A 56,598-nucleotide genomic window follows, 5' to 3' on the forward strand; every position below is an offset into this window, starting at 1 on the left:
GGGCATCGACCTTCTCGCGTCGACGCGACTGTGCCCCAATGTGCCTGCGCAACATGCCATTCAGGTCGCTCTCGGCGGATACCAGAGCATCGAGGATCTGATCCTGCCCGGCGGCCGTCTGCTCGAGCAGCGCGACGTCGCATGGGAGAAACTCAACGCGATTCACGGCGTCTCGTGCGTCAAACCGCGGGGTGCGCTGTACGCGTTTCCGCGACTCGACCCCGAAGTACACGAAATCTACGACGACGAAAAGCTGGTCCAGGACCTGTTGCTGCAGGAGAAAATCCTCGTGGTTCAAGGCACCGGATTCAACTGGCCCGGCCACGATCACATCCGCATCGTGACTCTGCCGTGGGCGCGAGACCTGGCGGTGGCGATCGAGAGGTTCGGTAACTTCCTCGCGTCGTACAAGCAGTGACACCGGAAGTTACTCGAAAGTAGTTGAAAGTGATGCACAAAACATCGGTGTGATCCCGCCTCGGCGACGAATGATCTGTACATTGGCGGACGGCACTTCGGTGCCCGCGAGCCCTGGTCGTCCCCTCCCCCCCGGGTCGGTCAGGTGGTGGCGGGGGACGCCCCCCCTGCTCCCCGCCACCGAGCTCCTCGCATCTGTCACCAACCTGGCCCCGTACTAGCCTTGCATGGTGGAACCACACGGCAATCCTCCCGACGGCACCAAGCCGAGCCTCGACTCCTACGCGGGCCACGGGCACGGGCACGGCCACAGCGATACTCCGGTTCCGTTGGGACCGGTGGCGGCCAAGGTCGTCGTCGGACTGTTGGTCGCCATTGCCATCGCCGTGATCGGTGGTGCGATCGCTCTGTGGCCGAGCCAGCAGAGCGTCGACATCCCGTTGCCGTTCCAGACCTCCGGCGGTGGCGCAGTGTCCACCGAGGCGGGCACCATCACCTCGCAGAGCATCGGGCCCTGCGGAAGTCCCGACGCCGGAAGACCGTTCACCGGTGACCCGACCCCCGCGGTCAACGACTCCTACGAATGTCAGCGCAGCATCGTCGACATCACCACGGGCGAGGACGCGGGCAAGCGCACGGTACTCGAGATCGCTCCGGGGCCCGGGCAACCGACCCTGAGTGCCGGCGAGGACATCCGGTTGGTTGTACAGACCGACCCTGCCGGTGGAGTCCGCTACTCCTTCAACGACTATTCCCGCGGGCTACCGTTGGCGCTGATCGTCGGCGTGTTCGCGGTGGTCATCTGCATCGTCGCCCGCTGGCGGGGATTCCGTGCACTGGTCGGCCTGCTCATCGCGTTCGCCGTGCTGGTCGTGTTCATGCTGCCCGCCCTGCTCGACGGTGCACCCGCCATTCCGGTGGCCCTCGTCGCCGGTGCGGTGATTCTCTATGCCGTGCTCTATCTGGCGCACGGGGTGAACCTTCGGACCAGCTCGGCGCTGCTGGGCACTCTCACCTCGATGGCGGTGGCGGCGGCGCTGTCGTACGTCGCCATCCGCATGACCCACCTGACCGGATTGTCCGAGGAACAGAACACCGCCGTACAGACGTACATCGGCAACGTCAGCGTCACCGGTCTACTGTTGGCCGGCTTCATCATCGGCTCGCTCGGTGTGCTCAACGACGTGACGATCACGCAGGCGTCAGCGGCCTTCGAGCTCGCCTCGGTGGACGAGACGGCGTCGCGGCGCGAGATCTTCACCGCGACGATGCGGGTGGGTCGCGATCACATCGCCAGTACCGTCTACACGCTCGTGCTCGCCTACGCCGGTGGCGCACTGCCGCTGCTGCTGCTCTTCAGCGTCGCCGACCGATCCATCCAGGACGTACTCACCGGCGATTCGGTGGCCATCGAGATCGTCCGCTCCGCAGTCGGCGGTGTGGCGCTTGCCCTGTCGGTTCCGCTGACCACGGCGATCGCCGTGCTGTTGGCCCGCCCCATCAACGTGGGCGGGCCCTCCAACCGAGCGCAGCGCCGGGCGACGGCACCCACCCGCAAGAGCAGGCGCTCCGGCCGTCACAGCGCGTGAGCGGCTCCGCCGCACGTGAGTAGAAGCTCGTAGTGGGCTACGAGTTTTCGTGCACGTGCGGCGCAGCCGCTCAGGCGAACGCAGCGGCGACGGTCTCCGACAACAGTGCACCGTTGTGCGTGCTCAGGCCGGCTTTGAGACCCGGGTCCGCCTCGCAGGCAGCTTCCCAACCCTTGTCGGCGAGTGCGACGACGTACGGCAGGGTGGCGTTGGTGAGCGCGTAGGTGGAGGTGCGCGGTACGGCACCGGGCATGTTGGCGACGCAGTAGAACACCGACTCGTGCACCTTGTACGTGGGATCGGCGTGGGTGGTGGCGTGCGAATCCTCGAAGCAGCCGCCCTGATCGATGGCGATGTCGACCAGAACCGAACCCGGCTTCATACGCTGAACCAGACTGTTGGACACGAGCTTCGGTGCCTTCGCTCCGGGCACCAGCACTGCGCCGATGACGAGATCCGCTGCGAGAACGGCCTGTTCGAGCTCGTAAGCGTTGGATACCAGAGTTTTCACCGCACCGCGGTACTGATCGTCGATGGCGCGCAGCGCCTTCACATCGAGATCGAGCACGGTGACGTCGGCGTGCATGCCGAAAGCGATTGCGGTGGCGTTCCTTCCGGACACGCCGGCTCCGATCACCACGACGTTGGCGGGGCGGACTCCGGGAACTCCGCCCATCAGAACTCCGCGCCCGCCTTCACTGGACATCAGGTGGTAGGCACCGGCCTGCGGCGCGAGGCGTCCGGCAACCTCACTCATCGGGGCGAGCAACGGCAGGGAACCGTCTGCAGCAGTGACTGTTTCGTAGGCGATGGCGGTGGTACCCGACTCGAGCAGCGCATCGGTGCACGGCTTGGACGCCGCGAGGTGCAGGTAGGTGAACAGCACCTGCCCCTTCCTCAGGCGTGAATACTCCTCGGCGATAGGTTCTTTGACTTTCAAGAGCAGGTCCGCAGTCTCCCAGACCTCGGCGACATCGGTGAGAATCTGCGCTCCGGCGGCCTTGTAGTCGGTATCGGTGAACGACGAACCGGCTCCTGCCTCGGTTTCGATGATCACTTCGTGTCCTCGCGAGACCAGTTCGTGCACGCCTGCCGGGGTGATGGCCACCCGGTATTCGTGGTTCTTGATCTCGCGTGGAATTCCGATCTTCATGGCGGCCTCCTCGGTGGCGGGTGATGTGAAGCCGGGGCTCCATCCGTGTAGGCCAACTATGAATTATCTACGAAATACCTGCAACGGAAGTGAATATAATTCTGTACAATCCCAGAATGGTGAGCAATAGTTCGTTCGAGACGGGTGAAGCGGGGTCTCGGTCGAACGATGTTCGGTCGGTGCCACTGGACCGAATCGACCACATCCTGCTCGACGAGCTCCGCCGCGACGCCCGTACACCCAACAACGCGCTCGCTGCCGCGGCCGGGATCGCACCGTCGACCGCACTGGCGCGGGTTCGTGCTCTGGTCGAACGCGGCGTCATCCGCGGCTTCCACGCCGAGATAGACCCCGAGGCACTCGGCCAGGGCATTCAGGCCATGATCTCGGTTCGGCTGCAAGCAGATGCTCGACGACGCATCAGCGAATTCGGTTCGAAGATCGCCTCACGGAAGGAGACGCTGAACATCTACTTCATTGCCGGTGCGGACGACTTCCTGGTGCATGTGGCAACCGTCGACACCGCCACTCTTCGCGACTTCGTCGTCGAGAATCTCAGCGCCGACCCTGCTGTGGCCGCTACCGAGACCATCCTGATCTTCGAGCACATCAGGCCGCGAAACACTCACGGAGAGAAGTGAATCGGGTCAGGGAGCGGGCGGGGCAATCGGCGGGAAACCGGGCAGCGTGAAATCCGGGAATCCTGGAATCAGCGGCGGTGGCTGCTGCGTCGTCGGAGGAACGCTCTCGACGGGTGGCGGCGGCGCAGGCTCGGCCGTGGTCGTCGTCGGCTCCGGAGTCCACGGCTCCTGGTAGACCTCGGTCTCCGGTGGCACGGTGGTCGGTTCGACCGTGGTTTCCGGTGCAGGTGCGGGCGGCGGCAACACCGGCGCTGGTGTCACCGACGTGGGCGGCACCGTGGTGGTGACAGCGGGAGCTTCGGTCTGGTTCCGACTGACCGAGGTGTCGACCACCTGCGGTGTGTTCTGCTGGGTGATCATGAACGCGGAGCCGCCCACCACCAAAGCGAGACCGAGCGCGAGAACACCTCCGGTGCGGAGCTTCCGCCGAGCCCGAGTGCGGTCGTCCTCGCCGTCGTCGTCGTCGTAATCGGCGTCGAGCCAGTAGACGTTCTTCAGCTGGAACGGAACCGGCTTGCCGTCGTCTGCGGCCTCGGGCTTGGCAGCAGAGTTCTCGGCAGACGAATCCCCCGTGTTCGCGCTCAACGCAACGACCTCCCCGTCGACCCGCGCCCCCTGCACGTGGTCGTCGAGAACATCTTCCACCACCGGTGAGGTCTCCGGAACCGAATCGACTGCACTTGATTCGGCGGAGTCGGTGAACCTCGAGGAAGCGAATTCTCCCGAGGTACCGGTGGGATCGGCCGGGCCTTCTGACGTCGGGACTTCGGACACCGGCACTTCGGGCACCGGCACCTCCGACACCGTGTCCTGCGACTGCGCGCCGACCGCTGCCGCCGCTATCCAGGGACGGGCCGGAACAGGACGCGCCGGCGAGGGAGCCGGGACAGGCACACCGGGCGCGGCGTGCTGGGACTCGGTATTCGCCGGAACCGGACGGACCGGCGCGGGTAGCGGCGGCACCGGCACGGAAGCCGGTTCCGAGCGGACCCGCGACGCGGGTTCGGCGGTCATCGGCGCAGCGGACGTCGCCTGCCGATTCGGTGCCCGACGCGTTCCGGTTCGCGTGCGTGAATGCGGACGAGCAGCCAGTGCCGCTCCACGCGCCGCGACGGTCTCGGGTTCGGTCGGCACGATCGACGGGAGTTCGAGCAGCGGTCCGACGCGTTTCTGCACGATCGGCATGCGAGCGCCACCGCCGATCAGTACGACGGCGTCGATCGGAACGTTGGCACCGATCATCACGTCGCGCGCGAACTCGATGGCCTCGTCGAGCAGGTCGGTGATGAGCAGCTCGAAGTTCTCTCGGGAGAGCAGGATCATGCCGCTGGCGTCGGGCAGACATACCGCGTCCTGAGTGGACAAGCGCTCCTTGGCAATGCGGCAGCGCTTCTCGAACAACGCCATGTCGGGGTCGGTCGGCTGCTTGCCGAGGCGTTGGAGCTGATTGTTGCGCACGTAGGCGTCGAGCAGATCTCCGCTGTACGCACCGGATCGCTGCGAGGCGATGACGGTGCGCTGCACCAGGTCCACGACGCTGACGGTCAGTCCTGAACTTCCGAGGTCGAAAAGTGCGACGGAATTGCAGTTGCGGGCCTCGCCCGTTGCCGCCAGATACTCGACGACAGCCTCCACCTCGGGGACCAGGTGATAGTTGTGCAGGCGCGCACCGCTGAGGGCAGCATGCAGCGCGTCGGCCTGGCGGGGGTCGCGGTAGGCGACGCCGGTGGCGAGTTCGGGCTCGCTCTCCGCTGCGGCACCGATCGATTCGGCGGCCAGATGCGGAAGGTCTCCGCCGACACTGTCGATGAGTTCGTTGCGGAAGAACAGGGGCCGGTCGATGTCGGTGACCAGGCCGGATGGGTCTCCGACGGGTGACCCGAACTGCTCGGGGCGGGGCTGCGCCGTGCGCACGGCTCGGGTCCCCATGGACACCCCAAGCAGCACAGTCACGGTTGTCGGCCTCATTTCGATCGGCAGTTGTCTTCGGACGCGATCCACCTCGTCCAGAGCGCCAGGCTACCGCTTCGGCCGAATCGGCGGGGCGCGCGCCCCGGCGGTGGGCGGAGCCGGGCGTAGTGAAACCTGTCGCGCTCCCCACCCGGCCTGCTCGAACCGGACCCGAGGTCTATTCCGGCAGCTCCGGATCGACAGTCGGTAGGTACAGCTCGCCGGCGTAGGTGAACTCCCGCTCGTACAGGTCCGCGTCGGACAATCGAACGGGCCCGAGCACCGGCAGCTCGGCGGGTCCCGGATCGACCCCGTCGGCCGGGTCCGCGACGGCAGAAAGCGCAGCGGCGAACGTGGAATCAGTGGGAATCTGCTGGTCGATCAGCGGAGTGGGCGGCGGCGTGTTTCCCCGGGTGAACACCAATCCCACCACCGCGACGATCAGCAGACTCACGGCGGCGAGCACGGACGCGTCTCGAATCGACCAGGTGCGTCGGCCGCGGCGAACCGGCTCGGCGACGACCCCCGGCTCGGGTGCCGCGGGTTCGAGCACCTCGGGCTGCAGGAGTGCAGGTTCGTCGAGATCTATGTCGGCCGGGACCGTATCGAAGGTGGTCGACGGGATCGTCAGATCCTCGGTCGCGAGTTGGTCGACGGTGAGGCCGTCGACCATCCACTCCTCGACGGTGTCGAAGTCGAGCGTCTCCGGCTCGACGGTGTCGAAGTCGAGCGTCTCCGGCTCGGCGAGCAGCTCGGGCGCATCGATCAGCTCCGACGCGTCGTCCGGGACGGTGATGATTCCCACATCGGCATGGAGAGATCCGTCGAAAGGGGTTTCGGCGGGTCTTTCGTCGAGTGCCGCACCCTCGGCGATGGCCATTGCAGGGTCGTCGGGCACGTGGACGGGAACGTTCCACTTGTCCTCGATGATGGTGCGCACCGCGGGGATGCCTGCACCGCCACCGATCAGCAGTACGGCATCGGGTGCCTGTTTGGAGGCCCAGTCCAGGGCGTCGGAGACGAGCGGTGTGATCTCTCGCTCGAATTCCTTCCGGCTGAGCAACATCGGGCCGCGGTTGGGTGCCCGGACGCCCACCGACGTGCTCACCAACTCCTTCAGCTCGCGGAAGAAGGCCTGGTACTCCTGATCGCCCTCGGGGCCGACCGGAGCCGGCAGAATGCCCTTGGCCATCACGATGCCGCGGACCACCTCGTCGAAGCGGTCACCGCTGATGTCGACGGTGCGTGCGGTCCACTCGACGTACTCGCCCGCCACATCGAGTGCGGTGGCCGAAAACCCCTTCTTGCCCAAATCCACCACCAGGACGTAGTCCTTGTCGGCCAGTTCCGGAACGGTGCGGGCATAGGCGAGCAGGGCGTGGGATTCCTCGACCATGCGAGCGTTCGGCACGGTGCCGTCGCCGAGGGTCTCCAGCAGCGCCGTCACGGCTGCGGTGTCCCATCCGGCGAGCACGATGTCCTCGAACGGCCCGAGGTCGACGAGCTTGCCGGGCAGCAGGTCGTGCGCACCCTCTGCGTCGATGGAGTCCTCGACGCGGCGGCCGTCGGCGATGTACGCGATGCGCACGGCACCGGTACCCACTGACACCCCGCAGACTCCACCCATAGACCAGACAGTCCTTCACAGATTGTGTTTCGACGCCCGATCCGGCGTCCGTACGAGCCCCCGCTCCTCTCGAAGTGTACGGCGGCTCGGATACCCGATGCGGGCATCCCGGTAACGCTACTAAACAATCTGCGATATTGTTTAAGAGGGTCTGGGGAGACTTTGGGTCGAAAAGGCACACTGCCAGCCGACCCTGAGTCGACGACGAGGCCGTCCGGTCTCGTGGTTAACGCGATCGGTGGAGGTTTCGATGCAGACGCTCAATGCTCACGACGTGGTTCGAGTGCGAACCGTTCTGGAGAAATTCGGAAAGCTGCCGGTCCCCGTTGAGGGCATCGACGAAGCTGCCGATCTCTACGACAGCGGCCTCACCTCGCACGCCAGCGTCAACGTGATGATCGCGCTCGAGGACGAGTTCGACGTCGAATTCCCCGACACCATGCTGCAGAAGTCGACGTTCGGCAGCATCAACGCGATCGCCGCGGCCATCGCCCAGCTGACGGACTGAGGCCATGACCACCGTCTACGAGAGCTCGATCGACCAGTCGATCACCGACGTGCTGGCCGTACTGCGGACCTACGCCGACGAGGTCGATCGCGATGCCCGTTTTCCCACCGAATCGGTGGATGCGCTGCGCGACGCCGGCCTGCTCGGGGTCGGAATTCCGCGGGAGTTCGGCGGAGGCGGGGCAACACTGACCGACATAGCCCGGATCTCGCGCGCCCTCGGTGCCGAGTGCGCATCGACCGCGATGATCTTCGTGATGCACCAGTCACAGGTGCTCAGCATCGTCCGCCACGGCAAGTCCGACGCCATGGCAGACCTGCAGCGTCGCATCGTGACCGATCGCATACTGGTGGCGTCGGCCACCACCGAGATCAACATCGGCGGCGACGTCCGCTCGAGCAGTTGTGCGGTGGAGTACGACGGTGAGCAGATCACGCTCAGCAGGAACGCACCGGTCATCTCCTACGGCGAGTACGCGCAGATCGTGTTGGCGACGGCGCGGCGCAGCGTCGACAGCCCGCCGAGCGATCAGGTGCTCGTGGTGTGCGAGAAGCCCGACGTGACGCTCGTCAAGACCGGCACCTGGGACACCCTCGGCTTTCGCGGCACCTGCAGCCCCGGCTTCATGCTGGACGCGCGCACGACGACGTCGAACATCCTGGGCGACAACTACGGCGACATCTCCGCTCAGACCATGCTTCCGGTAGCGCACGTGCTGTGGGGATCTGCGTGGCTCGGCATCGCCGACGCGGCGGTCACCAAGGCGCGCAAGTCGGTGCAGAAGGCCGCACGCAAGACTCCGGGAACGCCGCCGCCGAGCGCGCTGCGTCTCGCGGAGCTGATGGTGGTGCACGAGCAGTTGGTGGACACGGTGTTCGGTGCCGCAGCCAAGTTCGAGGCCGTCTCCGAGAGCTCCGCCGAGCTCGGAGCCATCGGTTTCGCACTCAAGATCAACAACGTCAAGGTCACCGCGTCGACGCTCGTCATCGACATCGTCGGCAAGGCACTGCAGATCTGCGGCATCTCCGGGTACCGACAGGACGGCGAGATGAGCATCGGCCGTCATCTTCGGGACGCGCACGGGTCCGCGATCATGGTCAGCAACGAACGCATCCTGGGGCACAACGCCCAGCTCTCCCTCGTCTACAAGGGCAAATGATGACCACCACACACTCCGCACCGGAAACAGACATCAGCGAACTCGACTCGGCCCGAGCCGCTTTCCGCGCCGAGCTCGTCGACGCCGGCTTGCTGGTCCCCAGCTCGATCCCCGGATTGTACGGGCGCAGTGGCGAATTCGAGGACATCATCGAGTTCGTCGATGCCCGCGTCACCGAGGCAGGCGTCGCCGAACACGGCCGTCAGGCCACTCGATTCCGGTTCGCACCGGTCTTCCCTCGGGAAGCCTTCGAGCGCACCGACTACATCGCGTCGTTCCCCAACCTCACCGGCGCCATCAACACGTTCGAGGGCGACAACAAGGAACACGCTGCGTTGTTGGCGGAACGATCCGACGGCAAGGACTGGGATCACTTCCTGCATTCGGCGGGCACCATGCTGGTCTCGGCTGCCTGCCATCCGTCGTACTCGATGCTCACCGGCACGCTGCCCGACGAGGGCACGCTGATGGACATCTACGGCTACTGCTTCCGGCACGAGCCCGCGGTGGATCCGGCTCGGATGCAGGCATTTCGGATGCACGAGTTCGTTCGAGTCGGCACCCCCGAAGACGCGATCGCACACCGCGAACGCTGGGTACCGCGCGGTCTCCAGGTGCTGGCAGATCTGGGGTTGGAAGCCGAGGCGGTCATCGCCAACGACCCGTTCTTCGGTCGCGCCGGACGCATGCTCGCGGCGAACCAGCGCAACGAGAACCTCAAGACCGAACTGGTCGTCAAGCTCTACGGAGATCTCGACGAGGGCACCGCGGTCGTCTCGTGCAACTGCCACCGCGATCACTTCGGGCACACCTTCGGCATCGAGACCGTCGACGGCGAACCGGCCCACAGCGCCTGCGTCGGCTTCGGCATGGAACGCATCGCCCTGGCGATGCTCCGCACCCATGGACTCGATCGATCGGCCTGGCCTGCCGCACTGCGCAACTGATCGATACCGCTTCACCCGTGTACGTACACGAAGGACCAAACTGTGAACAGTTCCCGCACCGCTCCCCGGCGCATCGGCTCAGTTCCCGCCGAGTGCTCTTCGCGTACGGCGGGCGGCAAGTACCCGATGTGGTTCGGCCCGGCCGACTCACCGCTGTTCGGCACCGTCCACGTGCCGTCCGGCGGTCGGGCGCGCGGCGGTGTGGTGCTGTGCCCACCACTGGGCAAGGAACAGGTCGATTCGTATCGCGGCATGACCCTGCTCGCGCAGAAGCTGTGTGCGCAGGGACTTCTGGTGCTGCGGTTCGACTATCGCGGCACCGGGGATTCGTGGGGCGATCAGGATCAGCCCGACGCGGTGGCGCACTGGCAGCGCAGCATCGTCGAAGCCGTCGCCTACGTTCGTGGTTGCGGGGTGAACGACGTCGGTCTCGTGGGTCTGCGCGTCGGTGCCTTGTTGGCGTGTTCGGTCGCCGCCGAGTGTGGCCCGCTCACCGCGATGACGCTGTGGGATCCGGTGGTCAGAGGACGGTCGTATCTGCACGAGCAGCGCGCGCTGTATTCGGTGAGCGTGACCACCGACTCCGACGCAGATCCCAGGGTGTCGATCATCGGCGCTGTGCTGCATCCCGATTCGGCTGCCGATTTCTCCGTGCTCGATGCCGCGAAGACGAGAACGGACGCGCCGGTGCTGGTGGCCACGCGCGCCGAGCGAGCCGATACCAAGCCGGTACGCAGGGTCGTCGAGACTCTCTCGGCTCAGGAACACACACTGACCGCGCACGACGACTTTCTCGAGCCGAGTGATTTCGAGGTCGTCATCCCGACGTCCGACATCTCCTACCTCGCGACGTGGACGGCTTCGAAGTTCCCCGCGACGCCCGCGGCCGACGTCGCGGTGGAGCGTCGATCGCGATCAGTGGTCGACGGAATTCAGGAGAGCATCGAATACCTGGGCGCACAGCAGCTTTTCGCGATTCGGTCGTCCTCGGATCTGTGCCTGCCCGGAGGACCGACCGTGGTGTTGTATCCCACCGCCAACGAGCACCGTGTCGGTCCGGTCCGTATGTGGGTGGAACTGGCGCGGCTACTGCCTCGCTTCGGAGTGGCCACGGTGCGTTTCGATCGTCGCGGCACCGGCGAAAGCGGAACCGTGGCCGATACGGAGTTGACCCGGCTCTACAGCGACGAGGGCAACGAGGATGCACTCACCGCCGTCCGGCAGTCTGGGTCGACCCCGGACAACGTCCTGGTGGCCGGAATGTGCTCGGGCTCCTGGTATTCCAGCTTCGCCGCCCGGGAACTGGGGGTTCGTGCCGCAGTACTGCTCAACACCCTGGACTGGACCACTCGTCGACTCGAATTCGTCAAGCGTTCCTCGATGCACATCGAGGAGACGGGACTGAAGGCTCGCGCACTCGACCGTCTGCACCACTGGGGTGTACGGACCAAGAATGCACTGCAGCCGCGAATCCCGTATGCCCTGTGGATCTGGCTCGGCCGGCGCGGATTGATCCAGGTTCCCGAGATCTCGTTGCGCATTCTCAGCGACCGCCGGGTGCAGACACGAGTTCTGCTCTCCCCCAACGACACCGCCTGGTTCGAGGCCAATCGGGGCCCGGAGGGAATGCGCCGGCTCCAGCGCCGATCGTCCGTGCCCACCGTCACCTCGTTCGAGTCCGGTGATCACTCGCTCTACGGTCGCGACCTGCGCGAGAACGTCCGAGCCGAACTTCTCGCGGCCACTGCTGCTGCGTTCGACCTCGAGATCACTGCTCCGTCGCCTCCCGTGCCGGTGGGGAAGGTTCGGTTGTGAAGCACCGCGCTCCCAGGATTGCGCCACCCAAACACGAGCAGCTCGAACAACTTCGGTGGTACCCGGTCGAACCGGCGCGGTTCGACCTGGGCCTGATGAACAGCCCGACGATGCCGGTGCCGACCGTGCCTCGGCACAATCCCGTTCACTCGGTCGATGTGTCTCCGATCGCCGACCCCGTCGAGCATCCGGCACCCGAGACGGGACCGGGTTCGAAGGCGTCCGATCGCAACCTCGCGCTCAACTCGATGGCCCTGATGCTGTCGACGGCCATCACCGGCGCACTCGGCCTGCTGTTCTGGGCTGCGGCCGGTCGGCTCTATCCCGTGGCCGAGGTGGGCAGCGCGTCGGCGGTCATCACCTCCGCGGTGATGCTCTCCACGTTGTCCAATCTGAGCCTCGGTTCGATGTACGAGCGATTCCTGCCGATCTCGGGCCGGTTGGCCAAGTCGTTCATCGTGCGCGGCTACCTCACCGTCACCGCGTTCGCGTTCGTGCTCGGCGGCGGCTTCCTGCTGGTCGCGCCGGTGGACGAGATGTTCACCAATACCGCCGAAATCGTCTCGTTCCCGTTCTTCGTCGCAGTGCTCGCGGTGTTCGCGCTGCAGGATCAGACCTCCTCCGGCCTGGGCGTCGCCCGATGGGCGGCCGCCAAGAACGTCTTTCACGCCGTCTTCAAGTTCGTGTTGTTGTTGGCGCTCTTCTCGACCGAGCGCAGTACCTCGATCATCTCCGCCTGGGCCGTCCCCGCGATCGTGGCGTCGATCTTCGTCCTGCGCGCGATCCTGAAGAACGTCCGCACCGAACAGCGGTACGCCGGCAAGCCGGATCTGCCGCCCCGGCGTGAGATGTGGGCGTACTTCGGTTCGGCGTACGGCATCACCGCGCTCGGCTCGCTCGCTCCGCTGCTCGTGCCGATGATCGTCGTCGCCACCCTCGGTGCCGAGCAGAACGCCTACTTCTCGCTCACCTGGTCGATCGTCAGTGCTCTGTACATTCTGATCAGCGTGTTGATCGGACCGTACGTCGCCGAGGTCGCTGCCCACCCCGCGCAGTTCCACCGCCTGACGAAGCGGTTCATGACCCTGGTCTGCATCGTCGCGGTGGGTGGGTCGATCTTCCTGGCGTTCGTCGCGCCGTTCGGACTCGGCCTGATCGGACAGGGTTATCGCGATCAGGGCACCATCATCGTGCAGTTGGCCGCGCTGACCATCCCGCTCTCCGTCGTCGGTTCCCTGTACGACGGTTTGGCTCGGGTCCGTCGGCGCATGCGACTGGCCGTGATCGTGCAGGTGGTGGCCACCTCGATCATCATCGGCGGTTCGGTGGCACTGTCGTCGTCGATGGGCATCGCGGCCGTCGGCTGGGCGTACCTCGCCGCGGAGGCGTTCGGCGCACTCGTTCTGATCGTGCCGCTCGTCCGATGGATTCGTGAGCTGTCCGCAGGCAGCAACGGCGAGTCCGGTGACGACCAGGGCCCGTCGGGCTCCCCCGGACCTCGCGGGCCGATCGACGACAGCGATGCCCGTCCACCTCGATCGCGTCATCGCGAGCCCCGCCACGGCGAGCCACGCCACGCCGAACCGCCTCGCCGCGAGCCACAGGACGGCCGGCCGCAGCTCGACGAACCGTCACCGCGTCGCATCCCTGTCCACGCTCAACACAGGACGGCACCATGACTCAGACCTATCGCGCCAGCTCACTGGACATGCTTCGGTCCGATTCGCGCATCGTGACCGTGCTGGGACCCGCGGACTTCGGTGATCTCGCACGAGTGCGGAGCCGGGTACTCGCACTGGCCTCGATCGGTCCTGCGACGCGGCTGGGCCTGCGCGCCGACCAGTCTTCGGTCGGCTGGGTCTACGAGCCGGAGCGGGTGGTCGAGCACATCGTCGAGGGACCCGCCGTCGATCACGAGCAGTTGGCCAAGGAGCTCACCGAGTTCTCGCACGCGTCCGTTCCCGAGATCACTCTGCGGATCCGTCTGGCCGGTCGCTACCTGTTCCTCGATCTCAATCACGGTATCGGCGACGCTCTGTTGCCGGTCGACCTGTTCGCCTACTTGGCCGACGCACGTCCCGACGCCCCGCTCCCGGCGTGGGCGAGTAGGCCCGTCGACGGTCATCCTCTCCGAAAAGCACTGTTGCGCTGGATCGTTCGAAATCCCAGGAAAGTCTTGGACACGATCCACGACCGCGTTCGTCCCGGCCCGAACCCGGAATACGCAGCCACCGCGCCTGCGCCGGACACCGCGTCGCCGACGGCATTTCGGCCGTGGGCACCGTCCGCGGCGGTGGCCACCGTAGTGACGCAGTCGGGTACCACCGATGCGATCCGGCGGTGGCGGGAATCCCACCTGCCCGGCGCGAGCGTCAGCGCGGTGATGTGTGCCGCCGTGGCTGCGGCGTTCGCGCGCACGTCGTTGTCGCTCGATCGTTCCGCGGCGTTTCTGTTCGACTGCCGCCGCTATCTTCCACCGTCGACGGTGGTGCTCGGCAACTTCGCGGCCGGGATCCGTTTCTCCGACATCGATCCCACCTCGGCCGGGGAGGTGCACGGGGCACTGTCCGGTGCCATCGCCAAGGGCCGTCCCATCGCATCCGCGACGATCAGCACCATCAGGTACAAGCGTGAACACAAGGCCGTCTCCGGGGTGTTCGGAGACAAAGTTCCGGTTCGCCCCAGAGTTCAGCTCATGTACTCCGATCTCGGTAGGGTCAGGCAGTTGGAGCAGGTCTCCTGGGTTGCCGAGCCCGCCGACCGCGCCTTCTTCGTGATCGCCGATCCGGGACTACCGGAGTCGGTGATGATCACGATGGAGACCATCGGTTCGGTCGTGTTCGTCTCGGCGTCGTTCCACGACAATGTTTTCGATCGCCACACAGTGCAAGCCGCACTCGATCTCGTAGCAGCGAACCCCCTCGCATTGCTGGCCCCTCAGGAGAAGACCGCATGACCATCGAAGCGAAGCGCCCCACCGAACCCGAAGCGAACAGTCCGACGTCGAGCACCGTTGCGCCTGCAACGAAGCGATCGGTCTTCGTTGCCCACGTCGCTCGGTGGGCGGGCTTGTCGGTGGTGCAGTTCGTTCTCGTCGAGTACATCGTCTCGGCCACGTGGCGGGGTCTCTACAGCTACCGGAACAACTACATCAGCGAGCTCGGAGTTCCCTTCTGCGGGCCTACCGGCAACTGGCCGTGCAGCCAGCTCTACGTGCTGCTGAACGCCTCGATGGTGCTGTTCGGTGTGGCAATCGCCGCGGTGGGCGCATCCTGGTACATCGTTCGCCGGATCGACGGCAGGGCCGCGTCGTTCTTCCTCGTGGCCGGCGCGGGTGCCATGACCGCCGGCTTGGTCAACCAGGGCGTGAACTACCCCATTCACTCGTTCGGAGCCACCGCGTTCTTCATCTTCGGAAACTTCGGCCTCGTCGTCGCAGGCGGGCACCGGAGTCTGCCGCGCGGTATTCGCATCGTCGTGACCGCGCTCGGTGCCGTCGGTCTGGCCGGTTACTTCGCCTACATGAGCGGTCACGAGTTCGGTCTCGGTATCGGAAGCATGGAACGCATCGCCACCTATGCGCTTCTCGTGGGCATAGTCGTGCTGTCGGTCTCGCAGTTCAACGCGACGCGAGTTCCGAAGAACGTCGACGAGACCGCGTGAGTCGTCATGCCGCATCGAGCCACGAGTCCGGAACGGGGACCGTCGAGGTTTCGCGGCTGCCAGGAACCGGGCTCATCGTCGAGCCTCCACGTCGACGCTGGCCTTCCGTTCTGGCGTTCCTCGTCGTTCTGGGTCTGGTCGTCGCCGGAACCGTGTACGGGATGACGCAGCGCTCGGACGAAGCCGACCCCGACTCCACTGCGCAGGGCACCGTCGACGCCACCTCCACGACGTCGGCGTCCAATACCGAAGCCGCCAAGCCCGGATTCACCGTCTACGACGACTTCTCGGGCACGGCGGGCGATGCCATGTCGGACGACCGTTGGAGTCACGATGTCGGACAGACCGGTTGGGGCAACAACGAGAAGCAGGACTACACCGATTCGACCGAGAACTCGTCTCTCGACGGTGACGGCCACATGGTCATCAACGCGATGCGCAACGGTGACGGGTACACCTCGGCCCGAGTGACCACCAAGGACAAGTTCGAGTTCACCTACGGCCGCATCGAGGCCAGGATCAAGATGCCGGCCGGAGCCGGACTGCATCCGGCGTTCTGGATGCTCGGTACCGACCTGGACTCGGTCGGCTGGCCGCTGTCCGGCGAGATCGACATCATGGAGACGTTGAACCAGGCCGATCAATACCACACCGGAATCCATGCGCCCCAACCCGATTCGTTGACCAGCCAGAAGGTGGACGCAGGCGGGATTCCGCCCGAGCCACTGTCCGAGAACTTCCATACCTACTGGGTAGAGCGCTCTCCCGGCCGCGTGACCACCGGCATCGACGGCACCACCTTGGCCACGATCACTCCGGCAGACCTCACCGGCGGCAACGACTACTGGGTCTTCGACAAGCCGTTCTTCCTGCTGTTCAACGTCGCCGTCGCCGGTGACTGGCCCGGCCCCACCGACAACTCCACGCCGTTCCCGGCGACCATGGCGGTCGACTGGGTGCGGTATCGCGCCGACTGAGACCCCGCTCCACCTGCCCGTACGTGTCACCCGAAAGGACCCTCCCCGTGTTACCTCCCGCGCTCCCCAGACTGCAGTCTCCCGAATGGGACGGTGCCGTGTGGATCGGTGACATCGACCTGGAGCAGGATCTTCCGGACTCTCTCGTACTCGACGGTTCCGACGGTTACCACCGTGCCCGGTTGCTGATCCGACGCGGACCCGACCCGCTGGGCTTCGTCGAACTCGATGTCGTCGACGGCGCGGTCGCGGCAGACGATGCACGGAGGGCGGCGATGTCGCTCGCCCAGGTTCCGATGCCCGATGCCGTTCCCGAGACCGATCGAGCGTTGCCGCCGATCACCGTGGTGATCTGCACTCGTGACCGAGTCGATCATCTGCAGGGCGCGCTCGCGTCGGTGTCCGCTCTGGACTACCCGGATTTCGAGGTGGTCGTCGTCGACAATGCGTCTCCGACCGACGCCACGCAGCAGTACGTTCGCGGGTTGGACGACTCCCGTGTTCGCGTCGTGTCCGAGCCGACGGCGGGTCTGTCGAGAGCCAGGAACACGGGGTTACGAGCAGCGCGGCACGACATCGTCGCCTTCACCGACGACGACGTCGCCGTCGACGCGAGGTGGTTGCGCAGCATCGCCCGCGGCTTCGGGCGGGCCGAGCGGGTCACGTGCGTGTCCGGCATCGTGCCGAGTGGGGAGATCCGCACTCAGGCGCAGGCGTACTTCGATCGCCGCGTCGGATGGGCGAGTTCGGTGACGCCCCGGGTCTACGACCTGAAGAATCCACCGGCCGACGTGCCGCTGTTTCCGTTCCAGGTCGGGATGTACGGAACCGGAGCCAATTTCGCGGTCGACCGCGGACGGATGTTCGATCTGGGAGGATTCGACGAGGCATTGGGAGTGGGATCGCCGACCAACGGCGGTGAGGATCTCGACATGTTCTTCCGGGTGCTGATGGCCGGCGACAAGCTGGTGTACGAGCCTGCGGCCATCGTGTGGCACCGTCACCGCGCCGATCCCGAGGCGTTGGCGGTCCAGGCGCGCGGGTACGGACTCGGGCTCGGCGCGTGGCTGTACACGGTCGCCACCGACCGCAGATCCGCGAGCCTCGCGGCGAAGGTTGCCGCCCGCCGACTCGGCAGCGCAATTCGGTTGTCGGCCAAGATGAGCAAGGTCGCCTCCCCTCCCGACGATCTCGCTGCCGACCTGCCCGACGGTATCGGCCGGATGGAACTGCTCTCCATCGCCAAGGGCCCCGCGGCCATCCGGCGCAGCAGGCGCGAAGGTCGCGAGCGCACTCCGCTGGCGGGGGTGAGCCGTGAACCTGTCCTCGACTGATTCCGGATACCGGTCCATCGCAGATCTGCGGCACAAGCTGTTCGTTCCGTCCGACTGGACCGATTGGCCCGTCGGCACCACCGACTCCGCTGCAGGCACACGGCGGCGCGCGGGTAGCCGATTGCGCTACTCCGACATCAGCGTCCTCGCCGCCCTGTCCGGCCTGGCCTCGATGATCGCGCTGCCGACGCTGGTTCGCGTCGTGCTTCTGACGGTCCTGCTGTTCTTCGGACCCGGTGCCGCGATCCTGTCGTGGGTGCGCATCCCGCGCACCGCGGTTCCTGCCGCCCTGCCGATTCTGAGTATCTCGGTGGTGACACTGATGGTGTCGGCGGCGATGTGGGGCTACCGCTGGTCGCCCCGGATGTGGACGTTGTGGCTGTGCCTGGCCCTGATCGGCTCGTCGGTGCTCTGGTACCGCAAGCACGGCCGTCCCGACCTGCCGGTCTGGGTGGCGCAGGCACGTGAGGTCGTCTCGCCGTCGTCGCGAACGTCCGCCCTCGCTTCCGTGAAATTCGCTCTGACCGACCGAGAGACGTTGCGACGCAATGTTGCCGGCCTGATTCTGGCGTTGGCGTTCTTTCTGTGGCTGCCGTTGTTGCCCGGTCTCGAGCGCGCAACGTACTCGCAGTTCGGGCTGCTGACCGCCGGAACCGGCCCTGGTTTGGTGCTGTGCATGGTGCTGATAATGGCGGCGTTCCTGATCGCGCTGCGGCGTCATCAGCTGCGCACCATGCTGCTCGCCATCGGCCTGGCCATCGTGGTGCAGCGATTCACCGTCACCCTCGTCACCTCCGCTCCGATCTACGACTGGACGTACAAGCACGTCGCCGTCACCGAGTTCGTGCTCGATCTGAACCGACTGGCTCCGAGCGGCGTCGACATCTACAGCGAGTGGCCCAGCTTCTTCCTCGTCTCGGCCTGGTTCCAGCACGTCACCGGATACGACACGCTGGCTCTGGCGCACGTGTTCGCGCCGATGATCCACGTGGTGCTCGCGGCGGCCGTCTACGGACTGGCGCGGGTCATGAAGTTCGACAAACGCGCCGCGATCACGGCGGCGATGCTCGCCGAGGTCATCAACTGGGTGGGCCAGGACTACTACTCACCGCAGGCGTGGGCCGTTCTGCTCGCCGTGGGCTTCCTGGCGCTGCTGATGTCCTCCTCGCTCACCCGGTCCGCGGCGTTCCTGTCGATCGTTCCGTTCGCGGCGCTGGTCCCCACGCACCAGCTGACGCCGTACTGGCTGATGGCCGTCACCGGCGTGCTGCTGGTGACGCGGCGAGCCAAGCCGTGGTGGTTGATGATTCCTCTCGGGATCATCCTGCTCGGATACCTGTATCCGCGACTGCCGATCGTGGCACCGTACGGACTCTTCCAGGGGTTCGACCCCGTACAGAACGCCGCGAGCAACGTCGAGGCGGAGGGCGTGCTCGGCAAACAGATCACGTCCCTGGTCTGCCGCGCACTGTCCGGCGGGGTGTTCGTGCTGGCGTTCGTCTCGGCGATCTACGCCTGGCGTACCAAGAAGACGTTCTGGGCACCGATGGTGATGGCGTTCGGATCGATCATGCTGCTCGCCGGGCAGAGCTACGGCGGCGAAGCGATCTTCCGGGTGTACCTGTACGCGATTCCCGGCTGCGTGCTGTTGATCACGCCGCTGTTCCTGGCCCTGTTCGATCGCAAGCCCTCCCAGGATCGCCCGTCCCGGGCCCGCAGGCTCACCGCCCGGACATCGGTTGCGGTCGCGACGGCCGGGGCTCTCGGCAGTGCCGTGCTGGGCTTGCAGAGCTACTTCGGCCTGTGGCCGATCGTGCTCGAACACCGCGACCAGATCGACGACGCCCGCGCGGTCGCCGCACAGTCACCGTCCGGCACCGCGGTCACGATGCTGTACTCCTCGGGCTACCCGGCCCGGTCGACGTCGGACTACGGGCGCCTGACGGAGGCCAACGAGTACTGGGACGTCCCGCTCTACGCGCTGGGCCCCGAGTACATGGAAGGATTCCCGACGCCGGAGAAGCTCGGCCAGATCGACTACAACGCGTCGGTCAGCGACACACCCACCTACATGGTCCTGACCCGTCAGTCGCTCGAGGCGATGCAGTACTACGGGTTCGTCGCCGACGACGCGGTCGCACGTTTCCGGCAGTGGCTCGCCACCAACTCGGCGTGGTCGGTGCGGTATCAGGACACCAACACGATCGTCTACCAGTACCGATCGCGTTGATCTCGTCACAAACTATGACGTGTATCTCCAAACAATCTCCCAGTTGGTTTGTTCGCGGCTTGACAAACTCGTAGCTTCTTTTAAGCTTGCTTTCAGTCAAAGGAAACAGGTTCTTACGCTTCGGAACGAACGTCAGGACACTGTCTGTGGATGCGGCGGGGGTCGATTCACGGAGTTCGGAGACATCTGCCCATCGCACTCGACCCATGTGGAATGGATATGTTGAATCGTCAGAATCCCCGCGTCAGTGTCGTCATCCCGACGCTCAACGAGGCCGCGAACCTTCGCCACGTCCTCCCCCTGCTCTCTCACGACTACGAGCTCGTGCTGGTCGACGGTGGATCCGTCGACGGCACCATCGACGCGGCACGCGAGATCCGCGGTGACATTCGCATCATCAAGCAGACCCGCAAGGGCAAGGGCAACGCGCTCGCCTGCGGCTTCGAGGCCGCTACCGGTGACATCATCGTCATGTTCGACGCCGACGGTTCCGCCGATGCTGCCGAGATCCCGCGCTTCGTCGACGCCTTGATCGCCGGTGCCGACTTCGCCAAGGGCAGCCGGTTCTGCGAGGGTGGCGGAAGCCACGACATCACGCCGCTGCGCCGCGCCGGCAACGGTGGCCTGCACCTCGTGGCCAACACGCTCTTCGGAACTCGCTTCTCGGATCTCTGCTACGGCTACAACGCCTTCTGGCGCGATCTGGTGCCGGTCCTAGACCTGCCCGTAGTCGATCAGCCGGGTGCCGAGGGCATGATGCTCTGGGGCGACGGTTTCGAGATCGAGACCATCATCAACTGCCGCTTCGCCGAGGCGTCCGTGCGCATCGAGGAAGTGCCGAGCGTCGAGCTGGCCCGCATCTACGGCCAGAGCAATCTGCGCACCTTCTCCGACGGCTTCCGGGTGCTACGCACCCTGATGACCGAGCGCTTGCGGGCACGCAAGATCGCCCGCAAGTCCATCGCCCGTCCGTTGCGAGAGTCGATCGACGCCCGTACCGACATGGACCTCGAGTTCGAGGCTCTGGAGTCGTACAACGAGGTTCTCGAACTCCGCGAGAAGACGGCGTGAGTCTGCCGACTTCCTCGGTTGTCATCTGCGCGTACACGTTGGCTCGATGGTCCGAACTCCGGGCCGCCGTATCGGCCGTCCTCGATCAGGATGTGCCTGCCGACGAACTGATCATCGTCATCGATCACAATGCGCAACTGGCCGAACGTGCACGCGACGAGTTCTCGCCGCTGCACCGGACCGTGAACGTGGTGGAGAACAACCACCCTCGCGGCCTCTCGGGAGCGCGCAACACCTCGCTCGATCTTGCAACCGGTGAGATCGTCGTCTTCTTGGACGACGACGCGTCACCGCGCACCACAGAGTGGCTCGGAGCCATTCTGTCCCATTACTCGGACGATGCCGTGTACGCCGTTGGGGGCTCTGCATACCCGGTATGGCCGGACAAGCGTCCGGCCTTCTTACCGGCCGAGGTAGTGGGTGAACCCGGCGAACTCGATTGGGTCGTCGGGTGCACCTACCGCGGGCAGCCAACGGAAACCGCCCAGGTCCGCAATCTCATGGGCGCGAACATGTCGTTCCGCCGTGAGCCCGTCGTCGCACTCGGCGGATTCGTCTCCGGCATCGGCCGGATCGGACGCGTCCCGCTCGGCTGCGAGGAGACGGAGCTGTGCATCCGACTGCGCCAGACGCATCCGGACGCGCAGATCGTGTTCGATCCATCGATCGTCGTCGATCACACGGTCAGTGCCGACCGCACTCGTCCGCGCTACCTCATCACGCGCAGCTACGCCGAGGGCGTGTCCAAGGCCGCCATCGCCCGGTTGATCGGGGCCGAGGACGCACTGTCCTCGGAGCGGGCCTACACCGCCAAGATCCTGCCTCGCGCAGTCGGCCGGGAGACCAGCGCCGCTGTGCGCGGCAACCCGGCACGCGCGTGGGGTGCGATGGCCGTGGTCGCCAGTGTCGGGGCGGCCGGAATCGGCTATGCCCGAGGCAAACTCAGCACGAGCCGCTAGCGGCACGTGCACGAAACTTCGTAGCCCACTACGAATTTCTGCTCACGACCCAGGCTGCTCACGGCCGCGGTGCCACCGAGGCCCGCTCGATCGAATTCAGCGCGCGCACATGTCCGCGCGGGGCACTCGCGCCACGACCGACGAGAGTCAGCGTACGAGGTTCGTTCGGTGCCAGGTGGAACCACGAGTCGGATACCTCGAAGCCGTCGATGTCGACGCAGACGTACTGCGCAGGCCAGTCGGACCGGACAGTCAATTCCCATGTTCCAGAATCTCTTTCGGTGACCTCTGCGGTCAATCCCACCGTGTTCTGACGGCTCTGCGCGCCGACGAGCGCGGTGGTTCGCGTCACCTCCACGCCGCTGTCGTCCAGTAACGCGGCCGTGACGGCGGAGTAGGTTCGACTGCCGAAGCGGTAGGCGTGGTTGACGTCGGTGAAGGTGCCGACGATGGAATCCACCGTCACTGCGATGGACCCGTTCGCTGGGGCGTTCACCGTGCGCTCGAACTCGTGGCTGCCGCGAGAAGCGTGCAACACCAATCGGATAGTGCCCGAGAGTGCCGGTCCGTCGTTGACCAGTTCCACCGAGTAGCCGTCGAGTCCGTTGTCGGACAACAGCAGTGCCACCGGGGCGCTTGCCCGCGCCAACGCGTAGAAGGGAGCCTTGGGCACGCCGGCGGTATCGACGATGCCCCAGCCTGCGCCGGGCACAGTATCTCGTAGCGTCAGCACGAGGGCTCCGGCACACCCCGAGGATGCTCGACGCCAGTGGCCGAACGCTTCGGTGAACGCTTCGACGATCGCCGCCCTACCGTAATCGAGGTACAGTTCTGCGTCGTCGCGCCGAATCAGGTGGGGGTCGACGCCGAAGATCGTGCGTACGTAGTGATCTCGCACATCCTCGAAATCCCAGGACGAGCCGCGGTCACGTGGGATCGCGGCCTTCCAGTCCGGGTGGTGACCGGCGACGGCCGCGGACCCGAAGAATTTCTCCACCTGCGCCCGTTCCGGGGGGACTGCGAAGGCCAGACACTCTGCTGCGAAACGCACGCCGGCAGTGCGGATATCGGACAGTGGTCGGAGGTAGCCGCCCACCCCGAAGTAGTGCGCGATGCCGTCGCCCACATGCGTGTGCAACTCGCCCTGAGCACTGGACGGGCTCGATGTCACGTATGCGACTCCGGGTACACGATCGGCGAGGAATTCGGGAATAATGCTGTCCAGCATCACCATTCGTTGATCGTCGGCTGCAATCCCCAACATCGTGGGTTGCTGCTGAGTCTCACTTCCGCCACTGACGACAACCAGGGCCGGGTTGGCCGAGACGGCGTCTGCGAATGCGCCGAGCTCGCGGGTGACCGCTGCGGTGTACGTGTCATCGGTGGGCGGGTCGATGGTGCCGAACATGACGTCCTGCCACACCATGATGCCCAATTCTGCGCACAGGGACCAGAATTCGGGCTGCTCGTACACCAGGGTGCCGACGACGCGCACCATGTTCAGGCCCGCCGATCGGAACTGCTCGAGCGCCGCCCGCAGATCGGGCTCCGGCGACCACAACCGCACCGGGTCCAGCGGGGTCCACGTTCCTCCGCGGCAGAAGACGCTCTCGCCGTTGACCGTCAGTACTGCGCCGCCGGCCGTACGGTCCAGATCCACCGTACGAAACCCGACGACGCCCATGGAATGCAGGGTGCCGTCCACCTCGAGCGCGACGCGATACGTTCGCGGTCGGCCGTGTGTGTGGGGCCACCAGAGTTCGACGTCGGGCAGCGTCACCGCCGAGTCGATACGCTCGACGGTTCCGAGCTCGAAGGCCCTGTCGTCGATCATGATTCGAGCCACCCCCGGAGCATCCAGGTCGGCGCGCAGTGCGACGATGCCGTCCGTACCGGATACCGTCGTCGACAGGGCGACGCGACGAACCTCGGGGATCACCGTCATCGACACCGGGCGCCAAAGTCCGACGGGTACCGGAAGGGGCCCGTACACGGGTGCGCGTCCGAGCATGGTCGTCCGCTCGTGTCGCAGCCCTTGGGCAGCGATCAGCGACGATCGCCACCGACCGCGGGGGCGTCGAGACTTCAGATGTGCTGCCAGCGATTCGATGTGGACGGCGATGGTGACGGTGTCACCACAGTCCGACAGATCGAGAGTCTCGGGAACGAACATCGAGGTCACGGTCCTGCGATGAATACCATCGATCCAGATCTGAGCACGGGTCGCGATGCCACCGAATCTCGCTCGCACCCGGCGATGGCCGCCGGTGGAGACGTCGGCGACGAACCACCAGTCGTGGTCGTCCGGATTCACTGCGAGTGCGTGCCCCAGCGCGGTGGCAACCGTGCCCGGCACCACCGCGTCGATCCAGTCGAGCTCGTCCGGTAGGTCGCCGGGGGCGAGAACGGAACCGGCGTCGGTTCGGGCCAGCCGCCACCGAGCGCCGTCGAGCAGATCGATCACGTGCCCAATGCACCTGCAACGATGTCCATGGCCGCCGTCCAGTTCTTGCTCATCTCGATCAGCGGCTCGTCGAGCACCACATCCCGGCCACGTGCGGCGCGGGCCATCCGGAACTGAACGGCCTTGGCACCGGAGGCCGCGTCGAGGAAATACGGAGCGGCCGCGGCGGCACCCGTCACGCCTCTGCCTTCGAGGTAGTGCACGTAGTTGGCCGCGAGTTCTGCCGTTGCACCGAATTGGCGGAGCAGGCCGAACGACCACAGGTGGAATGCGTCGGGACCCGCGGTCTGCACGAGCGGGATGTCGGCGATGACGCGGCGGGCCAGTGCATCGACCGGATTGCCCGGAGCGCGGCGGGCCAGGTGTGCGCGAGCGACATCGAGATCACGATCCTCGAAACCGGCGTCGAGCACGGTGGAGTCCACTTTGATCTGCTCGACGTACGGCAGCAACACCTCGGCATGCGGTTCCGGAGCGAGATTGAAGATCCCGTCGAAATCGGCTCCGGTGAGCTCGAAGTAGCCGCGATTGTGGAAGTACCCCATCACCTTGCCCTCGCGATCGACGAGGTTCGGCACGATGGTGGTCTTGGTGTGCTGATTGCGGTAACTGGTCCCCGCGGTGTCGGGCAGCCAGAAGCCGTCGACCTCCACGGTGACGTGGATGCCGTCTTCCAGGCCTTCGACGACGTGCTCGAGTACAGGACGCCACACGTTCATCTCAGCGACGCCGATGCCGTACAGGGCGCGGAGGTCCTCGGGCGCGATCTTCACGAAGTCCCACTGTCGCCCGTCGCATCCCGCGCTCAGCACGAAGGCGAGCGCAGGAGTGGGATCGGCACCGAAGGAGTGCAGAACTTCGATCCACAGGTCGACGTAGCAATTGGTTTCGGTCCAGATGCGGTCGTGATTGTGTATCGGGTGTGGCCGGTAACTGATGGGGTCGAGTTCGAGGACTCGTAGGCTGGTCCCGAGCCTGTCCAGCACTGCATCGTTCGACATGAAGCCTCTCCTACCGGATCGAATGTCGGACGGTCCCCGAGCCGCATTTGTCCGTATTGCCTGTATCCAGGCCCCTAATCCTAACGAATCGGTTTGTTCTTCGCACTCGATCGGACGGTAGGATTGTTTTTGCCCGGGCAAACTATTTTCTGGGCCACCATCTCGACAACAACGACATCCGCCCCCGGTAACGGGGGCAATCACAGAGCGAGCAGTCGGTTCCGCGCCGGTAATGCTGGTGCGCAGCTTGTTCGTGATGGCACTTGCATAGAGGCTCTGAGCTGGGCACATGCCGAGTGTAGACAACACCTGACACATCCATGCCCAACTCGGGCACGCAATAGGAGGCACGAGCGCGATGCGCCGTTTCGCGTCCAGCGCAGCGCTGGTCATCGGCTGGGCTCTGCTCGCTGTCGTATTCGGAATGTTCCTCGTTCGCCAGGTTGGTGTGACGGAGATCACTTTTGTTGCGTTCGTCGTCGGGGCACCGTATCTCGGTGTCGCCTCGATCATCGCCGTGATCCTGTTCGCCGCAGCGCGCTCCCGCATCGGGTCGGCAGTCGCAGTACTGCTCACCGTCGCCGTCGTCGGCGTCCAGGTGCCGATGTTCCTCGCCGACGGCCCGGACAACACCGGCCCTGAACTGTCGGTCCTGACGATCAACGTCGCGCACGGCGACGCCGACGCCGAGTCCATCGTCGACGCGGTGCGCAGCAATGACGTCGACATTCTCGCGGTACAGGAACTGACCCCGGAGGAAGTGACCGATCTACAGGCCGCGGGTATCGAGGACCTATTGCCGTTCTCCTTCACCGCTGCACTCCCGGTGGCCGATGGCACCGGGCTGTGGAGCCGCACCCCGTTGACCGACGGCACCCGCCTCGACAACTTCGGATTCGTACCGGTCCAGGCGAAAACCACCGTCGACGGGCAGGATCTGACCGTCGTCTCGTTCCACGCGATGTCTCCTGCCACGCCGCGCCACACCACCGAGTGGGACGCCGACCTGGCCCGGATGCGGTCGATCATGGACACCTACCAGGGCACCGTGCTCGTCGCGGGCGATTTCAACGCCACCAACGACCATCGGCAGTTCCGCACGTTGGCGTCGTCCCCGTTCTCCGACGCGGCAGACGGGGCGGGCGCGGGACTGTTCCGCACGTTCCCGTCGGAGCGTCCGCTCGCGCGTTTGGACCATGTGGTGACGAGTGAGAACGTCCGCGCCCGGTCGGTCGAGCCCGTGGCGATCCCGGAGAGCGATCACCTGGCGGTTCTCGCGGAGTTGCAGCTGCCCTGACCTCGGGTGTCTAGAAGCGGGGCAACTCGATCACCGGTGGCGGGGGCAGCTGGATCTGCGGCAGGCCGGGTATCAGCGGCGGCGGGGCGGGCGCGGGCGCGGGTGCGACGGGCGGCACGTATTCCGGCTCGGAGTAGGTGCGGGCCGGGGCCTGAGCGGCCTCGGTGGTCGGCGGAACGGTGGTGGTCGGCGGCGCGGTGGTAGTCGGCGCGCTCGTCCTCGGCGTCGTGGGATCGGCGGTGGCAGGCGTACTCGTCTCCGCCGGGGCACTCGTCGGTTCCGTGGAACTGCCGCCGTACCCGAGGGACAACCCGAGCGCAGCGACAGCAACGAGGCCACCTGCGACGAGCACGGCACCGCGCACCTTGCGCTTGGAATCGGCGGGCTTGTCGGCAACGGGCTCGGGGCTCAACCAATCCGGAGCCCCGGTCAACGATGCGGGACCGGACGGAGACTGCCGAACGCCCGGCTGCGGGGTCGGTTGACGCGGTGCATCGGCCACCGGGGTCGCGAGCAGCGCTGCGCCGCGTGCGGCCACCGATTCCGGGTTCGCCGGGGTCACTACGGGGAGGCCGATCCACGCACTGAGAATCGATTCGACCAGCGGAATGCGTGCTCCGCCGCCGATGAGGAAGAGAGCGTCGACGTGCTTGGGTGAACGACCGATCACGTCACGCACCAACCGCGCCGAGTACTCGATGGGAACGGTCACCAGGGACTCGAACGCCTCGCGCGAGATCAGGATCACGCCGCCGTCACCGGGTAGGCACACCGCGCCGCTGGTCGACAGCTGCTCCTTGGCCACGCGGCACCGTGCGGTGAACTCGCTCAGTTCCTGATTGTCGGCAATGTCGACGCCCTGCTTGGCGAGCTGATTGTCCGAGATGAGGCGATCGAAATCGTCACCGCTGATGTCGATGGTGCGCTCGGCGAGCAGAACCTGCCCGGTACCGCGATCGATCACGCTGATCGTCAATCCGGAGCTGCCGAGATCGTAGAGAGCGATGGTGCCGAAGTGTCCCAGCTCTCCCGACGCCTCGAGGTACTGCAACGCTGCTCGCGCCTCGGGAACCAGTCGGTAGTTGTAGAGCCGCTGACTCGCCATCGCCTGCTGGATCTCGCCGAACTGCTGCTGGTCCCGGTACGCGACACCGGTTGCTTGCACCGGCCCACCGTCGCCCGGCTGCGAGAGCACGACGCCGATCGATTCGGCGGCCAGTTCCTCCGCGCGGTCCCAGTAGGCGTCGACGGTGTCGTGGTGGAAATCGAGGCGACCCGGATCCTGAGGGCGCGCGTCGGGACGAGCCATGCGCACTGCACTGGCCCCCACCGACACACCGAGAACTTCGGTCATTACCCGCCTTCGGTCGACTTCCCCGTGAACACACGCCGAGACTCATTGTCACGAACGAGTCTCGATCCCCCTGCCAATGGCTCACTGTAGCGCGTCCCGTGGTGCACAGTGCAGCACCCGACCACAGCACTACAGTTGCGGCCATGCGCGTTCTGTTCGTCTGCACCGGGAACATCTGCCGATCGCCCACAGCCGAGCGACTTGCGGCCGCATTCGCGCGTGAAGGTGGGTTCGAGCTGACCGCGAGCAGCGCCGGAACGCAGGGCTTGACCGGACACGCCATGGACCCGACGGCTGCGACGGTGCTGACGCAGCTCGGCGGTGACCCGGACGGTTTTGTTGCCCGACGCCTCACGCCCGCGATCGCTGCCGACGCCGACCTCGTTCTGACGATGACGGCGGCACATCGCGATGCCGTCCTGGCGCTTGCACCGCGGCAGATGCGTCGCACCTTCACTCTGCTGGAGGCGTCGGGCCTCGTCGCCGCATCGGGCGCGCAGTCCATCGCGACCCTGGCCGACGCACGGGCGGTGCACCGTGTCGACACACTCGACATCGGCGATCCGTACCGGCGTGATCACTCGGTGTACGAACAGGCCGGGGAGTCCATCGCGGAGGCGCTGCCCCATGTTCTGCGGTTGTCGACGCAGTGAACGTCCATCTCTCACCGCCCCGCTCGCTGAGGTAACGTTCTCGCATCATTGCCGACCATCCGGGTCCGGCCACGGCGTTAGGGTCTGTGCATGCGCGACAAGGTCATCGCGTCGGCAGCAGTGGCGAGCGCCGGAGTGGCAGTCGCAGTCGGCTTGACCATCGGTGCTCTCGGTGGCGCGTTCGACGACACGAGCCAGACCGTTCGTCCGCCCGCTCTGAAGTCGGACAGTCTGAGTTCGGTCGAGACGACACCGACGTCGACGATCGTCATCGTGCCGCCCTCGCCCACCTGGCAGGTCGCGGTACCCACCACTGCTCGTCCCACGACGACCACTCCGGATCGGTCCGAGACCACGACGCGAAGCCCGCGCCGAACCCCGTCCTCGGATCGAACGACCACCACCACCTCCGCGGAAAATTCGGACGATTCCGACGACGAGAGCAGCACCACCGAATCCGAATCCGACTCCGGGCGCTAGGCACCGGCCGAGGGTCGTCAGCCGGGCTTCGTCAGCGCCGTGTTGTCACCGATTCGCAACGCGGCCACCAATTCTCGGTAGAGCGAGTCGGTGTTCATGAGCTCGGAGTGCGTGCCCCTGGCGCGGACCACTCCGTCCTCCATCACGAGGATCGTGTCGGCGTCGAGCACGGTGGACAACCTGTGCGCGATGGTCACCACAGCGGAGTCGATCGCGATCGATCGGATCACCTCGTGGATTGCCGCCTCGGTGCGGCCGTCGACCTGAGCGGTTGCCTCGTCGAGCAGGAGAATTTCCGGACGTCGAACGATGGCCCTGGCCAACGCAATTCGTTGACGCTGTCCACCGGAGACGGTCGATCCGATCAGGTCGGTGTCCAGTCCTTCGTCCAGCGCGCGGATCGCCGAGTCCAGATGCACCGACTCGAGCGCCGCCCAGATGTCGGCTTCGCCGGCATCGGGATGGCTGAACAGTAGGTTCTCGCGGATCGAGCCGGGGAGCACCGGCGTCTCCTGCTCCACGTAGGACAACCGGGCTCGCACCTCGTCGATGGTCAGCTCGTCGTACGGAATTCCGCCGAGCCTGATTTCGCCGGCCTCGGGCGTCAGGAAGCGCAGGATCAAGGAGAAGACGCTGGTCTTGCCCGCTCCCGACGGTCCGACGATCGCGGTGTGTCCACGCGCGGGCACCTCGAGGTCGATTCCGCGCACGGCCGGCTCCCTACCCGGTGCGTATCGGGCTGTGACGCTGCGGAATTCGAGAGCCGGAGCGGGCGCTTCGCTCTTCGCCGACCGTGTCGAACCCGTCTCACCTTTTTCGGTGACCAGATCGTCGATCTGGCGAATACGGGCAGCCGCGGCCATTCCGGCCTGCAGTGCGGTGATGTTCGTGGCCAGCGTGGACACCGGTCCCATCACCTGGAATGCGTACAACAGAAACGCGATCAGGCTGGACACGGCCAATGCCCCGGTACTGACGCGATAGCCGCCGAGACCGAGGATTCCGATGATCGCCAGCTGTACTCCGCCCCCGGCGAACGTCCATGCCAACGCGGAGATCTTGACCGCCCGGACGCTGTGCTGGGCGGAGATTCGCGCCTCGGAGATGACTCGCTCCGATTCGCGGGCCTCGGCCCTGCTGGACTTGACGGTACGAATGGCCCGCAGCGTGCCGTCGAGAATTCCGCCGAGGCGGCCCACCGCTTCCTGGGATTGCCGCTGCGCGACGGCGATCGGAGGCATCAGGCGCGCGAACAGCACCGCGATCGCAATGATGGCCGAGGCGATCGCGCCGAGCAGCACCAGATCGAGCACGGCCATGAGAATCAGTGCGCCGACGAGGCCGACCACACTGTTGACTATGGCCACCAACGCGTTCGACGTGGCCTCGCGGAGCAGAACGGTATCGGAGGTGACCCGGGTGACGAGTTCTCCGGTGGGCCGAGTTCCCAGACTTCCCACCGTGGCACCGAAGTACTTGCGCACGATGGATTTACGGGCGTCCAGGACCACGCGTTCGGCCAGGACCCCCAGCACGATCCATTGCAGATACAGCACCAGCGAACCCACAACCAGCAGACCCACCAGGATCAGCACCGGCTGGATCAGGGATGCGTCGGTGCCGAGGCCGTCGAGCACTCCTTTGGCGACCATCGGCGTCGCCAGCGCTGCTCCGGTGCCGATCAGGCCGAGTGTCAGGCCCAGGACAAGGGTCCGACGGTGCGGCCGGACGAACTGCCACAGCACGCGCAGATTCGGGACCGTGATCTTCTTCTTCTCTGCGGTAGCGATCTGCACGTCGACCATGGCACCAGTGTGCCGGATGGAAGGGTCGGTCTAGATCGCGTCCCAGATCATGTGCACGGTCGTACCGTTCTGGTCCGAGGTGACGGCGGCACTGTCGGCCAGCGCCCGCATGAGCGGCACCCCTCGCCCGCGATTGGGATCGGAATTGTGCGACGCCCAGTCCCCGCGATCGGTCACCTTCACTTCTATTCGACCCTCCGCGGCACACGAGACCCGAATGTCGAGTGTTCCGCGATCGGTGTGGTCTCGATACGCGTGCTCGACGCTGTTCGCTATCGCCTCGTACGTGGCCAGCACCACGTCGTATGCACGATCGGGGTCGACGCCCACAGTGCCCAACCAGTCACCGAGCTCACGACGAAGCTCCGACGCTCGATCCGCATCGGCAGGTTCGCCGGTGAACAGCAGTTCTTCCATTCGCGCACCTGCCGTCGAGATCGAACTGTCGGTACGTGAGTCGTCACCTCCGAAGAGAGTCGCCATCATGAATCCCGTCTACCCAAAAGTTCAGGATCTACCCGCATGAATTGCAACGAATGCTTCGTCGACCGTTGCATAGATTCCGAACACCTCGTCCAAACCGACGAGAGTGAGGGGACGACCGGTGGCCGGACCATCCGCGACCACCGCAAACCCGGCCTCGCCGCCGAGCTGCTGATGCGTCGACGCCAACAGAGACATGCCCGCGGAGGCGAGAAATCCCACATCGCTGAGGTCGATCACCACAGCCGTCGGCGATTTCTCGAGCACGAGAGCAACCGACTCGGACAGATCAGGAGCGGTCACCAGATCCAGTTCACCGGACACTGCAAGAACCACGTCCTGATCACGCCATTCCACAATCACATCGAAGTGCTGGGGCCCGAGGCCCGTGTCGTCCGCAGTCACACGAAGACTTTACCTCGGCGCACCCTGGCAGACTTTCTTCCACTCAGCCGAGTGGCCCGACTCCCGTTAGGCTCGCTTCGGTGATCGAGGGACAGCATTGACGTGAACCGTCGCGGATCTCGCCGTCGTTCGGTCGGCGAATATGTTGCCGTCACGGTCGGCGGCGCGGTCGGTGCGGCGTTGCGGTACGAGGTCTGGACATGGCGCGCATCGCCGAGGTGGCTGCTGGTGAGCACGTTCGGAGTCAACGTGTTCGGATGTCTCGTCGTCGGTGCGGCGTTGGGATACCTCTGGGGTCGTCCGGCTCCGATTGCCCGAGCAGGAGTGTTCGGGCTGGCGTGCGGGTTCACCACCTTCAGCCTGTACGCATTCCACGCCGTAACGCATCGCGGTGCCTGGAATTCGATTGTCTACCTGCTGGCCACACCGGTGGCGGCGCTCGTGGCAATGGCACTCGGTGCGGCGATCACCAGGCCCAGGCCGGGCAGCACACGATGACGACGATGCTCCTGGTGGCCGCCGGTGGCGGACTCGCTGCGCTCGGGCAGTTCGTGTTCGCGCACGCGATCAGGTCTCGGCGACGGTTGTCCGCACTCAATCTGGTGGCGTGCGCGGCGTTGGGATTGGTGTTCGCTCTCGATCCCCCGGACCGGTTTCGTTCGCTGGTGGCCGTCGGATTTCTGGCGTCGGTGGCTCCGATGGCCACGGTGGTGCTGGCTACGCTCCGGCTCACTCGAACCCAGCAGTATCGCAGCGCTGCAACGTTCTTCGCTGCGAATGTGGTGGGCGGTGTCGCCGCGGTGATGTTCGGCTTCCTGGCGTGGAAGTCCGGCATCACGCTCTATCACAAAATTTTCTGACTCGGATCCGTCAGTCGCTCGTCGAGTCCTCGCACGGCCCCTGCACTCCGGCCTTGACGAATCCCGCGATCTGATAGAGGTAGGTGAATTCCCACTCGACGAGCGAGAAGTCGTAGGAGCGTGGCGTCGGACGCATGGTGACGGTGCCGTCGAAGCATTGATCGAAGATGTAGCGGGCGCGCGGTAGGTGGTAGCGCCAGGTGACGACGATGACGTGGTTCCAGCCCCGTTCGCGGGCGAGTTCCTGGGTGAAGATCGCCTCTCCCCGCGTGGTCGACGGAACGGGTGGAATGCACAGCACCTCGAACTTCTGTGACGATGCGGCGCACGCCTTCTTCATCGTCGAATCACCGGACCCGTAGGGATCGGAGAGCACCACCGTCTTCGCCAGACCCTGCTCGGCGAGCGAGATGCCGTAGGCCTCGCGGCCGTCGTGTTCGCCGCCCAGTACGACGATGGCGTCGGCCGTGGTCATCGGATCGACGCGGGCCTTCGTGAACGCGACGTAGCCGCCGACACCGATCGCAGACACCAGGACAACCGGGATCGCGAAGGCCAGAAACAGCAACAGACGTCCGCGGAACACCTCACCAGGTTAGGGAAGGTGCACCGCGGGCGCGCGGTCAGAGACTCGGATCACTCACTGGGCTGAGGCACAGTGACGTTGCAGTCGGTGACCTCGGGGTTGATACCGAAGTAGTTGAGCGGTCCTGCGACGACAGTGAGGGCGATGGTGCCCGCTCCGCCGCAGTTCTCGGGTGCGCTCTCGAAGTATCCACGTTGGTACGACGCGAATGCGCCGATGATGAGCCAGACCAGAACGATCAACGTAACGAATCTCATGGTGCCCCCTAAGGCGGTCAGCCGCCGTTCGGCTGTCGAGAGTGACGTATGTCCGATTGTCGCAGTGTTCAAACCGCGGTCATTCGCTCCGCCTGGACAGTGTCTGCGACAGGTAGTCACTCAGTGCCTGTTCCTGGACGCGATCGAGGGCACGCGCCAGCTCCGCCTGTGCCGATTTCATCGCCAGGCTGCGCATCTTCTCGAACATCTCGGTGGTCTCGGCTACCTCCCCCGACTTGGGGAGCCATCCCGGACCGTGTTTCGCGGCCAGATGGTCGGTCACGCTCCCCACCATCGATTCGGCGATGGCGTTCATCTTCGATGCGGTTCGCTCGTGCTGGTCGAGCAGTTGCTCCAGGGTGAAGCCGTACTGGCTGAGATCGACGAACACCTCGAGGAGAGTGGGATCGAGTATCTCGGCCTGATCTCCGTCGATTCTGATCAGTTTCGCTTCGATGAGTCGGGCAACGATGTCGTCGTTGTCCTCACCGAGAAATTGCGCAATCAGTTCGACGGGGATGACCGTGGTCTCGGCCGACGACCACTTGCGGGTCACGATTTCCTGCAGGCCGAGGATTTCTTCCAGGTCCTTGCCCTGCTCCCAGCCCGAGAGGAAATCCGCGATGTGCGCCGAGGTGAACCCTCGTTGCAGCAGCGAGTCGATCACCTTGAGTCGAGTCAGGTGATCGTCGTCGTAGATACCGACGCGACCGCGGAGCGTGGGCGGCGGAAGCAGTCCGCGTTCCTGGTACGCCCGCACATTGCGAGTGGTCGTCTTGGCCTCTCGGGCCAAGTCGTCGATTCGATACTCCACCGATCTCCCTACCTCCGCCGCGCGTCGACCCACAGGATATACGTCGACCACGCGGCGGAAGGCGGACCCGAAGCCGAACGTCATCGCAACGGAAGCGTGCTCTCGTGCACCCGCAGCGGTTCTCGCGGCCGTTCGACGCGGCGCGGAGTCATGGTGAAATCGCCCTGCTCGACGCTTCTGAGCTGGTTGACGTACTGGGTGGCGAAACCGGGGAACATGGTGGCGTTGAAGCCGTCCTCAGTGAGATACCAGCTGCTGCAACCGGAATTCCAGGTCGTCTTGGCGAGTTTGCGCTGCATCTCCTCGTTGTAGGCATCCTGAACGTCCTGGCGCACATCGGCGCTGTGCAGGTTGCCGTCGAGCACCAGGGAGATGGCCTCGACGAGGTAGTCGATCTGGGCCTCCATGTACACCAGGGCCGAGCTGTGTCCCGGCCCGGAGTTCGGGCCGAAGGTGAAGTACATGTTCGGGTAGCCCGATACGGCAATGCTCTTGTACGCCTTGGCCCCTGCGCTCCACTCGTCGGCCAGCACACGGCCGTCGCGCCCGGTGATCGGGATGGGGGTTCCGGTGTTGGAGACGTCGAATCCGGTGGCGAACACGATGGCGTCGAATTGATGCTCGACGCCTTCCACGGTCCGAATTCCCCTGGGCGAGAGCGTTGCGATCGGCCACGTCACCAACGTACAGTTCGGCTTCTGCAATGCCGGGTAGTAGTCGCTGGTCATCAGCAGTCGCTTGCAGCCGGCTCTGAACCGAGGAGTCAGCTGACGCCGCAGCCACGGATCGCGAACCTGACGACGCAGATGCGCGCGACCGACCAGTTCGACGATGCGCGTCAGCGGCGTCTTCCAGACGACTCCGAGGGCGACGGACTCGTGGCCCCAGAACCACAGCGAACGCGCCAGGGTCTGGGCCTGCGGATATCGGGCGTACCGACGCTTGGTGCTGCCCTGTGTCTTTCGGTTCATTCTGGGCAGCGTCCAGCCCGGCGTGCGCTGGAACACCTTGACCGTATCGGCGACCTTCACCAGTTCCGGAACGATCTGCACCGCGCTCGCCCCGGTTCCGACCACCGCGATCTTCTTTCCCTCGAAGTCGTAGTCGTGGTCCCACCGAGCACTGTGGATCTTGTGTCCCTCGTAGGTGTCGATGCCCCGAATGTTCGGCAGACTGGCATTGGCGAGCGGCCCCGACGCCATCACCACCGTGCGCGCCCGAACGTCGGCGTGCCCGTCGATGCTCAGGTGCCAATGCCCGGCCGCCTCGTTCCAGATGATGTCGATGACGTTGTGGCCGAATCGAATACGCGACTCGATGTCGAACTCCCCCACCATCGTGTGGATGTACTCGAGAATCTCACCGCTACCGGAATAGGTGTGCGACCAGTTGGGGTTGGGCGCGAAACTGTATGAGTACAACCTGGACGGGATGTCGCAGGCGGCGCCCGGATAAGTGTTGTCTCGCCAGGTTCCTCCGACTGCGCTTCCGCGTTCGAGGATGACGAAGTTGTCGATACCTTTGTTGCGCAGTCGGATAGCAGTACCGATTCCGGCGAACCCTGCGCCGACGATCACAGCATCGAGTACACCGTCGCGCACATCGAACTCGCTCATGCGACGGGCTCGTAGGTCAGTTCCTTGGCCCAGGTCGGCTCGGAATTGAGAGTCTTCGTGGGGTACCGGCGCGTGAGTTTCACCAGGCCGTCCGCCAGCAGGTGGTACGGGTGCTTGCGATTGATCACGATGCTGCCGTGCCATTGCACAATGCGGTACATGGGAACCCGCAGCGCAACGGGATTGCGCTGACCGACACTCTTGAACCGCTTCATCGCGGTGTACAGCCGCTCCTCGTCGACGCCCATCTCGACGATGTTGTCGCGCATCTTGTTCAGCAGCGGGATGTACCGCAGCGTTCCGACGATGAGTGCCGGGTTCATCCACGCGCCGACGGTGTCGACCAGAATCTTGCGCATACGCGAATGCCCGAGCAGCTCGATTACCGCGAAATCGACTGCAAGATGCCGTGATTCGTCGGAGTTGATCTTCTTGAACACCGCCTGACACACCGGGTCGTCGATCTCGTCCATGATGAACTTCACGAGCGCACCGTCCAGCGCGACCTCGAGCATCGGAATGACGGTGCCCAGTACGGCCAGTGACAGTCCGTCCGAGTGCTTGTCCAGCCAGTCGATGACGAGCTTGACGTTGATGTTCGGTTCGGGCATCTGGTCACCGTCGAGCATCCCCCACCGCCGCATCAGAGCGAGCTCGGCGTTGGCGTGCTTCTGCTCCTCGGCGTGGAAGTAGCGGTAGATCTCCGCCAGCGTCTCGTTCGGTGCCTTGAGCGCCATGGCGGCGAAGCCGCGAGCGCCCACGTTCTCGATCCACATCAGATCGGACATGAAGGGCTTGAGTTTGGCATGCAGTTCGGGGCTGATGGTCTCGGCTCCCGGGCCGTCCCAATCGATGTCCGCCAACGCCCACTGACGGTCCTTGATCTTGGTCAGCATGTCTTCGAAGTCCATTGCCATGTCAGGCTCCTGTGGTTGTAGTAGTGAGGGATTCGTTCTTCGCCGTGTCCTGGTCGGCGGGCATCACCCGATTGAGCAACCCGAGGAAACGCACGTACACCGCGGGCAGCAGTCTCTTGAATCGCCATACGGCCTTGGCGTCGAACTGGGGGACGACGTAGAGCCGACCCCTGTCGAAAGCATCGAGTGTTCGGGCAGCGATCTTGTCCGGTGAGCGTCCGGTCCAGCGCATGGCCATCTCGGCCAGCCGGGACGAACTCGCGGTGATGCGGCCGTCGACGGCCACGTTGGTCTTGACGAACGTGGGGCACAGAACCGAGATGCGCACGCCGGTACCCGACAGTTCCGCCGCCATCGTTTCCGACAGCGACATCACGGCCGCCTTGCCGACGTTGTACGGACCCATCAGAGGCGCGGCGGCAAAGCCTGCGGCGGACGCGACGTTGATGATTCCGCCCTCACCGGCGGCCCGCAGCGCAGGCGTGAACACCTCACAGCCGTGGATCACTCCCCAGAGGTTGATCCCCAAGGCCCAGTTCCAGTCCTCGAAACCGATGTCTCCGACGGGCTTTCCACCGATCCCGACGCCGGCGTTGTTGATCAGCACCGTCGTCGGTCCGTCGAATTCGATGCCGGCGCGCAGGGCCAACTCCTCGACGTTCTCGCGTATCGACACATCGCACTCGACGGCGTATCCGGTGGCACCGAGGGCGTTCACCATCGCTACCGTCTCCTGCGCTCGCGGCAGAGAGATGTCGGCGCACATGACGGCTCCTCCGCGACGAGCCAGTTCGAGTGCGAACGCCCGGCCGATGCCGCTGCCCGCGCCGGTCACTACCGCTCTCGACCCGTACGAGGGTTTTCCGTTCTTGCTTCTCATCGACTTACCTTTTCCTTCGAATCATGTTGTACAACTGGATTGTCGAGTGCATGCGCGATGAATTCGGCGGCATGCTCGAGCGCGTGGCCGGCCTCGGGAATCAATCTGGGGAGAGCTTGGAACACGTGCATCTGGTCGGGCCAGATCTCGAGTTCGCTTCGTCCCCCGGCCCCATCGATCATCGCGTGCATCCGCCGCGCATCACCTCGCAGCATCTCGGCTCCACCCACTTGGATCAGCGTGGGTGGCAGGTCACGTGCGAGTGCGAGATCGAGCCGCAGTCGCGGCAGATCGGCGTCGTGGCCCTCGGTGTACAGCGCCACGAGCCCTCGCGCTGCCTTCGCCGAGATCATCGGGTCCTTGCGCGTGCGCTCCATCCGGGCCGACAGCTCGAAGTCGAGGTCGATCAGCGGTGAGAACAGCACCATCGCCCCCGGCTGCGGCGTCCCGGTCCGGTCGTTCTCGATGAGCAGGTCGGCAGCGAGGTGGCCGCCGGCCGAGTCCCCGGCGATGACGATGTTCGCAGCGGTGTACCCCTGGCCGAGTAGCCAGCGGTACGCGGATTCGAGGTCGTCGGCGGCGGCGGGAAACGGGTGTTCCGGGGCCAACCGGTAGTCGACCGTGAACACCGGCAGGCCGGTCGCGGAGGACAACCGCGCGGTCAGACCACGATGCGTCCGTGCCGAACAGATGACGTACGCGCTGCCGTGGATGTAGAGAATCACCCGGGGCCCAGGGGTCAGTCCGGGCGCTCGCACCCATTCGCCGCGCACCGGGCCGTCGCCCACGATGTCCACTCTCGTCCCCTTCGGCACCGGACCGAAGAGGTTCATCGACGTAGCGACGAGGCGTCGGGAGAACTCGATGCCGCTGCGGGACGTCGGAAGCAGGTTCGTCATCGGGCGCAGCGTCAGCCGAGTCATCAACGCTGCCAGTCGGGTTCGCCGAGACCCGGCACCGAATGCGCCGCGCGGCAGGTAGTGGTCGTTCGTGGTCGAAGTCACCTCGTCACCTTCACCCGCTATTCGCCATTTGTCAATGGCCTATTAATTGGTGGCGAAGTGTGCGACAGTGACGACCGACACGCAACGAGCCCGAAAGAGGGAACAAGTGACGATGTTCAGGAGCGCACCACCGGCAAACCTCGGTACGTCGACCAGTAATCCCGAGGCGGGAATCTTCGAGTTGGAAATTGCCGAGGTGACCCACGAGACCGAGGACGCCGTCTCGCTCGGATTCGCGGTCCCCGAGCACGCGGAGACACACTTTCGATACGCGCCGGGACAGTTCCTCACCCTGGAGATCCCCTGCACCGAAGGCGGATCGGTGGCCCGCTGTTATTCCTTCTCGAGCTCCCCGGTACGCGACCCGTTTCCCACCGTGACCGTGAAACGAATCCGGGACGGGCTCGCGTCACACTGGTTGCACGACAACGCAGTTCGGGGGATGCGACTGAAGGCGCTGAAGCCGTCGGGCATGTTCGGCCCGGAGAACTGGGACGTCGATTTCGTACTTCTGGCCGCCGGTAGCGGCATCACCCCGATCATGTCCATCATCAAAACCGCACTGTTGCGGCACGAGAACCGCGTCACCCTCGTCTATGCCAACCAGAACAGCGACTCGGTGATCTTCGCGGAACAGCTGACCGAACTTCGGTCTCGTTTTCCCGATCGACTCGACGTGCATCACTGGTACACGTCGGACTCGGGATTGCCCACTGCTGCAGGGCTGGCCACGATGAATGCGGCCGTTCCGCCGGAGTGCGAGGCCTTCCTCTGCGGCCCAACGCAGTACATGAACGTCGCCGAGGAGTGGCTCGGCCGCACCGGCACGGTCGCACGCAGAACGCATCGAGAAGTGTTCTCCTCCTTCGACTCCAATCCGTTCCGGAGCGAAAACACCACGTCGGCTCACGAATCGGACGCACAGTCCGTCGCCGCTCAGGTCGAGATCGACGGAACAGAGACCGAATTCGCCTGGAATTCCGGCACCAAGCTTCTCGACCGGCTCCTCGAACTCGGTCTCGATCCGCCGTACGTGTGCCGCGAAGGGACCTGCGGCGGATGCGCGTACACACTCACCGAGGGCACTGTGACCATGCTCGCCAACGAGACACTCGACGAGCACGAGCTCGAACACGGGGTTCGATTGGCGTGCCAGTCCGTGCCCGAATCCCAGTCGCTCCGTGCGGTGTTCGACCGCTGATGCCCGATGCGATGGGCCGTGACACCGACTCCGACGGAGCGCCTACCGAGGCCCTCGACATCGCGTATCCCGACCTCACACATTTCGGACTCGAAGAGTTGGGCCGGGCCGCGTGGATCACCGTGGTACTCCTGGCTGCCGCAGCGATCGCCGTCGTTCGCTGGCCGGTGTCCTGGCTCGCCAAACGCCGTCGCTTCACGGTCTCCCTAGCCGAGGGTGTGGTCAAAGGATTCGAGGCGCTGGGGCCGACGTTCGTCAAACTGGGACAACTCATGGCGTCGTCGCCCGGTGTGTTCCCCCCGGTTCTTGCCGATGCGTGTCTGCGCTTGCTCGACGGTGTGCCACCCGTCCCGGCCCACAAGGCTCGCCGTGTGATCGAACGCGACCTGGGTGGCAGTATCGCGGAACTGTTCACCTCGTTCGACGACGTGCCGCTCTCGGCCGCATCCGTGGCGCAGGTCCACGCCTGCGTGCTACCCGACGGGCGCGAGGCGGTCGTCAAAGTGCAGCGGCCCGAAATCCGTCGTCGCATGCGAGTCGATCTACGGGTGGCCTTCACCGGTGCGTCGTTGTTGGAGAGGTTCTTCGAGGTCTTCCGCATCGCCAACGCGACGGCCGTTGTCCGTGACCTCGACGAGTTGACGGCCCAGGAACTCGACAGCGCAGCAGAAGCATTGCGTCAGCAACGCTTTCGCGACAACCTGTATGTCTTCGGAGACAATTCTCACGTGATGGTTCCGGACATCTACTGGAGCCATTGCGGACCTCGGGTGATCTGCATGGAACGAGTTCGAGGAACCCCGGTGGGCCGTATCACGCCGGGCGATCTCGCCGGGCTCGATTCCGAGCTGCAGTTGCGTCGCGGCGTCAAGGTATGGCTGGAAGCCGTTGTGCTGCACGGCCCCTTCCACGGTGATGTACATGCCGGCAATCTGTGGGCACTGGACGACGGACGGGTGGGATTCCTGGACTTCGGAATCGTCGGGGAACTACCCGAGCAGTGGCGCGAGGTACTTCGCGAGATGTTCCGTGCCTCCCTGTTCGACGGCAACTACACCGAAGCTGCGCGACGCATCCGCATGCTCGGCATCACCGAGGGAACAACTCTGGGCGACAAGCTGATCGGTCTGCAGCTGAGGAAGTTGTTCGAGCCGATTCTGGGTAGAGGAGCCGCCCGCGTCGACCTGAGCAAACTCGTCGCGTCTCTGGTCGAGACAGGCAGGCGCTGGGGTATCGCGACACCGGAGGAACTGGTGTTGTTCGGCAAGCAGCTCGGCTACTTCGAGCGCTACTCGGCTGCACTCGCACCGGAATGGGTGTTGGGTCGAGACCTGTTCCTGTTCAGAAACATTCTCCCGGAGGAAGTGGCCGCAGCGGTGGCCGCGAGGAACATCGCGCTCCCGGACTGAGCCCTCACGGCTCGTCGATCAACGGATGAGATTCCGACGCGAATCGCGCAGCAGAGCCCGCGGCGCGCGCTATGCCCGCAATTCCGCTCCACACCATCATGGTGAGGTAGTCGACGAGCTCGTCGGCCGTCATGGTTCGATCGAAGATCCACCAGTGTGACGCCAATCGAACGGCACCGATCATCGCGAAGGCGATGGGCATCGAGCCGGCCGTGGAGAACTCACGCTCTCGAAATCTGTCGGCGATGACGGTGGCCAGGAGCTCGGCGATCAGCCCCTCCGCGGCGGTGATGACGTCGTGGTTGCCCGAGACTGCGTTGTTGGCGTGGACGTAGATGTAGATCTCGGGATCCGTGTCGACCGTCGAGACGTAGGCGGAAATCACTGCCCGGGTGAGGTGATACTCGTCGAGGTCCTCGGACATCGCATCCCTGATCCGAGGCACCAGCTCGGTCTCGACGTATCGCGCCATGGCAGCGTCGGTCAAGCCCCGTTTGTCGGTGAAATGCTTGTACAGAACAGTTTTCGAGACACCGTTCGCAGAGGCGATGTCGTCCATGCCGATGTTGTGACCCTGCTGTCGGATGGTGTCCAGAGTGCAGTCGAGCAGTTCACGCCGCCGCGTGATCCGATGATCGCGCCACCGGTGGCTTCGGCCGTCGACCTTCTCCGGAACGCTCACGCCGACTGGGAGACGGTTCGAGATCCCCTCAACAGAATCGACGCCACCAGTTCCGGATCGTCCGACATCGGTACGTGCCCGAGCCCCGCGTACGTCGTCACGTCCGCCTGCGGAAAGGTTCGACGCACCAGCGGTGCCTGATACACCGGCAGAACCCAGTCGCGACGGCCCCACGCGACGGTGACCGGAACATCCTCGTCGACCGGAATGCTGAAGCGCGGCACTGCGTTACCCGCTGCGTCGATCGCCCGGTTGGTGGTGATACTGAGCGCGTCGATGGTGGCCGTCGCGGCGGGAACTCGCCACGGCTTGGCGTAGAAGACACCGTTGGCGATCGTGCGACCGACGACCGAACGCATGACGGCCGGTGCGATCGGGCTGATCACTCGGGACAACGCGCGCAACAATCGGAACACGAGCAGCGCACGCGTCTGATCCCAGTGTCCGCGGAAGAATCCGGCCGGCGAGAGCGCGGTGGCCGAGGCAACCGATCCGCGGGCGGCGAGTTCGAGGGCGAAGTATCCACCCAACGAGTTTCCGGCCACGTGCGGCTTCTCGCCGTCCACCGCCACGTGCTCGAGGAACCGCTCCAGTTCGGCGACGATCCACGGGCCGAGATCGAACTCCTCGGTGGGTAGTTCGGGTGAATCACCGTGGCCGGGCAGGTCGACCGTCACCACTCGCCGGTGCTGCGCGAGTGTCTCGATGACGCTGTCCCAGGCGTGTTGCCGATGAACTATCCCATGGATCAGCACCAGGGTCGGTCCCTCGCCGCGGATGGTGTGCGCGAGCGCGGGGCCCTCGATGTCGAAAGTCATTGCGGTCCGATCTGTTCTCGTCTATCCGGTGCGAGCGTCTACTGCTTCGGGGCCGGCCACCCGTGCAGGCACGGTCCGTCCGAACGTCATCGATTCGGTGAGATCGTCGAAGCGCGCGTCTATTCTGTCGAGAATATAGTTCTGCCTCACCGACCAGGGCCGCTCGGTCCCCGATTTGGGTAGCTCGTCCAAGGATCGCGTGACGTATCCCGACGCGAGGTCCACGACCGGTCGAGATTCCACGGCCTTGCCCTGACGGTCCGGGATCGCGTGGGTGTAGCCGTGAGACTGCATATACACCAACAGTTTCGCCACCGCCTTGGCCGTCATGTCGGCTTTGAGCGTCCACGATGCATTCGTGTACCCGATGCACCAGGCAACGTTGGGCACGTCCTCGAGCATGTGCCCCTTGTAGACGAACTTGTCGTGCGCCGCGAACGGTTGTCCGTCCAGTGACAGCGCGATGCCACCGAAAGCCTTGAGCTTCAATCCCGTTGCAGTGACGATGATGTCGGCCGGGATCTCGTCTCCGGATTCCAGGAGAATGCCGTCGGCGGTCAAGCGGGAGATTCGGTCGGTCACCACGGTCGCACGACCGGAACGAATGGCCTTGAACAGGTCGCCGTCCGGCACCACACACAACCTCTGGTCCCACGGGGCGTACGTCGGATCGAAATGCTTGTCGACGTCGTATCCCCGCGGCAATTGCGCCTTCGTCATGGCCCGGAACACCCTGCGGGCCGTCTTCGGTGCGCGTCGACACAATTGATACGAGCCGACCATCAACAGCGCATTACGCCACCGCAATGCACTGTGCGCCAGAGAGTCCGGCAGTACGCGCTGAGTGAGCGTGGTGAACGGGTCGGTCATCGGCAGCGACGCGATGTAGGTGGGCGATCGCTGCAGCATCGTCACCGACGCGGCCTCGGCAGCGAGTGAGGGCACCAAAGTGATTGCGGTTGCTCCACTTCCGATCACGACGACTCTCTTGCCCGAGTGGTCCAGATCCTCGGGCCACTGCTGAGGGTGCACCATCTGCCCGGTGAACTCGTCGGCCCCGGGAAGATCGGGGGTGTACCCGCCCGAGTAGTCGAAGTATCCGGTGCACAGGAACACGAATCGGCTGCGATAGGTCTTCGGAACACCGCTCGAAAGCGTCTCGACGGTCCACAGGTCCGTCGACGAATCCCAGTTCGCGGCCTCGACCGACGTCGAGAAATCGGTGTGTTCGTCGATGCCGTTCGCGTACGCGGTATCGACGATGTAATTGCGGATGTCTTCGCCGTGCGCCAGCAGGGTGTCTCCCTGCCACGGTGTGTGCGGGAACGAGAACGTGAAGATGTCACTGTCCGACCGAATTCCGGGGTACCGAAACAGATCCCAGGTACCGCCTGCGCGCTCACGACCTTCCAGGATGGTGTAGCTGAGCTCCGGTGCCATCTGCTGCAGGCGATATGCGGCTCCGACGCCCGATATGCCTGCACCGATGATGAGAACGTCCTGGAAATTGTCGACGGAGCCGTCGAACTCGGGCCATCGACCTCGGCTTGTCGTCACGTCGTGCCTCGCTGTCTCGCCGAACACCATCGCGGATCGGCCCGACTGTGCGGCGGATCGCGACTTACATCACACAATGTGTCATTGACGAGTGGCGATGTCAATGACAGTGTTCACCGCACACCGAAGACAGGAACCCCTCATGAACCACACATCACCTGTTGCCTGCATCCACACAGCACAGGGAACCAGAATCCGATGACTGCTGTGGCGGTCGGGGCCGCAGCAGTCATCGCTCTCGTCCTCCTGGCGTCGAGGGGATCGGGCCTGGACTTCGAGCGACGTGCCCTGTCCGGCGCATACAAGCCGGTCCGCTCGACGTGGCCGAAGCGACCGGTCACGCGCCGACGCACGTGACGAGCTCGCGAGCGGTCCATTCCGTTCCGTGACGTCGACAACGGCAGCGGGCCCGGTCAGTACTCTCGACCCCATGGGCGATCGGAAGTACGCAGGCAGGTCGCCCGAGGAACGATCCTCCGAACGCATAGCCCGTCTCATGGACACCGCGATCGCTCTGTTCGGCAGCCACGGGTACGCGGCGACCACGATCGGGATGTTGTGCGCGGAATCGAACGTGTCGACCCGTCACTTCTATCGCGAGATCGGAAGCCGGTCGGAGCTGCTCAAGAAGATCGTCACCACCATGAATCAGGACGGCGAGCACGCTGCACGAGAGGCACTGACCGCCGACGGTCGGCAACCGGTGTTGGCGTCGATCGACGCCGCAATCCGGGCGTACCTCGGCGTCACGTGTCGCACCAGGATGTCGGCTCGGGTCTGCTACGTCGAGGTGGTCGGCGTCAGTACCGACATCGAACTGTGGCGCATGAACCAGCGAGACGTCATCGTCGAGATGTTCGACTCCCTTGCAACCACCGCCGCAGCACGAGGAGAACTGCCGAACAGAAACTATCGCCTGGTCATTCTTGCCATCATCGGTGCCGCCAACATCTTCGCCCAGGAATGGGCCCTGAGCCGCAGTTCCGACGTCGGAACCACCGATGACACCTTCACCCCGTACATCGACACCCTCGTCGAGTTGGTCACCGCTGCACTGACGACACCACTCCCCTGACCGGAACCAGGTTCGAACCATGTTCCTACTCGCGTTGGCTGTCGTGTTGGTCGTCACGTCGTTCGTCCGTATCCGGCGAGACCCGCGTCGGCTGTCCAACGGCCTGACTGTCATTGCGGCTCTCGCTGCGCTGGCGATCGGATCGCCGAGTCTGCTGCATCGGCTGGACGCCCGGGTCGAGGCGATTCTCGTCGTTGCGGTGCTGTCGGCAATCCTGCTGACGGCGATCGGACTCGTGGGCGCAGCGGCCATCAATGGGCTGGTGGTGATCAGGCGCGAAGGGCTCCGGCTCTCGACCGCACTGCCACTTGCTCTGGCGGTTGCGGTGACGCTGGGCGTCGGGCTGTTCGTCGCAGTGGCGGCCGTGCTGGAAACGCACACTCTGCCCCTGTGGTTGCTGGCCGCGGTCTGGACAGGGGTGCTGTTCTCGGTCTGCCTCGGCGTCCAGCTCGCCGCGTTCTCTGTCCACGCGCTGATCTACGGACACTTGGAGCCACCGAAAGGAAGTTCAGCCGTTGTTGCTCTGGGATGCGGGCTGGGCTCGGGAGGAACCGTGACGCCTCTTCTCGAGAGCCGACTGAACCGCGCCCTCGATGTGTACAACGCCGAAGTGGCGTCCGGACATCGCCCGGCCCTCGTCGTATCCGGCGGGCAAGGGTCCGACGAGGAGACTGCGGAGGCCACGGCAATGAAGAAGTACCTGGTCGGCAAGGGTGTGTCCGAAAAACTGATCCTCGCCGAGGCGCGCTCGCGAAACACTCGGGAGAACTTGACGATGACGAGGGACCTTCTGGAGTCGTCGGATCTGAGATCGGAGCCGATGATCGTGGTGACCAGCAACTTTCACGTCCTGCGAACGGCCGCGTTCACTCGCGATCTGGGTCTCGACGCTCATGTGACGGGAGCCGACACGGCACGTTTCTACGCACCGACGGCGTTTCTGCGCGAGTTCGTCGCAATCCTGCATCGCTACCGGAAGCCCAACATCGCTCTGCTGGTCGGCATCCCTTCGATCGTGGTGATTCTCCAACACGTGAACTGACAATGCGGGGCCAGACGGCACCAGCGAACTGCGCGCCACCGAGCATCCCCACCGATAGTGACCCGGAACACGCCCGTCGGACGTATGTTTCGGAGCGTCGATTTCGACTCATACCTAACGGCGTCGTCCGCGACGCCCCCAGCTCCGGGTATCCGGAGACGACCTACACGAAAGAGGTAATCACCGATGGCCGACTTCATCGACAAGGCTCAGCACAAGGCAGAGGAACTGGCCGGGACTGCGAAGGAGAAGGCCGGCGAGGCCACCGGTGACGACAGCCTTCGCGCCGAGGGTGCCGCCGATCAGACCAAGGCCAACACCCACCAGGCCGCCGACAAGGTCTCCGACGCAGCCGAGAATGTTGCCGACACCGCAGCCGATGCCGCCAAGGAAGCCAAGCACGCAGCCGCCGATGTCGCCGACAAGGCGTCCGACGTGGCCGAGGACGTCAAGAACACCGTCAAGGACAAGGTCTCGAACGTCGATGCCGACGACGTGAAGGAGAAGGCCTCCCAGGTCGCCGACAAGGCAGCCGACAAGGCCTCCGCCGTCGCCGACGACGTGAAGAACACGGTTCGCAACATCGACTCCGAGGATGTCGCCCAGGCGGCGAAGGTCGGCACTCCGATCATCGCAGCCGTCGCAGCCGCAGCCGGTGCCGTCGCGTTCGTACTGATTCGTCGACGCAACCGTCGCCGTAGCGCTGCGCACCTGTTCGTGCCGTCGAAGCGCACCACCCGCAAGCTCGCCAAGAAGGCCCGCAAGCACAGCTTCTGAAGGTAATTGCACAGAAAAGCCCCGCCTCGATCGAGGCGGGGCTTTCTGCGTCTCTACAGCGGCTTGAGTGCCCGGCTGGGTACCCAGTGAGTGACGGTTTCGCTGCGGTCTCGTGCCATCAACTCGTACGTGACGCGGCCCAGCCAATCTCCGTCCACGGTGATGGACCATTCGACCAGATCTCCCGGCACGACGCGTCGCACATCGAATCCCTCGGGATTGAACTTCGAGGCGTGGTGCGGCGGCAGCGGGTAGAGGATGTTCAGGTCGATCCACACCTTCAGCGGTGGTCGGAGCAGCTTGAACGGGCGCACGGCAGACGCCGGTCGAGGTTGTGCGCGCCGTGCCATCGTTCGATCATACGTTCGATCAGGACGTCGATCCACCGCCCCGGACAACGAAGAACGGCCACCCGCACACGAGGTGCAGGTGGCCGTTGTTCGGTGCTGAAAAGATCAGATTCCGAGCGATCCCGCCAGGAACGGCCAGGAGTTGTGCAGGTCGTCCTGCCAGTAGCCCCACGAGTGGTTTCCGACCGGGCGGAAGTCCACGGTGGCCGGGATACCGAGCTGATCGAGGCGCTTGGCCAGGTTCGAGGTGCAGAAGTTGGTGGCAACTTCGATGCCGCCGCCGACGATGACCTGGTTGGCAAGCGTCGCCGGGTCGTTCTTCAGACGCGGGTTGGCAAAGGTGTCGTTCGGGGCACCGGGCAGGCCGCTGCCGGTGCTCATGTAGATCTGCGTTCCACGGAGCTTCTCGGCGTTGAGCAGCGGGTCGTTCTCGCGCCACACGGGGCCGTCGAGCGGTCCCCACATGTTCTCGACGTTGCCGCCGCCGTAGGTCTCGACGACGAGCTTGACGAACTGCTGACCGATGGGGTCGGAGGTCTGAGCGCAGCCGCTGTACGCCGCGACGCCGGTGAACTTGCCCGGGTACTTGATCGCGATGTTGAGAACCGAGGTGCCCGTCATGGACAGCGCTGCGAGCGACTGGCGACCGTTGGTGTCGAACTGGGCGTCGATCAGCGGGGGCAGCTCTTCACCGAGGAAGGTGCTCCACTTGTTGCTGCCGAGCTTCGGATCGTCCTGGAGCCAGTCGGTGTAGTAGGACCACTTGCCCTTCTGCGGAGTCACGATGTAGGCGTTCTTGTCCGACAGGAAGGCCTCGGCGTCGGTCTGCGACTGCCACGATGCGGCATCCTCGCCGCCGCCTGCGCCGTTGAGCAGATACAGCACCGGGCGGGACACGCTGTCGTCGGCCGGCTTCTGCACCGTCACGGGAATGGTGCGGTTCATGGACGCCGAGTACACCTGGAGCTGGACCTGGCGGTTCTCGAGGGTGTTCACCGACTCGATCCTCGATCCGTTGCTCGACTGCGTCGTAGCCGCAGGCAGCTCTTCCGCGGACGCGACGGGCGTCATCAGCGCGGTCGGGAGAATCGCCACTGCGAGGGCGACGGCCGTAGCCGAACCGATTCGCCGGAAGCCGTGTCGTCGAGATCGTGGCACGCTGTTTCACCTTTTCGTCGAGTTACACCGGTCGAGTCTCTACATCGGCCGAAGATGAGGTGACGTTACCTCGAGCAAACGTCCCGAGCGTTATGGACCGGACGAATCCGAGACGCGATCGTGATGCTCTCGGCAACGCAGACCCAGAGGTGTTCCCACGAGACGAGTGTCTGTGGTCTATTGGGTGCCCGTCCCGCGAAGGAGTCGATCGAGATGTTTCGTCGCACCGCTGTCATTGCTTGCGTCATTGCAGGTGCCGCTGCCTTCGGAACGGGAACGGCCGCAGCCGACGAGTGGCCCACTCCGCCGCCGTATCCGAGTCCGTCGGCTCCGCAGGATGTCACCGGATTCCTCACCCCACAGGACCTGGACTACTGGAATCCGTTCGTCAGCAGGAATCGACTGACCTCGCCCTACGGCAACAGCACTCGCATCGTCTGCACCGGATTTCACGGAGTGCTGTCCTCCTGCTGGCAGGCCGATTCGAATGGCAACCCGCACAAGCTGATTCTGCTGAACATGAACTACCCGGGTTCGACGGGCCAACTGCTGCCCGGCGGAGGTCCCGGGCACTTCGTCTACCCCGGCTTCATCCCCGGCATCGGCTGACCCGCACCTGGTTGTTGGCGTTCGCTCAGTTGTACGGCTTACGCGCCGTTTCCGGGTCGCCGTAGGTGATGGCACGTTCGCGTCGGGTGCCGGTGGCCAGGGTTGCGGCCCAGTTGATCAGCGTCCCGACGCGATTGCGGTTGCCGGCCAGGAATGCGATGTGGATAACTCCCCACGACACCCAACCCACGAAGCCCGACATCTTCAGCGGCCCGGCCTGCACCAGTGCGTGACCGCGGGCGATGTAGGCCGCGGTGCCGAGATCTCGGTACTTGAAATCCTTTCGCGCAGAACCGGACAGGTCTGCTGCGATGGCCGCGCCCGCCGCGCGTCCGCCCTGCATCGCCACTTCCGCAACTCCCGCGAGCTTGTTCAGCGACATGATGTCTCCGACGACGAAGACGTTGCGGTGTCCCGGGATCGAGAGGTCCGGCTGCACAGCGATGCGTCCGGAGCGATCCTGTTCGACGCCCATCGCGTCGGCGAGTTGTTTCACGAACGGAACGGCTTCGACGCCTGCGGTCCACAGCACGGTGTGGGTGTCGTAGCGAGTGACGGTCTTGGGTTCGGCCTTGGCCGTGACCTCGACGTCGGTGGCCGTGACGTCGGTGACGTGAACTCCGAGATGGGTTTCCACGCCTACCGCGTCGAGGGTGCGTTGCGCTTTCTTCGTCAGGGAATCGGGGAACGATTCGAGGACGCGGTCACCGCCGTGGAAGAGCAGCACACGCGCTTCCGACGGGTGAATGGTGTCGAACTCCTTCGCCAACGCCCTGGAGGCGAGTTCCCTTATCTGACCGGCCAATTCGACTCCGGTCGGGCCTCCCCCTGCCACGGCGAACGTGAGCCAGGGTCGGCGTTCCTCGGCGGTGGGCAGGGATTCGGCCATCTCGAAGGCAGAGATCAGCTTTCGCCTGATCGCGAGGGCATCGTCGAGGGTCTTCATCCCCGGTGCCCACTGCACGTATTCGTCGTGGCCGTGATAGGCCTGCTGCATTCCGACAGCGACGACGAGGTAGTCGTAGGGCAGCTCGAAGGTCGAGCCGTCGAACCGACTGGCCGTCACCACTCCACCGTCACCCACCGCGGTCACCGAGGTCGCTTCACCCAGCGCCACATACACGTTCTTCTGCTTACGCAGCAGGTGCCGCAGCGGACTGGCAATCGAACCCTCGGACACAAGACCGGTGGCGCACTGATAGAGCAGTGGCTGAAAGACGTGGGAGGTGCCGCGCTCGAGCACGGTGACGTCGACGTCCTCACCGCGTAGACGCCGGGCCGCGCGCAGCCCGCCGAATCCTCCGCCGATGACCAATACCCGTGGACGTGCCATGTGAACGTTCTCCCTCGGACCGACCGCAGAGAAGGACTCTCCGAGTGGCAAGCCTACTCGAGGGCCGCACCCCCTGGTCAGGAGTGCGGCCCTCGGTGTCGATCCGGGTCAGCCGAGCAGCGCCCGCATGGTGTCGATTTCCTGCTGCTGCGTGGCCACGATCGTGCGGGCCATATCCTGCGCGTCGGTGTTCGACCCGTCCGCGATCTCGCTGTTCGCCATCTCGATCGCGCCTTCGTGATGTTCGATCATCATCGTCAGCCACTGGCGGTCGAACTCGGCACCGGTGGCCGCACTCAACGCGTCCATGTCCTGCTGGGTCATCATGCCCATGCCCGAGCTGTGGTCCATTCCGCCCATCTCACCCATGTCGGACGAGGGCGCGGGCTGACCCCATTCGGCAAGCCAGGCGGTCATCCGGTCCATTTCCGGTTGCTGCGCGGCCTCGATAGCCGACGCCAACGCCACGACGTCCGGATTGTCGGTGCGGCCCTGGACCATTGCCGCCATTTCGACCGCCTGCGCATGATGCGGGTACATCATCTGCGCGAACATCACGTCCGCATCGTTGAATTCTGCCGACGCGTCGGACTGGGTCGATGACGCCGACGACGAGTTCGACGAGCCCATCGAATGGCCGTCCATCGACGAGTCGGAGGTGTCGCTGCTGCAGCCTGCGACGAGAAATGCGCTCACGGTGGCAGCAGCCAGCGAAGCGACGAGTGTTGTACGCATGTGAAACTCCTTGAACGAGTGCGAAATACAGGGATGAGTGAATCCGCCGGTGGTCGTACGTTCACCGGGCTCCCTGTCACACTCGCAAGGTCACCGATCTGTCCAGCTCCCAGAGGGTCCACGGCGGAGCACGCTCCGAGATGGAGTCGGTGCGCCCACCGATGCCGTCCGCCGATATCAGCGAGTAGCCGATGTCGACGCTCGTCGACGGAACCGACAGAGCAGCCCACGACACCGTGGTTCCCGCGCACGGATGCATCATCTGGTGCGCCGCCGGGCAGTCGTGTTCACCGACCGCCACCTGCACGGGCCCCTCATGGTGCATCGCCGACGCCATGGCAGCGTGTTCGTTGCTCGCCGACGCGGTCGCCGTCGCCGAGTGCATCAGCAGCACCCCGAAGATCGTCAGTGCGATCAGCAATCCGGCCGCCGAGGCAATGCCCTGGCGACGGCGTCGGATCACTCGATGCATGTCGCCGACGATAGCAAGATATACCCCCTAGGGGTAGCCGGCAGGGACTTCCGCCTCGCACCGAAGGACTTCCGCCTCTGTCGGCGGCGAGCCGATCCGAGCCATGCTCGGTGGGTATCTGCACACGCAAGTCAATGGACGGGAATTCGTCATGAATGCATCGAGTCGGGTAGTCGTCGGAGTCGACGGATCTGCCACATCGCTCGACGCGGTCCGCTGGGCAACGCGCGAGGCCGTTCGACGCCACGCTCCGCTTGAGTTGGTCACGTCGTCTCTGTTCGCGCCGGGAACCTACGGGGATGCCATCAGTCTCCGGATCGGTGCATTCTCGGACCCGGACGTCGAGGCCAAGCGTGTGCTGACCGCAGCGGTCGATGTTGCGCACAAGACTGCCGCCGGCAATTCGCTGATTCTCGATACGCGCCTCGAACACGGCTCTGCTGCACGGAATCTGACGCACTTCGACGTCGCTCCCGCCATGATCGTCGTGGGGTCGAGGGGTCTGGGCGAGTTCACCGGCGGGTTGATCGGGTCGGTCAGTACCGCAGTGGTCACGCATGCCAAATGCCCTGTTGCAGTAGTCAAATCGAACATCGTCAGCGACGGTCCGGTTGTCGTCGGGGTGGATTGCACCGCCAACAGTCAGCCTGCGATCGGATTCGCTCTGAAGGAAGCGTCACTGCGCGGAGTCGACCTCGTCGCTGTACACGCCTGGAGCGACCTCGAACTCGGCAGCGTGTTGACGCGCGACGACGAGGGTCCGTGGGTCGATTCCGAACTCGCCGAGAAGACGTCGTTGGCGGAGAGCCTGGCCGGCTGGTCGGAGGACTACCCGGACGTCACCATCCATCGAGTGGTGGTTCAGGACAGGCCTGTTCGTGAGCTGGTCCGTGCGTCGGAGGCAGCGCAGTTGATCGTCGTGGGAAGCCGCGGTCGGGGTGGATTCGCATCGATGCTTCTCGGTTCCACCTCGCGTGCGGTGTTGCATTCGGTGGATGTTCCCGTCGTCGTCGTTCCCACCGATCGATGAGCGTGGAGTCGATCGAGTCTTCCTACAGCTCAGATGAATTGGACGCCGACCTGCGCTACTGGGCTGCGGCGAACTATCTGACGGTGGCGCAGATCTATCTGCAGGACAACGTATTGCTGCGTCGTCCTCTGGAGGTGGCGCACATCAAACCGAGGCTGCTCGGGCACTGGGGCACCAGTCCCGGACTCTCGATGATCTACACCCTCCTCAATCGGGTGATTCGTCGAACCCATTCGGATTGGCTGTACGTCACCGGTCCCGGCCACGGCGGTCCGGCGTTGGTGGCGAACACCTACCTCGAGGGAACCTACAGCGAGATCTACCCGAACATTTCACTCGACAACGAGGGCGTCCGACGGCTGTGCCGTCAGTTCTCCACTCCTGGTGGCATTCCGAGCCATGTCAGCGTCCAGACCCCGGGCAGCATTCACGAGGGCGGCGAACTGGGTTACGCCCTCGTCCACGCCGCCGGTGCCGCGTTCGACAATCCCGATCTGATCGTCGCCTGTGTCGTCGGGGACGGTGAGGCCGAAACCGGCCCCCTGTCCGGTTCGTGGAAGCTCCCGGCCTTTCTGAATCCGATTCGCGACGGCGGCGTCTTGCCCATCCTGCATCTGAACGACGGAAAGATTTCCGGACCGACGGTTCTCGGACGCAGCACCGATCAATCGGTAGCCGACTATCTGAGCGGCCAGGGGTGGGCACCCCTGTTCGTCGAAGGCGACGACCCACGAGAGGTGTTCCCGGCGCTCCACGCTGCCCTCACCCGAGCTCACGACGCGATCGAGACAATCCAGCACGCCGCCCGCAACGGAGAACCACAGCACGACATCGAATGGCCCGCAATCGTTCTGCGCACCCCCAAGGGCTGGACCGGCCCGCACGAGGTGGACGGCAAGCTCATCGAGGGCACGCACTGGGCGCACCAGGTACCACTGTCCGGAGTCCGCGAGAACCCGTCGCATCTGGCGCAGCTCGAGAAGTGGCTGCTCTCCTACGACCCCCGATCGCTGTTCGACGACAACGGCGCTCCCGTCGCCTCGATTCGCGAGCTCGCTCCGTCGGGCACCCAACGTCTCGGTGCCACGCCGTATGCGAACGGAGGACTACTTCTGCAGCCCTTGGTCATTCGCGATCTGGAGAACTATGCGCTCACCGTGGAGTCCCCGGGGCGCACGTCGCACGAGACGACCACCGTGCTCGGGGAGATGATGCGTGATATCTACCTCGACAACGCACAACCCCACGGCGGCGGCAACTTTCGCCTGTTCTGTCCCGACGAGACCGCCAGCAACCGGCTCCAGGCCGTGTTCGAGGTGACCGATCGATGCTGGCAGTTGCCGACCACCGAGTTCGACGACGATCTCGGTCCCGACGGTCGCGTGATGGAGGTGCTCAGCGAGCATCTGTGCGAGGGCTGGCTGGAGGCGTACCTGCTGTCGGGTCGACACGGCCTGTTTGCCAGCTACGAGGCCTTCGCCATGGTGAGCGTGTCGATGCTGATCCAGCACACCAAGTGGCTTCAGCACGCGGCCACACTCGCGTGGCGGGCACCCGTCGCCTCGCTCAACGTGCTGCTCACCAGCACGTGTTGGCGCAACGACCACAACGGATTCAGCCATCAGGGCCCCGGACTGATCGACGCGGTCATTCCTCTGGCACCGGATATGGTGCGCGTGTGGCTGCCACCGGATTCCAATACGCTGCTCGCGGTTGCCGATCATTGTTTCCGCAGTCGAGGTCACGTCAACGTTCTGGTGGTGGACAAGCAGAGTCACCCGCAGTATCTGACGCTTCCCGAGGCGCGGGCGCATGCAGCGGCAGGTGCGTCCCGCTGGGACTGGGCCGGCACCGAAGCGGTCGACGCCGAGGAAGATCCCGAGATCGTTCTGGCGTGTGCAGGCGACGTGCCGACCGAGGAAACCCTCGCTGCCGCAGAGTTGTTGCGTACGTGGACTCCCGAGCTCAGGGTTCGCGTGGTCAACGTCGTCGATCTGATGGCGCTGCTCCCCGTCGGCGATCATCCCCACGGATTCTCCGACGAGCAGTTCGCGGACCTGTTCACCACCTCGGTCGATGTGGTCTTCGCGTTCCACGGGTATCCCCGTGCGGTGCACCAACTGGTGCACGGCCGACCGGACGCTCAGCGGTTCCACGTGCGCGGGTTCATCGAACAGGGCACCACGACAACACCGTTCGACATGGTGGTGCTCAACAAGATCAGTCGCTACCATCTCGCCCTCGCGGCATTCGACCGGGCACGCACAACGCCGGCCGGTGCCGAGGAACTGCGGCAACACTGCCAGGACCAACTGGCACGACACGACGCCTACATCCGAGAGCATTTCGAGGACCTCCCAGAGATCCGGCAGTGGCGGTGGTCGTGACTGCCGGACCCGTCGAGCTACCCGCGGGCGATGATCAACGGGCAGTCGACGCGGTGGGCCAGTGAACGGACCGTGGATCCGAGAAGTCGGTCGCTGAAACCGTTGCGTCCGCTCGAACCGACGACCACGGCCTGGGCGCGCGGTGACACCTCGAGGATCTTCTCAACCACATTGCCGCGCAGCACTTTCTGCTGGACCACGACGTCCGGATACTGTTCGCTCCAGCCGGACAGGCTCTCCGCCAACACGGTTCGGCCGTTCGACACGATCGCATCGGATCTGTCGGTCGCGGACGTGTCGGGCGACGAGATCGGTTCGTCCGTCGACACGTGCACTGCAACCAATTCCGTTCCTCGGAGCGAGGCTTCGTCGAATGCCAACCGAACGGCGTTCTGGTTGTGCGGCGACCCGTCGACTCCGAGGACAACAGGGCCTCCCGACGAATGCAGCTCCACACTTTTCGGCACGATGACCACCGGGCAGTGTGCTTGAACGGCCACCGCGGTGCTCACCGAGCCGAGCAGTTCGGCGAAGTAATCGCCGTTGCCGCGCGAGCCCACCACCATCATCGAGGCACTGGAGGACTGCTCCAGCATGGCCTGGATCGTCGGTCCCACAATCGATTCGCTCACGATCTCGAGACCGTCGGGGTCCTTCACCGACCGTCGCGCAACCAGCGAAGCCCAGGCCAGGACCGACTCGGCGGCTTTGTGCTCCTCGGAGCCGATGTGAGACGGCAGCGCGACGAAGCTGGTGTACAGAGCCTTGACTTGATAGGCGGACACCAGCTTCACCGGTACCCCACGCAACTCGGCCGCATGAGCGGCCCACCCGACTGCGTCGAGCGACGAGCCGGAGCCGTCGACACCGACGACGATCGGAGACTGCCTCGAGGTACTCATGCGTGCGGGACGACGAGGACGGGGCAATGGGCATGCCGCAGTACGGCGGTCAGTGTTCGTCCCGGCACTCTGTCTCGCTCGTGACCGACCACCATCAGCTGAGCCGTCTCGGAGACCGCTACCAGTTCCGATCCCGAGTCGGCCT

At 64.9% G+C, this 56,598-nt stretch carries 55 protein-coding genes (2 of these 55 running past the window's edge); 29 read left to right on the forward strand and 26 right to left on the reverse strand.

What is annotated here, in order from left to right:
• Positions 1-418, forward strand: the 3' end of a protein-coding gene (locus tag R3P93_RS18920) for a pyridoxal phosphate-dependent aminotransferase (RefSeq protein WP_094640813.1). Its footprint begins 833 nt before the window's first position; 418 of the gene's 1,251 nt are visible here — the last part of the coding sequence; its start codon lies beyond the left edge, outside the window; the stop codon is at positions 416-418.
• A gap of 226 nt (positions 419-644) precedes the next feature.
• A complete protein-coding gene (locus R3P93_RS18925) occupies positions 645-2,006 on the forward strand; it encodes a YibE/F family protein (RefSeq protein WP_317533771.1) in 1,362 nt (453 codons plus the stop codon).
• Positions 2,007-2,076: 70 nt separating this feature from the next.
• Here R3P93_RS18925 and ald read toward each other — a convergent pair whose 3' ends face one another.
• Positions 2,077-3,159, reverse strand: coding sequence for an alanine dehydrogenase (gene ald / locus R3P93_RS18930; protein WP_094640812.1), 1,083 nt, complete (start codon positions 3,157-3,159; stop codon positions 2,077-2,079).
• A gap of 116 nt (positions 3,160-3,275) precedes the next feature.
• On the opposite strand from ald, the gene R3P93_RS18935 reads away from it, so the two are divergent.
• A complete protein-coding gene (locus tag R3P93_RS18935) occupies positions 3,276-3,800 on the forward strand; it encodes an Lrp/AsnC family transcriptional regulator (RefSeq protein WP_068055430.1) in 525 nt (174 codons plus the stop codon).
• Positions 3,801-3,806: 6 nt separating this feature from the next.
• On the opposite strand, the gene R3P93_RS18940 is transcribed toward R3P93_RS18935, so the two are convergent.
• Positions 3,807-5,753 carry an Hsp70 family protein gene (locus R3P93_RS18940; RefSeq protein WP_317533772.1) on the reverse strand — a complete coding sequence of 649 codons (1,947 nt, stop codon included), beginning with the start codon at positions 5,751-5,753 and terminating at the stop codon, positions 3,807-3,809.
• Between the two features lie 175 nt (positions 5,754-5,928).
• On the reverse strand, positions 5,929-7,359 hold the full coding sequence (locus R3P93_RS18945; RefSeq protein WP_317533773.1) for a hypothetical protein: 1,431 nt from the start codon (positions 7,357-7,359) through the stop codon (positions 5,929-5,931).
• Between the two features lie 268 nt (positions 7,360-7,627).
• Between R3P93_RS18945 and R3P93_RS18950 the strand changes: the two genes are divergently transcribed.
• The 12 genes from R3P93_RS18950 to R3P93_RS19005 all read left to right on the forward strand — a co-directional run bounded on the left by R3P93_RS18950 (position 7,628) and on the right by R3P93_RS19005 (position 22,040).
• Positions 7,628-7,885: an acyl carrier protein gene (locus tag R3P93_RS18950; protein ID WP_032396368.1), complete on the forward strand. Its 258-nt coding sequence runs from the start codon at positions 7,628-7,630 to the stop codon at positions 7,883-7,885.
• Positions 7,886-7,889: 4 nt separating this feature from the next.
• The gene (locus R3P93_RS18955; RefSeq protein ID WP_317533774.1) at positions 7,890-9,044 is read left to right on the forward strand and encodes an acyl-CoA dehydrogenase family protein; all 1,155 of its coding nucleotides are present in this window, start codon (positions 7,890-7,892) and stop codon (positions 9,042-9,044) included.
• Complete coding sequence (locus R3P93_RS18960; RefSeq protein WP_068055441.1) at positions 9,044-9,991, forward strand: amino acid--[acyl-carrier-protein] ligase; 948 nt, start codon at positions 9,044-9,046, stop codon at positions 9,989-9,991. Before R3P93_RS18955 ends, R3P93_RS18960 begins: the two co-directional genes overlap by 1 nt.
• A 42-nt stretch (positions 9,992-10,033) precedes the next feature.
• On the forward strand, positions 10,034-11,806 hold the full coding sequence (locus tag R3P93_RS18965; protein WP_231893801.1) for an alpha/beta fold hydrolase: 1,773 nt from the start codon (positions 10,034-10,036) through the stop codon (positions 11,804-11,806).
• Positions 11,803-13,485 (forward strand): lipopolysaccharide biosynthesis protein, encoded by a 1,683-nt coding sequence (locus tag R3P93_RS18970; RefSeq protein ID WP_197478142.1) that lies wholly within the window; start codon positions 11,803-11,805, stop codon positions 13,483-13,485. Before R3P93_RS18965 ends, R3P93_RS18970 begins: the two co-directional genes overlap by 4 nt.
• Positions 13,482-14,762, forward strand: coding sequence for a hypothetical protein (locus R3P93_RS18975; RefSeq protein ID WP_317533775.1), 1,281 nt, complete (start codon positions 13,482-13,484; stop codon positions 14,760-14,762). Before R3P93_RS18970 ends, R3P93_RS18975 begins: the two co-directional genes overlap by 4 nt.
• Positions 14,759-15,469, forward strand: coding sequence for a DUF998 domain-containing protein (locus R3P93_RS18980; protein WP_094686911.1), 711 nt, complete (start codon positions 14,759-14,761; stop codon positions 15,467-15,469). The genes R3P93_RS18975 and R3P93_RS18980 overlap by 4 nt, the downstream gene beginning before the upstream one ends.
• A complete protein-coding gene (locus tag R3P93_RS18985; RefSeq protein ID WP_317533776.1) occupies positions 15,466-16,446 on the forward strand; it encodes a glycoside hydrolase family 16 protein in 981 nt (326 codons plus the stop codon). The genes R3P93_RS18980 and R3P93_RS18985 overlap by 4 nt, the downstream gene beginning before the upstream one ends.
• A gap of 47 nt (positions 16,447-16,493) precedes the next feature.
• A complete protein-coding gene (locus tag R3P93_RS18990; protein WP_255183129.1) occupies positions 16,494-17,780 on the forward strand; it encodes a glycosyltransferase family 2 protein in 1,287 nt (428 codons plus the stop codon).
• Positions 17,761-20,010 carry a hypothetical protein gene (locus tag R3P93_RS18995; protein WP_094686912.1) on the forward strand — a complete coding sequence of 750 codons (2,250 nt, stop codon included), beginning with the start codon at positions 17,761-17,763 and terminating at the stop codon, positions 20,008-20,010. Before R3P93_RS18990 ends, R3P93_RS18995 begins: the two co-directional genes overlap by 20 nt.
• Before the next feature lie 213 nt (positions 20,011-20,223).
• A complete protein-coding gene (locus R3P93_RS19000) occupies positions 20,224-21,081 on the forward strand; it encodes a glycosyltransferase family 2 protein (protein WP_121871042.1) in 858 nt (285 codons plus the stop codon).
• Complete coding sequence (locus tag R3P93_RS19005; RefSeq protein ID WP_121871043.1) at positions 21,078-22,040, forward strand: glycosyltransferase family 2 protein; 963 nt, start codon at positions 21,078-21,080, stop codon at positions 22,038-22,040. The genes R3P93_RS19000 and R3P93_RS19005 overlap by 4 nt, the downstream gene beginning before the upstream one ends.
• 58 nt (positions 22,041-22,098) lie before the next feature.
• On the opposite strand, the gene R3P93_RS19010 is transcribed toward R3P93_RS19005, so the two are convergent.
• Positions 22,099-24,504, reverse strand: a complete 2,406-nt coding sequence (locus R3P93_RS19010; protein ID WP_121871044.1) for a glycoside hydrolase family 2 protein — start codon at positions 24,502-24,504, stop codon at positions 22,099-22,101.
• Positions 24,501-25,505, reverse strand: a complete 1,005-nt coding sequence (locus R3P93_RS19015) for a DUF1839 family protein (protein ID WP_121871045.1) — start codon at positions 25,503-25,505, stop codon at positions 24,501-24,503. The genes R3P93_RS19010 and R3P93_RS19015 overlap by 4 nt, the downstream gene beginning before the upstream one ends.
• Positions 25,506-25,863: 358 nt before the next feature.
• Here R3P93_RS19015 and R3P93_RS19020 point away from each other — a divergent pair, with 358 nt between their 5' ends.
• Positions 25,864-26,802, forward strand: coding sequence for an endonuclease/exonuclease/phosphatase family protein (locus R3P93_RS19020; RefSeq protein ID WP_121871046.1), 939 nt, complete (start codon positions 25,864-25,866; stop codon positions 26,800-26,802).
• Between the two features lie 10 nt (positions 26,803-26,812).
• Here R3P93_RS19020 and R3P93_RS19025 read toward each other — a convergent pair whose 3' ends face one another.
• Positions 26,813-28,156 carry an Hsp70 family protein gene (locus R3P93_RS19025; RefSeq protein ID WP_317533777.1) on the reverse strand — a complete coding sequence of 448 codons (1,344 nt, stop codon included), beginning with the start codon at positions 28,154-28,156 and terminating at the stop codon, positions 26,813-26,815.
• A gap of 143 nt (positions 28,157-28,299) precedes the next feature.
• Between R3P93_RS19025 and R3P93_RS19030 the strand changes: the two genes are divergently transcribed.
• Complete coding sequence (locus R3P93_RS19030; protein ID WP_317533778.1) at positions 28,300-28,809, forward strand: arsenate reductase/protein-tyrosine-phosphatase family protein; 510 nt, start codon at positions 28,300-28,302, stop codon at positions 28,807-28,809.
• A gap of 90 nt (positions 28,810-28,899) precedes the next feature.
• Positions 28,900-29,289, forward strand: a complete 390-nt coding sequence (locus R3P93_RS19035) for a hypothetical protein (protein ID WP_317533779.1) — start codon at positions 28,900-28,902, stop codon at positions 29,287-29,289.
• A 17-nt stretch (positions 29,290-29,306) separates the two neighbouring features.
• Here the strand turns inward: R3P93_RS19035 and R3P93_RS19040 are convergent, their stop codons facing one another.
• From R3P93_RS19040 to R3P93_RS19050, 3 genes are read right to left on the reverse strand one after another with little or no spacing between them, the layout of a single operon-like run.
• Entirely contained in the window at positions 29,307-31,094 is a 1,788-nt protein-coding gene (locus R3P93_RS19040) for an ABC transporter ATP-binding protein (RefSeq protein ID WP_317533780.1), read from the reverse strand.
• A 30-nt stretch (positions 31,095-31,124) separates the two neighbouring features.
• Entirely contained in the window at positions 31,125-31,580 is a 456-nt protein-coding gene (locus tag R3P93_RS19045; RefSeq protein ID WP_121871050.1) for an ATP-binding protein, read from the reverse strand.
• A 21-nt stretch (positions 31,581-31,601) separates the two neighbouring features.
• Complete coding sequence (locus R3P93_RS19050) at positions 31,602-31,982, reverse strand: STAS domain-containing protein (RefSeq protein ID WP_374700531.1); 381 nt, start codon at positions 31,980-31,982, stop codon at positions 31,602-31,604.
• A gap of 102 nt (positions 31,983-32,084) precedes the next feature.
• Between R3P93_RS19050 and R3P93_RS19055 the strand changes: the two genes are divergently transcribed.
• A complete protein-coding gene (locus tag R3P93_RS19055) occupies positions 32,085-32,480 on the forward strand; it encodes a fluoride efflux transporter FluC (RefSeq protein ID WP_259468038.1) in 396 nt (131 codons plus the stop codon).
• Positions 32,477-32,842: a CrcB family protein gene (locus tag R3P93_RS19060; protein WP_121871052.1), complete on the forward strand. Its 366-nt coding sequence runs from the start codon at positions 32,477-32,479 to the stop codon at positions 32,840-32,842. The genes R3P93_RS19055 and R3P93_RS19060 overlap by 4 nt, the downstream gene beginning before the upstream one ends.
• 10 nt (positions 32,843-32,852) lie before the next feature.
• Here R3P93_RS19060 and R3P93_RS19065 read toward each other — a convergent pair whose 3' ends face one another.
• From R3P93_RS19065 to R3P93_RS19095, 7 genes are all read right to left on the reverse strand, one after another.
• Positions 32,853-33,428 carry a YdcF family protein gene (locus R3P93_RS19065; RefSeq protein ID WP_317533781.1) on the reverse strand — a complete coding sequence of 192 codons (576 nt, stop codon included), beginning with the start codon at positions 33,426-33,428 and terminating at the stop codon, positions 32,853-32,855.
• 50 nt (positions 33,429-33,478) lie between these two features.
• Entirely contained in the window at positions 33,479-33,685 is a 207-nt protein-coding gene (locus R3P93_RS19070; RefSeq protein ID WP_094640793.1) for a hypothetical protein, read from the reverse strand.
• A gap of 79 nt (positions 33,686-33,764) precedes the next feature.
• Positions 33,765-34,499 carry a MerR family transcriptional regulator gene (locus R3P93_RS19075; protein ID WP_149407394.1) on the reverse strand — a complete coding sequence of 245 codons (735 nt, stop codon included), beginning with the start codon at positions 34,497-34,499 and terminating at the stop codon, positions 33,765-33,767.
• Between the two features lie 80 nt (positions 34,500-34,579).
• Complete coding sequence (locus R3P93_RS19080) at positions 34,580-36,115, reverse strand: flavin-containing monooxygenase (RefSeq protein ID WP_149407395.1); 1,536 nt, start codon at positions 36,113-36,115, stop codon at positions 34,580-34,582.
• Complete coding sequence (locus R3P93_RS19085) at positions 36,112-37,032, reverse strand: ferritin-like domain-containing protein (RefSeq protein WP_149407396.1); 921 nt, start codon at positions 37,030-37,032, stop codon at positions 36,112-36,114. Before R3P93_RS19085 ends, R3P93_RS19080 begins: the two co-directional genes overlap by 4 nt.
• 1 nt (position 37,033) lies before the next feature.
• Positions 37,034-37,912, reverse strand: a complete 879-nt coding sequence (locus R3P93_RS19090; protein WP_149407397.1) for an SDR family NAD(P)-dependent oxidoreductase — start codon at positions 37,910-37,912, stop codon at positions 37,034-37,036.
• The gene (locus R3P93_RS19095; RefSeq protein ID WP_269595007.1) at positions 37,909-38,916 is read right to left on the reverse strand and encodes an alpha/beta hydrolase; all 1,008 of its coding nucleotides are present in this window, start codon (positions 38,914-38,916) and stop codon (positions 37,909-37,911) included. Before R3P93_RS19095 ends, R3P93_RS19090 begins: the two co-directional genes overlap by 4 nt.
• Positions 38,917-39,028: 112 nt before the next feature.
• On the opposite strand from R3P93_RS19095, the gene R3P93_RS19100 reads away from it, so the two are divergent.
• Positions 39,029-40,117: a ferredoxin--NADP reductase gene (locus R3P93_RS19100; protein WP_317533789.1), complete on the forward strand. Its 1,089-nt coding sequence runs from the start codon at positions 39,029-39,031 to the stop codon at positions 40,115-40,117.
• On the forward strand, positions 40,117-41,526 hold the full coding sequence (locus tag R3P93_RS19105; protein ID WP_149407398.1) for an ABC1 kinase family protein: 1,410 nt from the start codon (positions 40,117-40,119) through the stop codon (positions 41,524-41,526). Before R3P93_RS19100 ends, R3P93_RS19105 begins: the two co-directional genes overlap by 1 nt.
• A 4-nt stretch (positions 41,527-41,530) precedes the next feature.
• Here the strand turns inward: R3P93_RS19105 and R3P93_RS19110 are convergent, their stop codons facing one another.
• From R3P93_RS19110 to R3P93_RS19120, 3 genes are read right to left on the reverse strand one after another with little or no spacing between them, the layout of a single operon-like run.
• Positions 41,531-42,208 carry a TetR/AcrR family transcriptional regulator gene (locus tag R3P93_RS19110; protein WP_149407399.1) on the reverse strand — a complete coding sequence of 226 codons (678 nt, stop codon included), beginning with the start codon at positions 42,206-42,208 and terminating at the stop codon, positions 41,531-41,533.
• Positions 42,205-43,026, reverse strand: coding sequence for an alpha/beta fold hydrolase (locus R3P93_RS19115; RefSeq protein ID WP_094640786.1), 822 nt, complete (start codon positions 43,024-43,026; stop codon positions 42,205-42,207). The genes R3P93_RS19110 and R3P93_RS19115 overlap by 4 nt, the downstream gene beginning before the upstream one ends.
• A 21-nt stretch (positions 43,027-43,047) precedes the next feature.
• Positions 43,048-44,583, reverse strand: a complete 1,536-nt coding sequence (locus tag R3P93_RS19120; RefSeq protein ID WP_316630565.1) for a flavin-containing monooxygenase — start codon at positions 44,581-44,583, stop codon at positions 43,048-43,050.
• Positions 44,584-44,781: 198 nt separating this feature from the next.
• Here R3P93_RS19120 and R3P93_RS19125 point away from each other — a divergent pair, with 198 nt between their 5' ends.
• The 4 genes from R3P93_RS19125 (at position 44,782) to R3P93_RS24655 (ending at position 47,477) form a co-directional block, all read left to right on the forward strand.
• Positions 44,782-44,940: a hypothetical protein gene (locus R3P93_RS19125; RefSeq protein WP_188078787.1), complete on the forward strand. Its 159-nt coding sequence runs from the start codon at positions 44,782-44,784 to the stop codon at positions 44,938-44,940.
• A 73-nt stretch (positions 44,941-45,013) separates the two neighbouring features.
• Positions 45,014-45,658 (forward strand): TetR/AcrR family transcriptional regulator, encoded by a 645-nt coding sequence (locus R3P93_RS19130; RefSeq protein WP_094669034.1) that lies wholly within the window; start codon positions 45,014-45,016, stop codon positions 45,656-45,658.
• Between the two features lie 19 nt (positions 45,659-45,677).
• Positions 45,678-46,700, forward strand: coding sequence for a YdcF family protein (locus R3P93_RS19135; RefSeq protein ID WP_149407401.1), 1,023 nt, complete (start codon positions 45,678-45,680; stop codon positions 46,698-46,700).
• Between the two features lie 186 nt (positions 46,701-46,886).
• Positions 46,887-47,477 (forward strand): CsbD family protein, encoded by a 591-nt coding sequence (locus R3P93_RS24655; protein ID WP_149407402.1) that lies wholly within the window; start codon positions 46,887-46,889, stop codon positions 47,475-47,477.
• Between the two features lie 53 nt (positions 47,478-47,530).
• On the opposite strand, the gene R3P93_RS19145 is transcribed toward R3P93_RS24655, so the two are convergent.
• Positions 47,531-47,827 carry a hypothetical protein gene (locus R3P93_RS19145; protein ID WP_149407403.1) on the reverse strand — a complete coding sequence of 99 codons (297 nt, stop codon included), beginning with the start codon at positions 47,825-47,827 and terminating at the stop codon, positions 47,531-47,533.
• A 105-nt stretch (positions 47,828-47,932) separates the two neighbouring features.
• On the reverse strand, positions 47,933-48,898 hold the full coding sequence (locus R3P93_RS19150; protein ID WP_373455116.1) for an alpha/beta hydrolase: 966 nt from the start codon (positions 48,896-48,898) through the stop codon (positions 47,933-47,935).
• A 300-nt stretch (positions 48,899-49,198) separates the two neighbouring features.
• Here R3P93_RS19150 and R3P93_RS19155 point away from each other — a divergent pair, with 300 nt between their 5' ends.
• The gene (locus R3P93_RS19155; RefSeq protein WP_149407404.1) at positions 49,199-49,594 is read left to right on the forward strand and encodes a hypothetical protein; all 396 of its coding nucleotides are present in this window, start codon (positions 49,199-49,201) and stop codon (positions 49,592-49,594) included.
• 25 nt (positions 49,595-49,619) lie between these two features.
• Here R3P93_RS19155 and R3P93_RS19160 read toward each other — a convergent pair whose 3' ends face one another.
• From R3P93_RS19160 to R3P93_RS19170, 3 genes are all read right to left on the reverse strand, one after another.
• Positions 49,620-50,927 (reverse strand): NAD(P)/FAD-dependent oxidoreductase, encoded by a 1,308-nt coding sequence (locus tag R3P93_RS19160; protein WP_149407405.1) that lies wholly within the window; start codon positions 50,925-50,927, stop codon positions 49,620-49,622.
• Positions 50,928-51,035: 108 nt separating this feature from the next.
• A complete protein-coding gene (locus tag R3P93_RS19165; protein WP_149407406.1) occupies positions 51,036-51,662 on the reverse strand; it encodes a DUF305 domain-containing protein in 627 nt (208 codons plus the stop codon).
• Between the two features lie 76 nt (positions 51,663-51,738).
• On the reverse strand, positions 51,739-52,134 hold the full coding sequence (locus R3P93_RS19170; protein WP_149407407.1) for a hypothetical protein: 396 nt from the start codon (positions 52,132-52,134) through the stop codon (positions 51,739-51,741).
• A 151-nt stretch (positions 52,135-52,285) separates the two neighbouring features.
• On the opposite strand from R3P93_RS19170, the gene R3P93_RS19175 reads away from it, so the two are divergent.
• Together R3P93_RS19175 and R3P93_RS19180 are read left to right on the forward strand one after the other, a co-directional pair.
• Positions 52,286-53,164 carry a universal stress protein gene (locus R3P93_RS19175; protein WP_094687135.1) on the forward strand — a complete coding sequence of 293 codons (879 nt, stop codon included), beginning with the start codon at positions 52,286-52,288 and terminating at the stop codon, positions 53,162-53,164.
• Positions 53,161-55,551 (forward strand): phosphoketolase family protein, encoded by a 2,391-nt coding sequence (locus R3P93_RS19180; protein WP_149407408.1) that lies wholly within the window; start codon positions 53,161-53,163, stop codon positions 55,549-55,551. The genes R3P93_RS19175 and R3P93_RS19180 overlap by 4 nt, the downstream gene beginning before the upstream one ends.
• A gap of 17 nt (positions 55,552-55,568) precedes the next feature.
• Here R3P93_RS19180 and R3P93_RS19185 read toward each other — a convergent pair whose 3' ends face one another.
• Both R3P93_RS19185 and R3P93_RS19190 read right to left on the reverse strand, forming a co-directional pair.
• On the reverse strand, positions 55,569-56,453 hold the full coding sequence (locus tag R3P93_RS19185) for a universal stress protein (RefSeq protein ID WP_149407409.1): 885 nt from the start codon (positions 56,451-56,453) through the stop codon (positions 55,569-55,571).
• A protein-coding gene (locus R3P93_RS19190; RefSeq protein WP_149407410.1) for a universal stress protein crosses the window boundary here: on the reverse strand, positions 56,450-56,598 show its 3' portion. 694 nt of this gene lie beyond the right edge of the window; 149 of the gene's 843 nt are visible here — the last part of the coding sequence; its start codon lies beyond the right edge, outside the window; it ends in the stop codon at positions 56,450-56,452. Before R3P93_RS19190 ends, R3P93_RS19185 begins: the two co-directional genes overlap by 4 nt.

This window comes from Rhodococcus cerastii, from assembly GCF_033042195.1.
Classification (GTDB): Bacteria; Actinomycetota; Actinomycetes; order Mycobacteriales; family Mycobacteriaceae; genus Rhodococcoides.

What these genes read in the sequence shown, in the direction of transcription:
- R3P93_RS18925 (WP_317533771.1), top strand. Translation starts at nt 645, where the DNA reads ATGGTGGAACCACACGGCAATCCTCCCGACGGCACCAAGCCGAGCCTC.
- ald (WP_094640812.1), bottom strand. Translation starts at nt 3,159, where the DNA reads ATGAAGATCGGAATTCCACGCGAGATCAAGAACCACGAATACCGGGTG.
- R3P93_RS18935 (WP_068055430.1), top strand. Translation starts at nt 3,276, where the DNA reads ATGGTGAGCAATAGTTCGTTCGAGACGGGTGAAGCGGGGTCTCGGTCG.
- R3P93_RS18950 (WP_032396368.1), top strand. Translation starts at nt 7,628, where the DNA reads ATGCAGACGCTCAATGCTCACGACGTGGTTCGAGTGCGAACCGTTCTG.
- R3P93_RS18955 (WP_317533774.1), top strand. Translation starts at nt 7,890, where the DNA reads ATGACCACCGTCTACGAGAGCTCGATCGACCAGTCGATCACCGACGTG.
- R3P93_RS18960 (WP_068055441.1), top strand. Translation starts at nt 9,044, where the DNA reads ATGACCACCACACACTCCGCACCGGAAACAGACATCAGCGAACTCGAC.
- R3P93_RS18975 (WP_317533775.1), top strand. Translation starts at nt 13,482, where the DNA reads ATGACTCAGACCTATCGCGCCAGCTCACTGGACATGCTTCGGTCCGAT.
- R3P93_RS18980 (WP_094686911.1), top strand. Translation starts at nt 14,759, where the DNA reads ATGACCATCGAAGCGAAGCGCCCCACCGAACCCGAAGCGAACAGTCCG.
- R3P93_RS19000 (WP_121871042.1), top strand. Translation starts at nt 20,224, where the DNA reads ATGGATATGTTGAATCGTCAGAATCCCCGCGTCAGTGTCGTCATCCCG.
- R3P93_RS19015 (WP_121871045.1), bottom strand. Translation starts at nt 25,505, where the DNA reads ATGTCGAACGATGCAGTGCTGGACAGGCTCGGGACCAGCCTACGAGTC.
- R3P93_RS19020 (WP_121871046.1), top strand. Translation starts at nt 25,864, where the DNA reads ATGCGCCGTTTCGCGTCCAGCGCAGCGCTGGTCATCGGCTGGGCTCTG.
- R3P93_RS19025 (WP_317533777.1), bottom strand. Translation starts at nt 28,156, where the DNA reads ATGACCGAAGTTCTCGGTGTGTCGGTGGGGGCCAGTGCAGTGCGCATG.
- R3P93_RS19030 (WP_317533778.1), top strand. Translation starts at nt 28,300, where the DNA reads ATGCGCGTTCTGTTCGTCTGCACCGGGAACATCTGCCGATCGCCCACA.
- R3P93_RS19035 (WP_317533779.1), top strand. Translation starts at nt 28,900, where the DNA reads ATGCGCGACAAGGTCATCGCGTCGGCAGCAGTGGCGAGCGCCGGAGTG.
- R3P93_RS19040 (WP_317533780.1), bottom strand. Translation starts at nt 31,094, where the DNA reads ATGGTCGACGTGCAGATCGCTACCGCAGAGAAGAAGAAGATCACGGTC.
- R3P93_RS19045 (WP_121871050.1), bottom strand. Translation starts at nt 31,580, where the DNA reads ATGATGGCGACTCTCTTCGGAGGTGACGACTCACGTACCGACAGTTCG.
- R3P93_RS19060 (WP_121871052.1), top strand. Translation starts at nt 32,477, where the DNA reads ATGACGACGATGCTCCTGGTGGCCGCCGGTGGCGGACTCGCTGCGCTC.
- R3P93_RS19070 (WP_094640793.1), bottom strand. Translation starts at nt 33,685, where the DNA reads ATGAGATTCGTTACGTTGATCGTTCTGGTCTGGCTCATCATCGGCGCA.
- R3P93_RS19080 (WP_149407395.1), bottom strand. Translation starts at nt 36,115, where the DNA reads ATGAGCGAGTTCGATGTGCGCGACGGTGTACTCGATGCTGTGATCGTC.
- R3P93_RS19085 (WP_149407396.1), bottom strand. Translation starts at nt 37,032, where the DNA reads ATGGCAATGGACTTCGAAGACATGCTGACCAAGATCAAGGACCGTCAG.
- R3P93_RS19090 (WP_149407397.1), bottom strand. Translation starts at nt 37,912, where the DNA reads ATGAGAAGCAAGAACGGAAAACCCTCGTACGGGTCGAGAGCGGTAGTG.
- R3P93_RS19100 (WP_317533789.1), top strand. Translation starts at nt 39,029, where the DNA reads ATGTTCAGGAGCGCACCACCGGCAAACCTCGGTACGTCGACCAGTAAT.
- R3P93_RS19105 (WP_149407398.1), top strand. Translation starts at nt 40,117, where the DNA reads ATGCCCGATGCGATGGGCCGTGACACCGACTCCGACGGAGCGCCTACC.
- R3P93_RS19115 (WP_094640786.1), bottom strand. Translation starts at nt 43,026, where the DNA reads ATGACTTTCGACATCGAGGGCCCCGCGCTCGCGCACACCATCCGCGGC.
- R3P93_RS19125 (WP_188078787.1), top strand. Translation starts at nt 44,782, where the DNA reads ATGACTGCTGTGGCGGTCGGGGCCGCAGCAGTCATCGCTCTCGTCCTC.
- R3P93_RS19130 (WP_094669034.1), top strand. Translation starts at nt 45,014, where the DNA reads ATGGGCGATCGGAAGTACGCAGGCAGGTCGCCCGAGGAACGATCCTCC.
- R3P93_RS19135 (WP_149407401.1), top strand. Translation starts at nt 45,678, where the DNA reads ATGTTCCTACTCGCGTTGGCTGTCGTGTTGGTCGTCACGTCGTTCGTC.
- R3P93_RS24655 (WP_149407402.1), top strand. Translation starts at nt 46,887, where the DNA reads ATGGCCGACTTCATCGACAAGGCTCAGCACAAGGCAGAGGAACTGGCC.
- R3P93_RS19145 (WP_149407403.1), bottom strand. Translation starts at nt 47,827, where the DNA reads ATGGCACGGCGCGCACAACCTCGACCGGCGTCTGCCGTGCGCCCGTTC.
- R3P93_RS19150 (WP_373455116.1), bottom strand. Translation starts at nt 48,898, where the DNA reads ATGACGCCCGTCGCGTCCGCGGAAGAGCTGCCTGCGGCTACGACGCAG.
- R3P93_RS19155 (WP_149407404.1), top strand. Translation starts at nt 49,199, where the DNA reads ATGTTTCGTCGCACCGCTGTCATTGCTTGCGTCATTGCAGGTGCCGCT.
- R3P93_RS19160 (WP_149407405.1), bottom strand. Translation starts at nt 50,927, where the DNA reads ATGGCACGTCCACGGGTATTGGTCATCGGCGGAGGATTCGGCGGGCTG.
- R3P93_RS19165 (WP_149407406.1), bottom strand. Translation starts at nt 51,662, where the DNA reads ATGCGTACAACACTCGTCGCTTCGCTGGCTGCTGCCACCGTGAGCGCA.
- R3P93_RS19170 (WP_149407407.1), bottom strand. Translation starts at nt 52,134, where the DNA reads ATGCATCGAGTGATCCGACGCCGTCGCCAGGGCATTGCCTCGGCGGCC.
- R3P93_RS19175 (WP_094687135.1), top strand. Translation starts at nt 52,286, where the DNA reads ATGAATGCATCGAGTCGGGTAGTCGTCGGAGTCGACGGATCTGCCACA.
- R3P93_RS19180 (WP_149407408.1), top strand. Translation starts at nt 53,161, where the DNA reads ATGAGCGTGGAGTCGATCGAGTCTTCCTACAGCTCAGATGAATTGGAC.
- R3P93_RS19185 (WP_149407409.1), bottom strand. Translation starts at nt 56,453, where the DNA reads ATGAGTACCTCGAGGCAGTCTCCGATCGTCGTCGGTGTCGACGGCTCC.